The sequence below is a fragment of the Thioalkalivibrio sp. ALJ7 genome (assembly GCF_000376865.1).
Classification (GTDB): domain Bacteria; phylum Pseudomonadota; class Gammaproteobacteria; order Ectothiorhodospirales; family Ectothiorhodospiraceae; genus Thioalkalivibrio.
Map to the genome: position 1 here is coordinate 56,524 of NZ_AQXQ01000006.1, position 57,115 is coordinate 113,638.

Below are 57,115 nucleotides of genomic sequence, written 5' to 3' on the forward strand. Positions count from 1 at the left end.
GCGCGTGCGCTGTCGCAATACCCGTCCGGAGTTGCTGGACGCGGTGCTGGCCAAGCTGGTCGAGGCCGGCGCTCGGGTCGAGACCGGCCCGGACTGGATCGAACTGGATATGGAGGGACGCCGGCCCAAGGCGGTGAATCTGCGCACCGCCCCGTTCCCGGCCTTCCCGACCGACATGCAGGCGCAGATGATGGTGCTGAATACGGTGGCCCAGGGCACCGGCTCCGTGGTGGAGACCGTGTTCGAGAACCGCTTCATGCACGCCCTCGAACTGCAGCGCATGGGCGCGCACATCACCATCGAGGGCAACACCGCGATCGTCGAGGGCGTGGAAAAGCTGGTCGGCGCGCCGGTAATGGCGACTGACCTGCGCGCTTCGGCCAGCCTGATCATCGCCGGCCTGGTGGCGGAAGGCGAGACCGAGGTGGACCGCATCTACCACATCGATCGTGGCTACGAATGCATCGAGGAAAAACTGAGCCAGATCGGCGCGACCATTCGTCGCGAGCCGGTCTGACACCGCGACTCACACGGAACCGGACGAACGCCTGACCCATGATGGATCCCAACGCCCTGACCATCGCCCTGTCCAAGGGTCGTATCCTCAAGGATACCCTGCCGCTGCTTTCCAGCGCGGGGATCGAACTGCTGGAGGACCCGGACAAGACGCGCAAGCTGATTCTCGACACCAACCGCGAGGACGTGAAGATCGTGGTGGTGCGCGCGACCGACGTGCCCACCTACGTGCAGCACGGCGCGGCGTCCATCGGCGTGGCCGGCAAAGATGTGTTGATGGAACACGGGGCGGCCGGGCTGTACGAGCCGCTGGACCTGCACATCGCCCAGTGCCGCCTGATGCTGGCGGGGCGCCCGGGCCAGCAGCCGGACCCCCAGCAGCGCCTGCGCATCGCCACCAAGTTCGTGAACATCACGCAGAACTATTTCGCCCAGCAGGGCCGTCAGGTAGAGATCATCAAGCTCTACGGCTCGATGGAACTGGCGCCGCTGGTCGGTCTGGCCGACTACATCGTGGACCTGGTCGACACCGGGAACACCCTCAAGGCCAATGGTCTGGAGCCGCTGGAGCTGATTACCCCTATTAGTTCCCGGTTGATCGTGAACCAGGCAGCCATGAAGATGCGACATAGAACCATTCAAAATCTCATCGAGGGCCTGCGGGAGGCCGTCACGCCCGCGACGACGTAACCGAGAACACCATGACCGCCGATACCGACGACCTCCGAATCCGCGAAATCCAGGAGGTGTCCGCCCCGGACACCGTCCGCGAGGAGCTGCCGATCACCGATGCGGCTGCCGATACCGTGTTCGAGGCACGCCAGGCCTGCCACCGCATCCTGCACGGCGAGGACGACCGCCTGCAGGTGATCGTCGGCCCCTGCTCGATCCACGACGTGGATGCCGCGCTGGACTATGCCGATCACCTGAAGACCCTGCGCGAGGAGCTCTCCGACGCCCTGCACATCGTGATGCGGGTGTACTTCGAGAAGCCGCGCACCACGGTCGGCTGGAAGGGCCTGATCAACGACCCGGACCTGGACGGCAGCTTCCACATCAACAAGGGCCTGCGCGTCGCGCGCGGGCTGCTGCGCGATCTGGCGGTCAAGGGCATGCCGGCGGCCACCGAGTACCTCGACCTGATCAGCCCGCAGTACATCGCGGACCTGGTCGCCTGGGGGGCCATCGGCGCACGCACCACCGAGAGCCAGGTGCACCGCGAGCTGGCCTCCGGGCTGTCCTGCCCGGTGGGCTTCAAGAACTCCACCGACGGCAGCCTGCGGGTGGCGATCGATGCCATCCGCTCCGCCTCGCGTCCGCACCACTTCCTGTCGGTGACCAAGGCCGGGCGCTCGGCGATCTTCTCCACCACCGGCAACGACGACTGCCACATCATCCTGCGCGGCGGCAAGCAGCCGAACTACGATGCCGAGAGCATCGAACAGGCCTGTAAGGAGCTGCGCATGGCCGAGCTGCCGGAGAACGTGATGGTCGACTGCAGCCACGCGAACAGCCGCAAGGATCCGCAACAGCAGGTCGAGGTCGCACGGGTGCTGGGAGAACAGATCGCCGGCGGTGACCGACGCATCATGGGCGTGATGCTGGAGAGCCACCTGACCGGCGGCCGCCAGGACATCCTGCCCGGCAAGCCGCTGAAATACGGCCAGAGCATTACCGATGCCTGCATGGGCTGGGATGACAGTGAAGCTACCCTGCGCCTGCTGGCCGATGCTGTGCGTGTGCGCCGCAAGGCCACTGTTACCGCCTGATCCGAGGATCCGAACATGCCATCCATTGCCCGTCTCGACACCCAGCAGGACGGTTTCGACCGTGCCCTGACCGATCTGTTGTCCTGGGAATCCGTAGCCGATTCCGGCGTGCGGGATGCGGTGGACGAGATCCTCGCCGCGGTGCGCGAGGAGGGCGATGCCGCGGTGCTGCGCTACACGGCCAAGTTCGATCGTCTGGACCGCAGCGCGGTCTCCGATCTCGAGATCCCGCAGGAGCGCCTGAAGGCCGCGCTGGAGTCCATTCCCGCGGGGCAGCGCAAGGCGCTGGAAACCGCTGCGGCGCGGATCCGCCGCTACGCCGAGCACCAGAAGATGCAGGACTGGGACTTCACCGACGAGGACGGCACGGTCCTCGGCCAGCGCGTGACTGCGCTGGATTCGGTGGGGCTGTATGTCCCCGGCGGCAAGGCGGCCTATCCGTCGTCCGTGCTGATGAATGCGGTGCCGGCCAAGGTCGCCGGTGTGGAACTGCTGGTGATGGTGGTCCCCGCCCCGGGTGGCGAGCTGAACGACCTGGTGCTGGCCGCCGCGGCGGTGGCAGGCGTGGATCGCGTCTATACCGTGGGCGGCGCCCAGGCCGTGGCAGCGCTTGCCTACGGCACCCAGACTATCCCGGCGGTCGACAAGATCGTTGGCCCGGGCAACATCTTTGTCGCGGCCGCCAAGCGCGAGGTGTTCGGCACGGTCGGCATCGACATGATCGCCGGGCCCTCCGAGATCCTGGTGGTCTGCGACGGCGAGACCGACCCGGACTGGATCGCGGCCGACCTGTTCTCGCAGGCCGAGCATGACGAGCAGGCCCAGTCCATCCTGCTGTCCTGGGATGCGGCCTTCCTCGATCGCGTCGCCGAGGCCATGGACCGCCTGCTGGCCGAGATGCCGCGCGCCGAGATCATCCGCACCAGCCTCGACAAGCGCGGTGCGCTGGTGAAGGTACGCGACTCCGCCGAGGCTGTTGCGGTCGCCAACCGCATCGCCCCGGAACACCTGGAGCTGTCGGTGGCCGACCCGCAGGCCATGCTGGACGCCGGCCTGCGCCACGCCGGCGCAATCTTCATGGGCCGCTATACCTCCGAGGCCCTGGGCGACTACTGCGCCGGGCCCAACCACGTGCTGCCGACCTCGCGCACCGCGCGCTTCTCCTCGCCGCTGGGGGTGTACGACTTCCAGAAGCGTTCGAGCATCATCCACTGCTCGGCCGAGGGCGCGGCGAAGCTCGGCACGACCGCCGCTGCGCTGGCGCACGGCGAGGGCCTGACCGCGCACGCGCGTTCCGCCGAACTGCGCAGTCGATGACCGCACGCTCGACACGAACCCCGGACGCCCTGATGCGCCCGGAGGTGCTGGCTCAGCCCGCCTATCAGGTGGCCGACGCAACCGGCCTGATCAAGCTGGACGCGATGGAGAACCCGCACCCCTGGCCCGGCGCGCTGGAAGACGCCTGGCTGGAGGCCCTGCGCGACCCGCAACTGAACCGCTACCCGGATGCACAGGCCCGCGATCTGGCTGAACAGGTGCGCGCCGCCCACGGTGTGCCCGAGGCCGCCGGGCTGATGTTCGGCAACGGCTCCGACGAGCTGATCCAGATCCTGGTCACGGCGATCGCCGGATCCGGCCGACCGGTGATGGCGCCGGAGCCGACCTTCGTGATGTACGGCGTACTGGCCCGGGCGCTGGGGGTGCGGTTCGTCGGCGTGCCCCTGAACGCGGACTTCACCCTGGACCTCGCGGCGATGCGCGAGGCGATGGCCGAGCACAACCCGGCCGTGGTGTTCCTTGCCTACCCCAACAACCCGACCGGGACGCTGGACGACGCCGCGACGGTGGAGGCGGTCGTCGACGCGAATCCGGGGGTTACCGTGGTCGATGAGGCCTATGCCCCGTTCGCTGCCCACAGCTTCCTCTCGCGGGTTGGCGCGGACGACGGCCTGATGGTGATGCGCACGGTCTCCAAGCTGGGGCTGGCCGGCGCGCGGCTCGGCTATCTGGCCGGCACCCCGGCCTGGATCGACGCGCTGGACCGGCTGCGCCTGCCGTACAACATCAACACCCTGACCCAGCGCTCCGTCGCCTTCGCCCTGGAGCATCGCGAGGCACTGGATGCCCAGGCGCGGGGGGTCATCGACGAACGCGATCGCCTGGGCGAGCGTCTGGCGGCCACGACGGGCGTCGAACAGGTCTTTCCCAGCCAGGCGAACTTCATCCTCTTCCGGGTGCGCGAGGGACACGGGCATGCGAGCTTCGCCGCCCTGCGCGACGCCGGCATCCTGATCAAGGACGTCGGCCGCGCGCATCCCCTGCTTGCCGACTGCCTTCGCGTCACGGTCGGGCGCCCCGACGAAAACGACGCCTTCCTGGCGGCGCTGGGGCAGGCCCTCTCCACCTGACACCTTCCTGGTCGCATCACCGTGGGCAGGGGCTTCGCCTGCGAGCAGGCTCCTACCGGCTGGGGGGGGATGCGAATGCCGCCCTGCGGCGGGATGCTGCCCAATCGGCCACACCCCCGAAGCTCTCCTTCCAGCCTTCTCACCTTCCTGTTAACCGAGACCTGAACTTCTCCGTGTCCTCTGTGCCCTCCGTGGTGAAAAGGCTTTCCTCGCCCTTGCCCCGCAGGTCGGATTAGCGGCGGCCGGCGGGTGGCTCCAGGCGCAGGCCGCGCACCTCGCCCAGTGCGCCGCCGGCGCGCAGGGCGGCGGAGAACGGGGACTGGCGCGCCGGTTCACCGTTGATGCTCTCGATGGTCACGCCGCGGCGCTTCGGCAGCCAGGCGCTGCTGGCGAGCTGACGAATTGCCTCGGTGACGAGTGCCGCGTGGGCCTCGCCGGTGTCGATGCCGGGGATGGTCTCCCAGACGAACAGTTGGCGACCGGAGGCGGCCAGGTACAGCAGCGGCTGGCCGCCGGCCAGGGCTACCAGCGCCCCGGCGACCCGGCGCAGGCGGCCCTCGGCCGCTTCCGGCGGCTGCGGCCAGGGCAGGAGCTGGCCCCAGGGGCTGGCCGGGTCGACGCTTGCCAGCCACTGCGGTTCGGGGGTGTCGTCGGCCGCGCGTTCCAGGGCGCGCAGGCGGTCCACCGCGCCAGCGCGGGCGAACTGCGCGCCAGTCAGGCCCTCCACGAAGTGGCCGCGGCGCAGCTTGCCGGTGTCCTCCATCGCGCGGTAGACGGGATACACGCGCCCGAAGCCGCCCGGCAGGCCCTCGGCGCGGGCCATCTCGCGGCTGACCACACCGTAGCGGGCCAGCAGGTTCTCGGCCTGTTCGCGGGCGCGCTCGGTCAGCGACACGCCGGGGTCGATCAGCTCGGCGACCCGTGACCAGCGCCCGCCGGCCAGACCCTGTCCCGGGCGTCGCCGGCCGCGCGCGGAGGTCCTGCGCTGGCCCAGGCTGCGCAGCGGCGCGAAGGTGTCATTGGTGATCTGCCCGGCCCAGACCAGGTCCCAGATCGCGGTTTCGATCGCGTCCTGGCGGGCATCCGGCTGTGCGCTGCGGGCCGCGCGTTCCAGCTCCAGGTAGAAGCAGGCGCCGCGCCGGTCCAGGGCCTCCAGGATCGCCTGCGCCAGCGGGTCGTCGCGGGCGGGGGTATCCGCGGCATCGGCCTCCGGTTCCAGCAGCACCATCGCCTGTTCGCGGCGCAGGAAGCGGATGCGCCCGTCGCGCTGGCCCAGCGCACCACTGCCCACCCAGACGAACTCCCCGGAGGCGGTGATGCGGTCGAGCGCATCCAGCGAGAAGTCGCGCACCCGCATCGGCAGCACATGGGCGGTCCAGGCGGACCAGGGCAGGGCGATGCCCTCCAGTTGGGTCAGCGTGTCGCGCAGGGCGCCGGCCCCGCGTCCGGGTTCGGTCAGGCCCTGCCAGGCGGGCAGGAAGCGACCGAGTGCACGGGCGTCCACTGCCGCAGCCTCGTCGCGCAGCCGCGCCAGGGTGCGGCGCTTCAGTCGCCGCAGGATGTCCAGTTCGCACCAGTCCTCGCCCGTGCCCTGCGGGCGGATCTCGCCGCGCAGCAGCACGCCGGCACGTTCCAGGCTCTCGAGCGCCGGCAGCAGTGCGCCCGGCGCGAGGCCGTAGCGAGCGCCCAGGTCCTCGTTGCGGAAAGGTCCGTGGGTACGGGCGTAGCGGCGCAGCAGCTGTTCCAGCGGGCGCTGCGGCGGTTCCAGGAAGGCGGCGGGCAGGCCGGGCGGGGGCACCACGCCGAGGGCATCGCGGTACAGCGCGGCGTCCTCGGCCGCGATCCAGCGCGACTCGCCGGCGATGCGCACCTCCACCGCGCGCAGGGACCGGGCGAGCTGTTCCAGCCACGGCCCCGGTGCCTCGGCGCAGGCGGCCGCGACCTCGTCCGGGGTCTGGTCCCCGCGCCGGCGCAGCAGGTCGTGCAGGGCGTCGGCGTCCGGCACCCGGGTCGCCTCGGTGGCGTGCGCCAGCTCGGCCTCCAGCTCGGCCAGGGCCTCGGGGTCGATCAGTTCGCGCAGCTCGGCCTGGCCCAGCAGTTCGGCCAGCATGCCGCGGTCGAGCGTGAGCGCCTGGGCCTTGCGCTCGGCCATCGGCGCGTCCTGCTCGTAGATGTAGGCCGCGACATAGGCGAACACCAGGCTGCGGGCGAACGGGGAGGCCTGCGGCGTCTCCACCTCGTGCACGCGGATGCGGCGTTCCTGCACGCCGCGCAGGATCTGGCGCAGGGCGTCCAGGTCGAACACGTCGGCCAGCACCTGGCGGTAGGTCTCCAGCACCACCGGGAAGCTCGCGTACTCGCGCACCGAGGCCAGCAGCTGCTGCGACTTCAGGCGCTGCGCCCACAGCGGGGTGCGCTGGCCGGGGCGGTTGCGTACCAGCAGCAGGGCGCGTGCCGCGTTCTCGCGAAAGGCGCTGGCGAACAGCGTGGAGTTGCCCAGCTCGCGGGTGACCGCCTCCTCCAGCTCCTCCGGGTCGGGGAACAGGCTGTCCAGCTCGGGCAGGTCCTCGCTGTCGGCCAGGCGCAGCACGATGCCATCGTCGGTGTACATCACCTGCACCTCGAAGCCGGAGCGGCTGGTCAGCGCGCCCTGCAGGGCCAGCGCCCAGGGGGCGTGCACGCGCGCGCCGAACGGGGTCAGGATGCAGACGCGCCAGTCGCCGACCTCGTCGCGGAAGCGCTCGACCACAATGCGCTGGTCGGAGGGCAGCTGCCCGGTGGCCTCGCGCTGCTCGTCGATGTAGTCGCTGAGGGTCTCCACCGCCGCCTCCGACAGTGGCGCGTGTTCCCTGAGCCAGGCCGTGCGCTCGGCCCGGCCCATGCGTGCCAGGCGCTCGGTGGCGGCGCCGATGGCCTGGCCGAGCTGGATCGGGCGGCCGGGGCCGTCGCCATGCCAGAACGGCAGCTTGCCGACCTCGCCGGGGGCGGGGGAGACCAGCACCCGGTCACGGGTGATCGCCTCCACATGCCAGGTGCTCGCACCCAGGGTCACGTTCTCGCCGGTCTTCAGCTCGAACACCATCTCCTCGTCCAGCTCGCCGATGCGCGGCCCGCCCTCGCCAACATGCACGCCGTACAGCCCACGGTCGGGGATGGTCCCGGCGTTCAGGCGCGCGGCCAGTGCCGCCCCCCGGCGCGGGGTCAGTTCGTCGCGGGCGCGGTCCCAGGCGAGCCAGGGGCGCAGGTCGGCGAAGTCGGTGCTGGGGTAATGGCCGGAGAGCATGTCCAGCGTGGCCTCGAGCAGCGCCCGCGACAGCTCGCGCCAGGGCGCGGCGCGGCGGACCAGCGCGTGCAGCTCGTCCACCGTGCGCGGGCGTTCGCAGACCATCGCGACGAGCTGCTGGGCCAGCACGTCCAGCGGGTTGTGCGGGGCATGGATCGGTTCCAGCGCGCCGGCCTGCATGCGCTCGCCGATCACCGCGCATTCGAGCAGGTCGCCGCGAAAGCGTGGCAGCAGCAGCGAGCGCGAGACCTGGCCCACCCCGTGCCCGGCACGCCCGGCGCGCTGCAGGCCACGCGCGACCGCACCGGGGGATTCGACCATGATCACCAGATCCACCGCGCCCATGTCGATGCCCAGCTCCAGCGAGCTGGTCGCGACGATGCCGCGCAGGCGCCCGGTCTTCAGCCGGCCCTCGATCTCGGCGCGGCGCTCGTGCGAGACGCTGCCGTGGTGGGCGGCGACCAGGTCCTCCACCGGTTCGGCGTCCTCCGGCTGCTGTTCGCGCCAGGCCCCGTTGATGCGCTGGACCAGTCGCTCGCACAGCCCGCGGCTGTTCACAAACACGATGGTGGAGCGGTGCTCGAGGATCGTGGCCAGCAGGCGCGGCTCCAGGCGTGCGGCGCGGTCGCCGCCAGCGGTGGGGAGCTGCCCGGTGCCCTGGCTGTACACCGCGCCGAGGATGGAGCCGGACGGGATCGGGCCGGATGGTGAAGGGCACTTTGCCTCCGGTCCTTCGATGGTCGGTTCTGCGTGCTCGGCGGGTGGCTCCTCGGGGGCGAGGATCTCCAGGTCCAGGCGCGGTGGCTCGGCGGCGTCGATCACCTCCACCTCGCGGTCGCCGCCGAGGAAGCCGCGCGCCACCTCCACCGGGTGCACGGTGGCGGAAAGCCCGATGCGCTGCGGGTCCTCGCCGCAGCGTTCGGCCAGGCGTTCCAGCGACAGGGCGAGATGCGCGCCGCGCTTGTTGCCGGCCAGCGCATGCACCTCGTCGATGATCACCGTGTGGATGGACTCGAGGTTTTCGGCGGCCTTCGAGCCCAGTAGCAGGTACAGCGACTCCGGCGTGGTCACCAGGATGTCGCCGGGTTCGCGCGCCTGGGCGCGGCGCTCGGCCTGCGGGGTGTCGCCGGTGCGGATGTGTACGGTGGGCTCGCGCGCCGGTTTGCTCAGCCGGGCGGCGGTCTGGGTAATGCCGGTCAGGGGGGCGCGCAGGTTGCGCTCGATGTCGGTGGCCAGTGCCTTCAGCGGCGAGATGTAGAGCACCGAATAGCCGGTACGCGGCTCCGGCGCGGGTTCACCCGTCAGGCGGTCGATCGCACTGAGGAACGCGGCGAGGGTCTTGCCGCTGCCGGTGGGGGCGATCAGCAGGCAGTGGCGGCCGCCCCGGATCGCGGGCCAGCCGCGCGACTGGATCGCGGTCGCCTGCCCGAAGGCCTCGCCGAACCAGGTATCGGTCGCGGGGCGAAAGGGCGTGACCGGCATCGGCTCGGGCGTAGCGGGTCAGGCGTGGCCGACGGTGGTGTCGGTGGTGGCGTGGAAGTAGTCGCTGTCGCGCGCCAGCTCGTCGATCAGCTCGTGCAGCATGGCCAGACGGCTCTCGGCATCCGCGAACGGGGCGCAGTCCTCGCACAACGGATCGCCGCAGGGCTGGCGGCTGTACAGCCAGAAGTGCACGGCACCGGCCAGCAGGCCGTCGGCGACGTCGCCGGTCTCAGTGGCCTGGCCGTCATCGGCAAGCCGGTTCGCCAGCTCGATCAGGTGCTGGGCGGCGTTGTTGTAGGTCTGGTCGGCGGTGTCGTTCATGGGATCTCGGGACAGTCTTGTTTCAGCCAGCGCCAGCCCGTTTGACCGGCACAGAACCCGGCAGTTTACCGCGACTGGCCGATATTCCGAAGAAACAGGGGAATATGCCGCTCTTCCGGCGACAGGCCGCCGTGGGCGCCGACGAAGAACGGCCCCTCGTCGTCGTCCGGCGGGTCCACCAGGTAGGCGTCCTCCGCGGGCAGCAGCAGGTAGTCGCCGGCGCGTGCCCGCAGCTCGGGGTGCTCACGGTGATGCCCCGGCGGTAGGCCCAGCGTGCCGGGCCCCAGCCAGTCAGCGGCGGGGACTGCGGCTACGTCCGCGCCGAAGGCGGCGTCCAGGGCCGTCAGGAAGTCCGTGTCGCGTCCTTCGCGCACATGGGCGATGGCGGCACGTGGCTCGCCGGTCAGGCGGTGGCGCAGGCAGGCCTGCACCGCCGGTTGCTCGCGCAGGTCCAGGCGGCGTTCCATGGTACGCATGCCGTGGTCGGCGGTGGTCAGGAACACGCTTTCCGGGCGCTGGATCTGCGCGCAGGTCGCGGTGTAGGCCAGGTCCAGCTGCTTCAGGTGGCGCTCCACCTCCGGGCTTTCCGGGCCGTATTGGTGGCCCAGGTGGTCGAGCTCCGACCAGTAGACGTAGGTGAAATGCGGCCCCGGGGTCGCGTTCACGTGCGCGGCCACCCGCGCCGGCAGTTCGGACAGGTCCTCGAAGCCGATGAACGCGGCGGAGCTGTTCATCATGCGGTTGTACGGGGTGCCGCCGATCCAGTCCGGGCCGATCATGGTGGTGTGGCAGCCGAGCCGGTCGACCAGGCGGTCTGGCTGTACGCGGCCGGTCAGCTCGCGGTAGCCGAGCGTGGCCGGGCGGTCCTCGGCGTCGCGCTCCTGGCCCATCAGCACCGTCAGCGTGCGTTCGGCGGACGGCAGGCGGGTGTGCCAGCCGAGCAGGCCGTGCTGCGCGGGCGTGCGCCCGGTCAGGATGCTGGTGATCGCGGTAGCCGTGGTGCTGGGGAACACGGTCTCGAGGTCGGTTACGTAGTCCGCGCCCAGAAGCGGCGTGTAGCGGCGATAGCGGGTGGCAAAACCGTCGATCAGCCACAGCACGATATGGCGGTCCGGCCCCAGGTGTTCGGATACGCCCGGCAGCGGCGGGTGGCTGGCCGCCGGGTTCAGGTTGGCCTCAATCTGGCCGAGCAGGTCCATCAGCCCGGGCGCTTCCAGCCGGGCACGCAGGATGTGGTCGACGGCGGATTCGGGCGCGGGGATCTCGGTTAGCGGCAAGGGATCAGGCCTTGCCGCCGTCGCCACCCATGCAGGGCGGGGAGTCGGCGACCTTGCCGGCACGCTCGAACCACTGGTCCGGGTCCAGGGTGTGCAATGCGAGCGCGTGAATACCTCCGGACAGCTCGTCGGCCAGTGCCTGGTTCACCAGCCGATGCCGTGCGATCAGCTTCTGGTCGCGAAAGGCATCCGCGACGATGGTGACTTTGAAATGAGACTCCGAGCCCGGCGGCACGTTGTGCATATGGCTCTCGTTTTCCACCTCCAGGTGCTCGGGCGCAAAGCGCTCCTCTAGCTTCCGGGTGATGGTTTCCTGCATGGTCATGGATAGTTCCCGACAATTGGATTCGATGTGCGCAGTGTTTCGCTGCCGGGCAAGGATGTCCAGAACCGGCATGCAGCGGGCGGGATGCGCCGCGTCTTCAGAGAGATGGGGAGGGGGATATGCGACAGACGCTGGCGTTCGATATCTACGGGACCCTGATCGACCCGCAGAGGATTGCGGAGACGCTCGAGGCCTGGATCGGGGAGCAGGCCCCGGCGCTCGCGCGCGCCTGGCGAGAAAAGCAGCTGGAGTACACGTTTCGCCGCGGGCTAATGGGCGCGTATGCGGACTTCGATGTTTGCACCGAGCAGGCGCTGCAGTATTGCTGTGCGGCCCAGGGCATAACGTTAAGCGCGGAGCAGGAGGCGGAGTTGCTGGAGCGCTATCGCCCGCTCCCGGCTTTTGATGACGCGGCCCCGGCGCTGGAGGCACTGCGCGCGGCCGGCCATCGGTTGTTCGCCTTCTCCAACGGAACCGCGGAGACGGTCAGCGGCCTGCTGCGCCAAGCCGAACTGGACACGTACTTCGCGGATATGGTTTGCGTGGATGAGATTGGGCGCTTCAAGCCGGACCCGGTGGTGTACCGTCACTTCCTGCAGCGCGCGAACGTGCCGGTGACCGAGGCCTGGCTGATATCCGGAAATCCGTTCGACGTGATCGGCGCGCAGGCGGTGGGCATGCAGACGGTGTGGCTCGACCGCCCGGGACAGGGGCTATTCGATCCCTGGGGCGTGGAGCCTGCGGCCACGATTCAGCGGCTCGCCGAACTGCCTACTCTTGAGGGTGTTGCGCCCCACGGCCAGACCTGATCCCGCACGACTGAGGGCTCAGGCTACGACTTCGGCAGGCTCACGCTGCGGGTCGTGGAGTTCCAGATCGACCATCAGCTCGTTGGCCAGGGCCTCAAGGTCGTCTTGCAGGGTATCCAGGTCCACGTCGTCTGGGACACCCAGCTCGGCCTGGGCGCGAAACATCGGCTCTCCGGTCATGGAACCCGGCTCGCAGGCTGTATCCAGCGTCTCGACACTGACGCCGTGGCGAGACAGGACGGCCGTAATGTCCTGCACAATGCCTGGATGGTCATGCCCCATCAGATCCAGCCGTACGCGGTGCCGGGTCGGCGCCGGCAGTTCACTCCCGCGCTGAATGTGGACTTGAAGACCCTCGCCCTCCAGCTCACGCAGGGCTGCTTCCAGCCCCTCGACGGCCTCCGCTTCGGCTTCCAGTAACACGACCCCCGCGAACTGCCCGGCCAGCTGCGCCATCCGGCTCTCCAGCCAGTTGCCGCCCGCCGTGCGCGCCCGCGCGGCAACTGCGCTCACCAGCCCCGGCCGGTCCGGCCCGACCAGCGTCAGAATCAGCGAAGTCTTCATGTTCCGTCTCCCAGCGAAAATGTCGTAGGCGAACCATCCTACGGCATCGTCCCCGGGGCTGGGTATGGCGACCCCCGTGGGAACTTTGGAAGCCTCTGGCAAGATCCGCGGGTCGCTGAGCCATTGGGCGGCCAGTTTCCCAAGGCCGCCCGGTTTTCTTCACGGGATTCTAGTGCGTCCCCAGGGGCGCGGATATAAGGGATGCCCTGGCTGACGAGGCCCGGGTGCGTTGGGCTCCGATAAAAGGTCAGGCGTCGGTGGTTTCCGGGAGGTTGTAGAAGGCGCGGGCGGTGGCGGTGGTGTGGGCTGCGAGTTCCTCCGGTGTTTCGTCGCGGAGTTGGGCGACGTATTCGCCGATGTGGGGGAGGAAGGCGGGTTCGTTGCGCCGGCCGTTGCCGAGCTTCTTGCCGGAGCCCTTGGGCAGGGTGCGCGGCAGGAGGTAGGGGGCGTCGGTCTCGATCATCAGGCGGCCGCGCGGGATGCGCGGGACCAGCGGGTGCAGGTGGGTGCCGCGGCGCTCGTCGCAGACCCAGCCGGTGATGCCGATGTGGCAGTCGAGATCGAGGTATTCGGCCAGGGCGTCAGCCTCGCCGGTGAAGCAGTGCACCACGGCGGCCGGCAGCTTGTCGCGCCAGCGGCGCAGGATCTGGGCGAAGTCGTGGTGGGCGTCGCGCTCGTGCAGGAATACCGGCAGGCCGAGATCGGCGGCCAGCTCCAGCTGGGCCTCGAAGGCGATGCGCTGCTGCGGGCGCGGCGAGTGGTCGCGGTTGTAGTCCAGCCCCATCTCGCCCATGGCGACGACGTTGGCGTCCGCGCGGGCGAGGTCACTGAACCGGGCGGCGATCGCATCGGTCCACTGTTTGGCCAGGTGCGGGTGCACGCCCAGGGTGGCGCGGCAGCAGTCCGGGTACTGGTCGGCGATCTCCAGGCATTTCTCGCTCTGGTGGGCGTCGGCGCCGGTGATCAGCATCCAGGACACGCCGGCCTCGCGGGCGCGTTCGAGGACCTCGTCGCGTTCCTTGTTGAAGGATTCGTGGGTGACGTTGAAGCAGATATCGATCCATTCCATGCGCGGTATGCTAACGGATTGGACGCGCAGCGCCAGATCCCCGGCGCCGTCATTGCGAGGCGCCGAAGGCGGTGAAGTAATCTCCTGCGGCTGGCAGCGCGGTGGATTCGAGGGCTCCGGTGGTTTCGGGCCGGCAGATTGCTTCGTCGCTGCGCTCCTCGCAATGACGGGGGAACAATCGGCGTCATCGCGAGGAGCGTAGCGACGTGGCACAAAAGCGCGAAGCGCGTTGAACGGCCGCAGGCCGGCCCGGAGGGCGGGCCGATCGCTCTGCCAGCTTTGGGAGATTGCCGCGGCGCCTTCGGCGCCTCGCAATGACGGGGGAATAATCGGCGTCATCGCGAGGAGCGTAGCGACGTGGCGATCTGTGGGGGTGGCCCGGGCCGGGGCGGAGAAGCGTGGGGGGGGTGCGGATGGAGGTTGCCACGGCCCCTGCGGGGCCTCGCAATGACGGGGTCCTTGTCCGGGTTTGGGGTATGGACCGCGTGGGCGTGATACGTGTTGAACGGTTATTGATGATTTGGAGTTTGGAATGCGTGATGCGAGTCCCCAGGCGGTTTATCTGAGCGATTACCAGCCGCCGGCGTTTGTGGTGGAGAGCCTGGAGTTGGACTTTGATCTGGCGGCGGCGACCACCGAGGTGACCACGCGCATGGCGGTACGGCGCAATCCGCAGGCGGCGGAGCCGAACGGGGCGCTGCGGCTCTACGGCGATGGCGTCGAGCTGGTGTCGCTGACCGTGGATGGGGCGCAGCCGGGCGAGGGCCTGCTGGAGCAGGATGCCGAGGGCCTGCTGCTGCACGGCTTGCCGGAGGCGGTGCGGCTCGAGATTGTCAGCCGCTGCCACCCGGAGCAGAACACCGCATTGGAAGGCCTGTACGCCTCCAGCGGCATGCTGTGTACCCAGTGCGAGCCGGAGGGCTTTCGCCGCATCACGTTCTTCCCCGATCGTCCGGATGTGCTGACCACCTACCGCGTGCGCCTGGAAGCGGACCGGGCGCAGTACCCAGTGCTGCTGGCCAACGGCAACCGCGTGGAGGCCGGCGAGCTGGACGGCGGGCGCCACTACGCGGTGTGGGAGGACCCGTTCCCCAAGCCGTCGTACCTGTTTGCGCTGGTCGCCGGGGATCTGGCCTGCCAGCGCGACACCTTCACCACCATGTCCGGGCGCGAGGTCGCGCTGGAGCTGTTTGTGGAGGCGCACAACGCCGATCGCTGCGACCATGCGCTGGCCTCGCTGAAGCGCGCGATGCGCTATGACGAGGAGGCCTTCGGCCGCGAATACGATCTGGACGTGTACATGATCGTCGCGGTCGACGACTTCAACATGGGGGCGATGGAGAACAAGGGGCTGAACCTGTTCAACGCCAAGTACGTGCTGGCCAGCCCCGACACTGCCACCGACAGCGACTTTGTCGCCATCGAGTCGGTGATCGCCCACGAGTATTTCCACAACTGGTCGGGCAACCGCGTGACTTGCCGCGACTGGTTCCAGCTGTCGCTGAAGGAAGGGCTCACGGTCTTCCGCGACCAGGAGTTCACCACCGACTGCACCCTGTTCGGCGTCAAGCGCATCGACGATGTCGCCATGCTGCGCGCCTTCCAGTTCCCGGAGGATGCGGGCCCGCTGGCGCACCCGGTGCGCCCGGATCACTACGCCGAGATCAACAACTTCTACACCCTGACCGTCTACGAGAAGGGCGCGGAGCTGATCCGCATGCTGCGCACCCTGATCGGCCGCGAGACTTTCCGTCGCGGGCTGGACCTCTACTTCGAGCGCTTCGACGGCCAGGCGGTGACGACGGACGACTTTGTCGCGGTGATGGCCGAGGCCAGCGGGCGCGATCTCTCCCGCTTCAAGCGCTGGTACACCCAGGCCGGCACGCCGCATGTGACCGCAGGCACTGCGTTCGACGGCCCGGGCGGCCCGGCCCGCATCACGCTCTCGCAGGAGACCCCGGCGACCCCGGGGCAGGCGCACAAGGAGCCGGTGGTGATCCCGATGCGCATGGCCTTTCTCGGTGCCAACGGCCAGCGCATCCGCGCGCGCCGGGAAGGCGACGACGCCGCGCGCGACGAATGGGTGCTGGAGCTGGACGCCGCCGAGCACACCTTCTGCTTCGAGGAACTGTCCGCCGAGGTGGCCGCGATCTCCTGGCTGCGCGGCTTCTCCGCGCCAGTGATCCTGAACGCCAACCAGGGCGTGGACGAACTGGCCCACCTTCTGGCGCATGACGATGACGCCTTCGCCCGCTGGGAGGCCGCGCAGACCCTGTTCCGCCGCGCGATCCGTGCCCGTATCGAACATGACGCTGCCGACTCCGCGCTGGAGGCCGCCATTGAGCACGCCCTGCATGCCCTGATCGAGGATCCGGCGATCGAGCCGGTGCTGCTGGCGACCATCCTGCAGTTGCCTCCCACGCGCGAGCTGGCCGAGTTGTTCGAGCGCGTTGATCCGGTGCGCCTGCGCATGGAGCGTGACGACCTGGAGAAGCGTCTCTATGCCCCGCTGACCGGTGCGATGCAGCCGATCCAGCCGAAGCTGGACGACGTGGACAACGGTGCCTTCACCGCCGAGGCGATGGGCCTACGCCAGCTGCGCAACCGCCTGCTGGCGCTGCGTGTGGCCGCCGGTGACCAGGCCGCAGTGCCCGAGGCCCTGGCGCAGTATCAGAAGGCGCGCAGCATGACCATGCGCATGGGCGCGCTGAATGCAGTGAACGAGCTGGATCACGAGGCCCGCCAGGTGCTGCTGACGGACTTCGAGCAGCGCTACCGCGACGACCCGCTGGTGCTGGACAAGTACTTCGGTCTGCAGGCCGGCAGCCAGGTCCCCGGCGGCTTCGAGCGCCTGGAGGCGCTGCTGGAGCACCCCGGGTTCCGCTGGACCAACCCGAACCGGGTGCGTGCGGTGCTGGGACCGTTTATGGCGCGCAACGAACGCCATTTCCACCAGGAAGACGGCACGGGCTACCGCCGCATGGGCGGCTTCGTCGAGAAGCTGGATACGATGAACCCGCAGACCGCCGCGCGCCTGGCCCAGCCGCTGACCCGCTGGCAAAAGGTGGACAGCGTTCGCGGCGAACAGATGCGCGCGGAACTCGAGCGCCTCGCCGCGCTCGAACTGTCGCGCGACCTGCGCGACGTGATCGAGCGCGCCCTCGCCGACTAGGCGTCTGTTGACCCGGGGTCCTTGTGGGAGCCTGGTTGCAGGCGAATGCTCTAAGCGGGTCTGACTCTGGCGGGGTTTCGCCTGCGAGCGGGCTCCTGTAGGAAGATTCGGAATGGGGTCTTCGGTGGCGCAACTGAGGCCAGTCTCTTTAGTAGTGGGGACTGGCCTGTCTGTTTCGTGGGTCAGATCGGGCGTTGGGCGACTGTGGCGGCCAACTCCTGGGACTCGTCGTCGCGCTGGATACGGATGTCGAGTGCTTCGCCGGGGGTGGTCCGGGCGATCACGTTCAGGGCCTCGCGCGGGGTATTGACGCTGTTGCCGTCGAGATGGGTGATGATGTCGCCCGGTCGGATGCCCGCCTCTTCGGCGGGTCCTTCGCGCAGGATGCCGGCGACGAGCACGCCGCGCGGGGCGTCCAGGCCAAAGGATTCGGCCAGCTCGCGGTTCATGGCCTGAACCTCGATGCCGAGCCAGCCGCGGGCCACATAGCCCTGTTCGATGATTTCCGTCATCACGCTGCGGGCGAGGTCCACGGGGATGGCGAAGCCGATGCCGTGCGAGCCGCCGGAGCGCGAGAAGATCGCGGTGTTGATGCCGATGACCTCGCCGCCGGCGTTGATCAGCGCGCCGCCGGAGTTGCCGGGGTTGATGGCCGCATCGGTCTGGATGAAGTCCTCGAAGGTGTTGATGCCGAGCTGGTTGCGCCCGGTTGCCGAGACGATGCCCTGGGTAACGGTCTGACCTACGCCGAACGGGTTGCCAATGGCCAGGACCACATCCCCCACCTGCAGGTCGCGGGAGTGCCCCAGCGTCGCGACCGCCAGGTCCGGCACGCGCACCCGAAGCACGGCCAGGTCGGTGTCGGCATCGATGCCGATGATCTCCGCAGGGTGTGCGGTACCGTCGGGCAGCATGATCGCGATGGCATCCGCCTCCTCGATCACGTGGTGATTGGTGAGGATGTGCCCCTGATCGGTCATGATGACCCCGGAGCCGAGGCTGGACTGCTCGCGTTCGTCGGGTGGCAGTGGCTGGCCAAAGAACTCGTGGAGGCCGAAGCCCGTGGGCCTGTCGATGGTGCGCGAGGTCATGATGTTGACCACCGCCGGCGCGGCGCGGCGCACGCCCTCTGCGTAGCTCACGGGGGCGGCGGCCGAGGTCGATTCGCCGACGGTTTCCGTGACCTGTAGCGAAGCCTCGTCGCCGCGGTTGAGGATGTCGGGAAAGAACACGGCGATCACCACGGCCAGGGCGACCCCGGTCAGCGCGGCTTGCAGCAGGAAGCGAGAGAAATTCACCATAGACTGAATATACCGAAACATAGATTAAGGAAACACTGATCACTGTACACACTCGCGCTCGAGTCACTATTGCGTGCGAACAATCAAGAGAGGATCCCGTCGTGGTCGATCGCGAAGAACTGATGCAGGCACTGGATGCGGAGCTCCAGCCGGAACGCTTCCATGATTACTGCCCGAACGGGCTCCAGGTGGAGGGGCGCCGCGAGATCCGTTCGATCGTGAGCGGGGTGACCGCTTCGCTGGCCATGGTGGAAGCGGCCGTGGAAGCGGATGCGGACATGCTCCTGGTGCACCATGGCTACTTCTGGAAAGGCGAGCCGCAGCCGGTGACCGGCATGAAGCGCGAGCGCATGCGCCAGTTGCTCGCACACGAGATCAATCTGGTGGCCTATCACCTGCCGCTGGATGCCCACCCGGAGCTTGGAAATAACACGCAGCTGGCCCGTCGACTGGGCTTCTCCATTGACGGGGCCTTGCGTGAGGACGGGGTGGGACAGGTCGGAACCCCGGCGCAGTCGATGTCGGCCGATGCGATGCGGATTCACATCAGTCAGGTGCTAGGGCGCGAGGCGTTGTGTGTGGAGGCGGGTGACCACTCGATTCGGCGCATTGCCTGGTGCACCGGTGGCGCCCAGTCGCTGCTGACCGAGGCGGCGGCGCTGGGGGTGGATGCCTACATCAGTGGCGAGATTTCCGAGCAGACTACCCACGAGGCGCGCGAATTGGGGGTGCATTATTTCGCAGCGGGGCATCATGCCACCGAGCGCTATGGGGCACCCGCCCTGGGGCAGTGGTGCGCCGACCGTTTCGGGGTCCATCACCAGTTTATCGAGATTGATAACCCGGCCTGATCGCCGGGTATCAGGGATTCGTTTTCCCAGGATCGTCCGGCGCCGCCCTCCCGCGGTGCGGGGTGTTCCGATTCGGGGCATTTGAGCGTTCGTGGGTGTGGCTCGGATTAGTCTTCTATCATCAATCGCTTATGTTTAAGTGGTTGTGCTGTCTCCGAGTGCCGCGCTCGGTCTTAAGGCAGTAATCTACTTGACCTTATTAGCGTGTTCGGGAATTCTATCGGATTTTACAGCCCGCCCAGATGGGTATTCGCGCGCATCGCCCCGGGCGTTCGCGCGCTGGCTGCGCCTTCGTTGTGCGGTCGCGGGAACACGATTTCAACACGTTGTTTGGAGAGACAAACATGGCAAACCAAGGCGTAAACCGAGGCCGTCGCCGGTTCCTCGTCGCCGCGACATCCGTCGTAGGCGGAGCCGGGGTCGCCGCAGTCGCGGCCCCGTTCCTGGCGTCCTTGCAGCCCAGCGCGCGCGCTCAGGCAGCTGGGGCCCCTGTCGAGTTCGACGTGTCCGCCATCGAGCCGGGTCAGCGTGTCAGCGTCGAGTGGCGCGGTCAGCCGATCTGGGTGGTGCGGCGCACCGACGAGATGATTGCCGGTTTGTCCGAGATCAGGGATCGCCTGCGTGATCCGGATTCCGAAGTGGAAAGCCAGCAGCCGGAATATGCGCAAAACGAACACCGTTCGCGCGAGGAGGAGTTCCTGGTGGTCATCGGCATCTGCACCCATCTGGGCTGCTCGCCGAGCTACCGCCCGGAGATCGGCGACCCCGAGATGGGTTCCGACTGGCAGGGCGGCTGGCTGTGCGGCTGCCACGGCTCGCGTTTCGACCTGGCTGGTCGCGTCTACCGCAACATGCCCGCAGCGACCAACCTTGTGATCCCGCGGCACATGTATCGGACCGACACCGTGCTTGTCATTGGCGAAGATGAAGACGGGGAGGCGATCTAATGGCCAGCAATCCTGATACCAAGATCCAGGGCGGTGTTCTGGGCTGGGTCGACGCCCGCTTCCCGCTTTCCCAGATGTGGAACGAGCATCTGGCGCAGTATTACGCACCGAAGAACTTCAACTTCTGGTACTTCTTCGGTTCCCTGGCCCTGCTGGTGCTGGTCATCCAGATCGTATCCGGCATCTTCCTGACCATGTTCTACAAGCCTGACGCCGAGCTCGCCTTCGCGTCGGTCGAGTACATCATGCGTGATGTGGAGTGGGGTTGGCTGATTCGCTACATGCACTCCACGGGCGCCTCCCTGTTCTTCGTGGTGGTCTATCTGCACATGTTCCGGGCGCTCCTGTACGGCTCCTACAAGAAGCCGCGCGAGCTGATCTGGATCTTTGGTGTGCTGATCTACCTGGTGCTGATGGCCGAGGCCTTCGCCGGCTACCTGCTGCCGTGGGGTCAGATGTCCTACTGGGGTGCGCAGGTCATCGTGAACCTGTTCCAGACCATCCCGTATATCGGGCCGGACCTGGTCACCTGGATTCGCGGTGACTTCCTGCTGTCCGACGCGACCTTGAACCGCTTCTTCGCGCTGCACGTGATTGCCCTGCCGCTGGTGCTGATCATGCTGGTGGCCGCGCACATCATTGCGCTGCACGAAGTGGGTTCCAACAACCCGGATGGCATCAACATCAAGGACACCAAGGACGAGAACGGCATCCCGAAGGATGGCATCCCGTTCCACCCCTACTACTCCGTGAAGGACCTGGTGGGTGTCGGCGTGTTCCTGATGGTGTTCGCCGCGATCATGTTCTTCTTCCCTACCGGGGCCGGTCTGTTCCTGAAGCCGGATAACATGATCCCGGCGGATCCGCTGGTGACGCCGGACCTGATTCCGCCGGTGTGGTATTTCACCTCCATGTACTCGGTGCTGCGCTCCGTGCCCGATCCGTTCCTGGGTGTGGTTGCCATGGGTCTTGCGGTGGTGATGCTGTTCTTCATCCCCTGGCTGGATCGCAACCCGGTTCTGTCGATGCGCTATCGCTCGTTCGCGGCCAAGTTCAACCTGGCGGTGTTCGTGGTGGCCTTTGTGATCCTGGGTTGGCTGGGCCTCCAGCAGGCCACCACCGAGGTAAGCGAGATGAGCTATCGCTTCTCGACGGTCTACTTCGCGTTCTTCTTCCTGCTGTGGTTCCTCAGCAAGGAACGTTCCGTGGCCTTCAGCCTGATCGCATTCGCCGTGGTTGCCGGGATCTACACGATCTACGACATCCTGCGGTTTGATCCGAGTGACGCGGGTCTGATCATGTGGTCCTGGTTGATTCCGACCGTGTATCTGTTCGTGACCATGGTGGCCCCCGCCTTCGCGCGTGGCCTGGGCCGTGACCGTGCCGTTCCGGAAAGGGTGACTTCGTAATGAAAACGCTGATTGCAACTACGTTCCTGGCCGCTGCGGCCCTGTTCACCGTGCCGGCGGCTTCCGCCGCCTCGGCCTCGGGTGACCTGCAAAAGGCCAATGTCGACGTGTCCAACGAGGCTTCGCTGCAGCGCGGCGCCACGTTGTTCATGAATTACTGCATGGCCTGTCACTCGACCGAATACATGCGTTACAACCGTGTAGGCCGAGACATTGGTCTGACCGAGCAGCAGGTTGAGGACAACTTTATCTTCATCACCGATAAGGATGGCGAGCCGGTCGGCGTGGGCTCTCTGATGAAGAACGCCATGAGCGATGACTATGGCGAAGAGGCCTTTGGTGTGGTCCCGCCGGACCTGACCATGACCACCCGAATCCATGGTGAAGACTGGGTCTACACCTTCCTGAAGAGCTTCTACATCGATGAGTCGCGTCCGCTGGGCGCGAACAACACCGTGTTCAGCAACGTCGGCATGCCGCACGTGCTTTGGGAGCTGCAAGGCTGGCAGGAAAAGGTGGTTGACGACGACGGCAACGAGCGGATCGAGCTCGTGCGCTCCGGCAAAATGACGCCCAGCGAATATGACCGGGCGGTGCGCGACATCGTCACCTACCTCTCCTACATGGGCGAGCCGATGCAGCTGGACCGTCAGCGTATTGGTCTTTACGTTCTGATTTTCCTGGGGATTTTCACGATCCTCGCCTACTTCTTGAAAAAGGAGTACTGGAAAGACGTACACTAGGCGGCCTGATCCGTCGCCGGCGGGCGCTCAGGGATGAGCGCCCGCCGGTGTTATTGACCGTCTGCCCGGCGCGGCGTGCCGCACGACCGGGGTAGGGAGAAAGCTATGGCGCTGGTCGCCAACCGTCGTTCTGTTATGACCCTGTTTTCCGCCCACGACTGCGTGCGTTGCCATCGGGTGCGCATTATTCTCGCGGAGAAGGACATCGCCGTAGATGTCGTGAATCTCGGGCCGGACGAGTTGCCCGAGGATCTTTCCGATCTGAATCCGTACAACGAGGTCCCGACCCTGGTGGATCGTGATCTGGCCCTGTACGGCACCCATGTCATCACCGAGTATTTGGATGAGCGCTTTCCGCATCCGCCGCTGATGCCGGTGGACCCGGTCTCGCGCGCGGCCGCGCGCCTGGCGCTCTACCGCGTGGAGCGCGACTGGTATGACGGTATGGATGCCGTGTATCAGGCATCGGGCTCCGGCCTGACCAAGGCCCGCAAGATCCTGCGTGAGAGTCTGGTCAACTCGGCGGAGATCTTTGAGCTCAAGCCGTACTTCCTGAGTGACGAGTTTTCCATTGTGGACTGCGCCATCGCACCGGTGATGTGGCGGCTGCCTGCGGTGGGGATCGATCTGTCTGCTTTGCCGCAGGCCATCCAGGAGTACGCCGACCGCGTGTGCAAGCGCGAGTCGTTCCAGTTGAGTCTGACTGAGGCCGAGCGCGAGCTGCGGCTGTGACTTCGTCCCGCCCCTATCTGCTCCGTGCACTGTGGGAGTGGGTCACGGATAACGGCTTTACGCCACATCTGCTGGTCGATGCCACGATTGAAGGCGTCATTGTGCCCGAGGCGTTTGTGGAGCAGGGCAAGATCACCCTGAATGTGGGTCCCTCGGCGGTCCAGGCCCTGAACATTGGGGACGAGGCCGTTGCCTTTTCCGCCCGTTTCGCGGGTAACCCGATGGATGTCTTTGTGCCCATGCAGGCGGTGCTTGCGGTGTACGCACGCGAGAACGGGCAGGGGATGATGTTCGGCAGCGAGCCGGGCCCTGGCCCCGAGGACGATGGTCCAGGCGCGCCGCCGGATGGGTCCGGGGATGGCGGGGGCGGAGAGGATGCCCCGGCGCCCAAGCGCAAGGGGCCGTCGCTCAAGGTCGTCAAGTAGTGTGGTGGGCCCCGTACGGGGCCCTCTTCTTTTCCGGGGACGGGTTCCGGCCGAAGGGAGCGGCGCCTCAGGGCTGGCCGGGTGCCTTCCCCGGGTTGAGGATGTTGTCCGGATCGAACTCGCGCTTGATCCCCGCCATCAGCCCCAGTGCGACCGGATCCAGCTCGCGGGCGAGGAAGGGGCGCTTCACCAGTCCGATCCCATGTTCGCCCGACAGGGTCCCGTCCAGCGACAGGACCAATGCGAACACCGCATCCAGGCAGCGTTCGGCTGCGGCCAGTTCCTGGGGATCGTCGGGGTTGACCAGCAGGTTCACGTGGATGTTGCCATTCCCCGCGTGACCGAAGTTTACGATCTTGATTCCGTGCTCCTGGGCCAGCCGGTCCAGCCCGGTAATCAGATCGGGGATGCGCGACACCGGCACCACCACATCCTCGTTGATCTTTTTCGGCGCGACCGTGCGCAAGGCAGGGGACAATGCCTTGCGCACCGCCCACAAGGCCTGGGCTTCCTCGGGTGTGTCGGCCGCCAGCGTCTGCAGGCAGCCCTCGCCCTCGGCGGCTCGGCGGATGCCGGTCGTCGTCGCCTCGATGCCGGCATCGGTACCGTCCGTCTCAATCATCAGGATCGCACCGGCCTCTCTGGGCAGGGGGCTGTCGGGCGCATAGTCACGGATCATCGCGATCGCGGAGTGATCCATGAACTCCAGCGCCGATGGCACCTCCGCACGGGCCATCAGGCGCGAGACCCCTCGCGCTGCGTCACCGACGGTACGGTAGACCGCCTGGATCAGCCGGGTGGCCTCAGGCTGGGGTGTGAGTCGCAACGTCGCCTCGGTGATCACGGCGAGGGTCCCTTCCGAGCCAATCAGAAGCCTGGTCAGGTCGTACCCGACCACGCCCTTGGTGGTATGGACGCCCGTGCGGAAGGCCTCGCCGGTACCGGCCACCGCGGCCAGCCCCAGCGTGTTGTCGCGTGGGGTCCCGTACTTCACCGCGTGGGGTCCGGCGGAGTTGTACGCCAGGTTCCCACCCAGGGTGCAGTAGGCGCTGCTGGTGGGGTCCGGAGGCCAGAAAAAGCGCTCGCGCCCCGCCGCCTGTTGGATCTCTCCGTTGGTCACACCCGGCTCTGCAATCAACAAGCGGTTGGCGGGGTCCACCTCCAGGATGCGATTCATGCGCTCGAAGGACACGACCAGCCCGCCATGGTCGGGAACGGCGGCCCCGGTGGTGCCGGTACCGCGTCCGCGGCTGGTGAGCGGTACGCCCAGCCGGCGGCACAGGCGTACGAGTTCGCGCACCGTGTCGGCGTCCCCCGGGAAGGCAACCGCGTCCGGCGCGGCATGCAGCTTGGAATTGTCGGCACCGTAGGCCCAGCAGTCTGCGGGATCCAAGAGGCGATCCTCGGGGGGGAGAAGCTGTTCGAGTTCGCGCGCCAGCGGGGTCATAGCAGCCGCCTCACGAGACGGAGGCCTGGATGGCATCTTGCAGCCACTCGATCCGGTCCTGGCCGTCCAGGGTAATCACATCGAAGCGCACCGGCCCGTTCCAGTCGCGTTCCTGCAAATAGGCCTCGGCCACCCGAAGCAGGCGTGCCTGCTTGCGGCGGTCGATGCTTTCCGCGCCCCCGCCGAAGCCTGGGTGGCTGCGCTTGCGGACTTCCACCAACACCAGGGTTTCGCCTTCCATCGCGACGAGGTCCAGCTCGCCGTAGGGGCGGCGCACATTGCGTGCCTCGACTCGCAACCCCTGCTGTTCAAGGTGACGGGCGGCACGGTCTTCGGCTGCCTGGCCCGAGACGCCCGGTCGGAACATTCAGGAATCCCCACCCATGGCGTCGATACGCCGGGGTTCGCCGCGCTCAAAGCGGGCCCAGGCAGGCTCGCGCACCCACTGACCATCAAAGGGATTCAGACCCCAGGTGCCGCTGCCCCCGGTGAGTTGATGATGAGCGGCGCTGCGCACCGAGTCCTGGCGCACGCTCAGGCGCATCGCGTCCATTCCCAGCGCCACGAAGCGGGGAAGGGTCTCCGGATCGGGCGTGCCGTTTTCGTCTCCAACAAGCGGGCTCACCCGGTCAAACAGCCAGGGGGCGTCGGGGAACACGATGCCGTTCAGGTCGGCATCGCGATTGGCGTTCGGAGACCCGCCGTAGACATGGGCGGTGGACATCATCGGCAGGTGGCTGGCCCGGTGGAAATGCAAATGCGGTACGACCCGGCGGACCTGGGACGCCGAACCCGCAATAAACAGGTGGTCGACATCCGCGCGAACCTGCGGGTCAGCTTCCAGTTGCAACCCGGTGCGTCGGGCGACATCGCGGATGCGCGATTCGCTTTGTTGGATGCCCAGGGCGTTGCCAATGGTGCTATTCAGTTCGCCGTCGTCGGACTGAATCCGGATGATGTCGCGGGGGCGCCGGTCCTGTTCTTCCAGCGCGGCCTGGTAGGCCGACGCCACACGGTCGCCGAATGTCCCCTCGGGCAGGATGATCAGTCCGTGGTGCCATCCGGCCCGGTCGGCGCGATCGGCGACGGCGCGGGCATCCTCTTCCGGGTTTAGCGCCAGGGTGGTGAGTGGCGCGTCCACGGGGGATTCCGTCCGATTTAGCAGGACGGTGCGGGCATGACGGTCGTTGCTGGCGACCTGGGCGACGGATTCACGCCGCAATGGCCCGATAATGCGGTCCACCCCGGATTCCACTCCGCGCCGATAGAGGGCGGCGGCGGCCTCTGGTTCGCCCCGCGTGTCCTGTACGATCAGGCGGCCTTGACCGCCCTCCGCGTAATAGGCGCGAGTGATTCCATCGAGAATGGCATTGCCGAGTTCACCAAGGTCCCCGGATAGCGGCAACAGCACCAGAGTGTCGCCGGGTGCGTCCACGGCCAGGGGGTGACTCGCCAGCAGGTCTGGTAGCAGGCTATTCGCGGGGTGCGAGGGATGGCGTTCGCGCCATTGCCCGGCGGCCCGGCGCGCCTCTTCTTCTGTTTCGGCCGCTCGCAAGAGTCGGAACAGGCTCACCCAGGCATCGCCATCCGGGAGGTGGTTGCCCACGACCTGTTCGCGTTGAGCGGGCCGGAGGGCGGCCAGCAGGCCCCAGATGCGGTGCTGATTCTCGCCATGCGCATCCGGCTCCATCACCAGCAGCCCATCGAGGCGCAGGCGGGTGTCCAGGGCCTGATACCATTGCCCCTCGCGCTCCAGCAGCCGGGCGTGCAGCGACAGGCCTTGGCTGTACACCTCCGGGGTTCGGGTGGGGTCCTCCGGATCATCCGCACCCAGTCGCTCTCGGGCCCGTTCCCAGTCTTCCTGGAGGGCCGCAAGCTGCGCCCCCAGCAGGCGCCCCGCCTGCGTCTCGCGTTCGACATCGGGGAGTTCGGCCCAGAGGGCCTCGGCCTGGTCGATCTGGTCCTGTGTTGGCTCGTCCAGTGCCAGCACGGCGCCAATCGCGCGCCGGGCGGTCTCGGGTTCCGGGCGCGCGCGGGCCTCGCTTAGAAGCAGGCTGGCCTGTACCTCGGCCGGAAGCTCCGCCAGGTCGGGGCGCTCTTCGGGATCCGGGGTTGGCTCCGGGTCCGGGCGCGGGGTGGCGCAACCCACCACGATCGCGGTGGTGAGCAGCAACAAGGCAAGGCGGGACAGGGGCCGGGCGGGCCCGGCGCGATTGGGGATTAGGATCACGATAGCGATTCGTCAGCGAATGAGGAGTCAGTATTGAAAGCGCATCAGGCCGTGTCAACGAACTGGGGCACGTTGTGGGTAGTGGCTACCCCGATCGGCAACCTCGGGGATTTGAGCCCGCGCGCCGGCGAGGTCCTGAGCCGAGTGCAGCGTATTGCCGCGGAGGATACGCGACACAGCGCCGGGCTGCTGGCCCATTTAGGGGTGCGCACGCCCCTGGTCAGCCTGCATGAGCACAATGAGGCCGAGCGCATCCCGTCGTTACTGGAGGCATTGGCTGCGGGTGAGGACATCGCCCTGATCTCGGATGCCGGTACGCCACTGGTTTCCGATCCCGGTTTCCGCCTGGTACGGGCTGCCCGCGAGGCTGGCGCTCCCGTGCGTGCGGTGCCGGGTCCTAGTGCGCCGCTTGCGGCGCTCGCCGTTGCGGGTTTGCCGTCGGACCGCTTCTGCTTCGAGGGCTTTCTGCCGCACGCCTCCGGCGCGCGTCACCGCCGGCTCGAGCGGCTGCTCGCACAACCGGTGACGACCATTTTGTTTGAATCGTCCCACCGTATTCGGGCCGCCGCCAATGACCTGGCGGAACTGGCACCGGAGCATGAGGTCTTCCTGGCGCGTGAGCTCACCAAGCAGTTCGAGGAGCATTATCGTGGCCCCGCGGGCGAGCTGCCCGCCTGGCTGGATGCCGACAGCAACCGCACTCGTGGCGAGTTCGTGCTGATCCTGGCGCCGGCACCCTTGCCCGACACGGGCGGCGAGGCCGACGATCCCCTGTCCGCCGAACACGAACGCCTGCTCGCCGGGTTACTGCAGGAACTCCCCCTCAAGCGCGCCGCGCGTCTCCTCTCCGACGCCACCGACTTGCCCCGCAACCGCGTCTACGCCCGCGCCCTAGCTCTTAAAGACGCCGAGAGCTAGAGCCTCTTTTTCACCACGAAGCACACGAAGGCACGAAGAAGGTCAAGGTCAAAAGCAATCGACAGGAAGGCTGGAAGGATAGAAGGGCATTCCCGCTGGCAGGATTGGCCGGACACTCATGGCTACACCGTCCGAGCCCGGCGTGTTTAACCCGCATTCATTCCTTCAAATCTTCCCGTCTTCCTGTGAAGCGCCCTTGCTCTTCTTCGTGCCTTCGTGTGCTTCGTGGTGAACAAAAGGGGGCGTCGGGGGCAGGCCATTGAAAAGCCTTGCGTTCGGGGGCGGGGCGGCGTACAAGGAGCGCGGGAGTCGGCCTGGCAGTCGCTGCATCCATTGGATGTGGAGGAAAGTCCGGGCTCCACAGGGCAGGACGCCAGGTAACACCTGGGCGGCGCGAGCCGACGGAAAGTGCCGCAGAAAATACACCGCCGATGGCCCTCGGGCACAGGTAAGGGTGAAATGGTGCGGTAAGAGCGCACCGCGCGGCTGGTAACAGTCCGTGGCAGGGTAAACCCCGTCCGGAGCAAGGCCAAATAGGGGTGCATGGTGTGGCCCGCATCGCACCCGGGTAGGCTGCTCGAGGCGTCCGGTGACGGACGTCCCAGATGAATGACTGTCCACGACAGAACCCGGCTTACGGCCGGCTCCCACTTTTTCCCACGTTGCTTCCTCAGGTGGCCGGTTCCGGTTGCACCCAACCCGTCGTGTGTGCCGCAAACTTATAAAGTGATGCATTAAGTTTGAGGTTCAACGCCAGGCTTTTAATACCCTTCTTTCCGGTCTTTCATCCGCCTGGCGGTGGTCGCGCTAAGTCTCTGTGATTCAACGCTTATTTTTCGTTTTTCAGGGTCGATTTTCTTGACTCTGGGGGATGCCCGTACCTATAGTGTCGAAAAGTGGGGCAAAGTGGGGAAAGGTGGGTAACCACCGCTTAATCATGTTTCGAGGTGTCAGCCAACTCAATCTGGATGCGAAAGGCCGCCTGGCCATGCCGGCGCGGTATCGCGACGACTTGGCGGCGAGCTGCAACAGCCAGCTGGTGATTACGGTCGACCCTTCCCGCTGCCTGCTCCTCTACCCGTTTCCGGAGTGGGAGCGCATCGAGCAGAACCTGATGTCCCGCCCCAACATGAATCCCAAGGTGCGCAACCTGCAGCGCCTACTGGTGGGTCACGCCACCGAGTGCGAACTGGATGGCAGTGGCCGTTTGCTCCTGCCCACGCCCCTGCGCAGCTATGCCGGCCTGGAAAAACGGGTGGTGCTGCTGGGTCAGGGCAAGAAGTTCGAGATCTGGGATGAAGCGACCTGGGAGGAGACCTGCGCCCAGGTACTGGGGGGTGACGTGGATGACGAAGCGCTCGAGTCCATCGCGTTGTGACGGACATGGAAGCCGTCTCCCATACCCCGGTGCTGCGCGACGCAGTCCTGGAGGGCCTGGCCGTGCGCGCTGATGGCTTCTACGTCGACGGCACCTTCGGCCGCGGTGGTCACAGCCGCGCGATCCTGGAACACCTGGGGCCGGATGGCCGGTTGCTGGCGATGGATCGCGACCCGGAGGCGGGCGCCGCCGCTGCGGCCTTTACCGATGACTCCCGCTTTTCCTTCGAGGCGGCACCGTTCTCCACTATGGCCGCCACCCTGCAGCAGCGTTCGCCAGACCGCGGGCCGGATGGCGTGTTTCTGGACCTCGGCGTGTCCTCGCCGCAGCTGGACACCCCCGAGCGTGGGTTCAGCTTTCAGCACGACGGCCCTCTGGACATGCGCATGGACCCGACGAGCGGCGCGAGCGTGGCGGATTGGCTGGCCGCTGCCGACGAGGCCGAGATTGCCGATGTGATCTACCACTACGGCGAAGAGCGTCACTCCCGTCGCATCGCCCGAGCCATCGTGGCGGCGCGTGCCGAGACCCCGATCACCCGGACTGGAGAGCTGGCCGAGATCGTGCGTCGCGCCGTCCCCAAGCGCGAACCCGGCAAGCACCCGGCCACCCGTACCTTTCAAGCCCTCCGCATCTTCGTGAACGAGGAATTGGCCGAGTTGGAGCAGTGGCTGGCGACGATCCCCGATGCCTTGCCCAGTGGGGCGCGGCTGGTGGTGATCAGCTTCCATTCGCTGGAAGACCGGATGGTGAAGCAGGCCCTGCGCAAGCCGGTGGCCAACGTGCGCTTGCCGCGGGGGCTGCCGGTGATGCTGGAAGAACCCGAGCGCAAACTGCGCCCGGTGGGCAAGCCGGTCCATGCCGATCGTGAAGAGCAGCGCATCAACCCACGTTCGCGGTCCGCGGTCCTGCGGGTCGGGGAGCGGCTCTGATGGTTGCCCGCGGGCTCCTCGCGGTGGCGCTGGCGACGGGTGTTTTCGCTTCGGCCATCGGTGTTGTGGCGGCCAAGCATGAGGCGCGCCAGGCCTTTGTCGATCATCAACAGGCCCTGGACCAGCGCGACGCCCTGAATCTCGAATGGACCCAGTTACAGATCGAGCAGTCCACCTGGGCGACCCAGGGCCGGGTCGAGGAGCAGGCGCGCGAGAACCTGGGGATGATCCAGCCGGATTCCGACCGCATCGTCGTGATTGGGGGTGACCAATGGGCGCCTTGAAGCGACAGATCAGCGGCGGCCGTCTTAAGGTCGTGATTGCCGTCTTTGCCGTGGCCAGTGTGGCCCTGTTGCTGCGCGCCATCGACCTGCAGGTGCTGGAGCGCGATTTCCTGACCAAGCAGGGCGAGCAACGTCAGGTGCGCACCCTCACCGAGTCGGCCAACCGCGGCATGATTACCGACCGCTACGGTGAACCCCTGGCCATCTCGGCCCCTGTGCAGACCGCCTGGGCCAACCCGCGGGATCTGATCGGTCAGCGCGAGCGCTGGCCGGACCTGGCCGCGGCACTGGGTGTGGAGGATCGCTGGCTGGCGGAGCGGATCGAGAGCCGTGCGTCGCGCGAATTCATCTATTTGCGGCGCCACATGCTTCCAGAGCAGGCCGAGCGCGTCGCCGCACTGCGTATGCAGGGCGTCGGGTTGACCCGCGAATTTCGTCGTTACTATCCGCATGGCGAGGCCACATCGCACGTGCTCGGCTACACCAATATCGACGACCAGGGTCAGGAAGGCGTGGAGCTGGCGTTTGATCAATGGCTGTCGGGTCAGCCGGGCGCCAAGCGCGTGCTGCGGGATCGCCATGGCCGGACCATTCGTGACGTGGCGAGCATCCGGCCCGCCCGTGATGGCAACACCCTGGCGCTGACCCTGGATCAGCGCCTGCAATATCTGGCCTACCGTGAGTTGAAAACTGCGGTCACCGAGCACAACGCCAGCGGAGGTTCCGCCGTGCTGCTGGATGCCCGCAGCGGCGAGATCCTGGCATTGGTCAATCAGCCCGGGTTTAACCCCAACAATCGCGGCGCCATCCGCTCCGACCATGCTCGCAACCGCGCGGTCACGGATACGCTGGAACCGGGTTCGGTCATGAAGCCCTTCACCGTGGCGGCAGCCCTCGATTCGGGGGCGGTGGATGTCAACGACACGCTGGAAACTGGACCCGGCACCATGCGGGTGGGGCGTCTGACCGTGCGTGACTTGCGCGACTACGGAACGATTGACCTCACCACCCTGATTGCGCGCTCCAGTAATGTGGGGGCCACCCAGCTGGCGCTGGATACCCCGCCGGATCAGTTCTGGCAGGCCCTGCATCAGGCCGGGTTTGGTCAGCGCCCCGGCACCCACTTCCCGGGCGAGGCCGCCGGCCGTCTGCGCGACTTCCCCACCTGGCGCGAGGTTGAGCAGGCCACTCTCGGGTACGGCTACGGCCTGTCCCTGTCTCCGCTGCAGATGGCCGCGGCCTATACCGCCTTCGCCAACGATGGCCAGCGTGTGCCGGTCCGTCTGGTGCGTACCGCCGATGACCTGCGCGAACCGACACAGGTAATGACCCCGCGTACCGCGCGCCAGGTGCTGGCGATGATGGAGCACGTGATCGGCACCGAGGGCACGGCCCGGCAGGCCGCGATCGACGGCTATCGAGTCGCGGGCAAGACCGGCACCAGCCGCAAGAGCGGCCCAGGCGGTTATACCGAGGATCGCTATTTCTCATCCTTTGTTGGGCTGGCTCCGGCCTCCGACCCGCGTTTTGTGATGGCGGTGGTTATCGACGAACCAGGTGCTGGCGTCTATTACGGCGGTGCCGTCGCGGCCCCGGTGTTTCAGCGCGTTGTCAGCTCGGCCCTGCGCATGTTCAACGTGTACCCGGATGCGATGCCGGAAATCCCGATGCGACTGGCCGCCGAACACGAGGGGGCGACATGATGGCCGCTCGTGATACCCGAGGTGTGACCGGGCCTGTGCTGGGGGATCTGCTCCCGGTCGAGTTCCTGACTCGCGATCAAGCGGCGTTGCCAGTGGCGGATCTGGTGCAGGATAGCCGTCGGGTCGTGCCGGGCACCGTCTTCGTGGCTTTGGCAGGCACTCGTCACCATGGCCTGGAGCACGCGGCCGATGCGGCCGCACGGGGTGCCAGCATCGTCCTGTGGGACGAGGCCGAGAGCGCCGACGTGGCGACCAATGTCCCCATGCTCCGCGTGCCGGGGCTGCGCAGCCTTTTACCGCAAATGGCGTCGGAAGTATTCGGTGCCTGGCCGCAGAAGGCACCGATCGTGGCGGTCACCGGTACCGACGGCAAGACCTCGGTGACCCACCTGATCGCGCTCGCCCTCGAAGCCTTGGGCCGGCCGGCGGGTCTGATCGGCACGCTGGGTGTGGGCCGTCCTGGCCACCTGGTCGATACCGGCCATACCACACCGGGTGTGATCGACCTGCATCGGCACCTTGCGGAGCTGGCTCAGGCCGGCTGCGGTGCGGTGGCGCTGGAGGCCTCGTCGCATGGCCTGGCGCAAGGGCGCCTTGCTGGCACGCCGATTACCGTCGGCGTGTTGACGCACCTGAGTTCCGATCATCTCGACTTCCATGGCAATCAGGAGGCCTATGCCGCGGCGAAGGCCCTTCTATTCGCCTGGCCCGGGCTGCAGACGGCGGTGCTCAACGCGGATGATGCCTTTGGCCGTCAGGTCGCCCAACGCCTCCCATCCGGCGTTCAGCCAGTGACCTATAGCGCCGCTGGCGCACCGGCCGATCTGTGCGCTCAGGACGTCGAGACGAGCCCCGAGGGCCTCCGTTTTACCCTGCATGCCGGCGGCCAGGCGTACGCGGTGCGATCGCACTTGTTCGGTCTGTTTCAGGTCGGAAATCTGCTGGCCACTTTGGCCACCCTGCAGGCCTTGGGCGTGGATCGCGAGCATGCGATCACCGCGGTGACCGAATTGCCCGGTGTGCCGGGGCGGATGGAGCGGTTCCCGCAGCCGAACGGGGCACTGGCAGTGGTGGATTATGCCCATACCGCCGAGGCTCTGGAGGCCGCTCTCTGCGCGCTGCGCCCGCATACCGAGGGCCGTTTGAGTGTGGTGTTTGGCTGCGGCGGCGAGCGCGATCGAGGCAAACGGCCGGCGATGGGCGAGGTGGCTTGTCGTCAGGCCGACGTGATCTTTGTAACCGACGATAACCCCCGCGGGGAGGAGTCGGCTGAGATCCGCGCCGAGATCCTCGCGGGCTGCGCGAATCCCGCCGAATGCCACGAAATCGGTGATCGCTCCACCGCGATCGCCAGCGCCCTGGCCGAGGCGGGCGCCGGCGATGTGGTCCTGGTCGCCGGCAAGGGGCATGAGACGACGCAGGAAATTCGCGGGCAGCGCTATCCATTCAGCGACCGTGAGCAGGTGCAGGTTTGGGCAAGCCGGCACGCAAAGGAAACGCGCGGCCACGACCGCACGAATGGGGAGACGCGGCAATGATCCGAATGACGAGCCAGGAACTGGCCGCGGCCGTGGGTGGGCGCCTGCAGGGCGCTGCGGACGTGGCCTTCGAGGGGGTGTTTACCGATACCCGCGAGCCACGGCCCGGTGCGCTGTTTATCGCACTGAAAGGGCCCAATTTTGACGCTCACGATCACCTCGCGGCGGATCTTCCGGCAACCGTGTTGCTGGTGGAGCGACCCCTTGATCTGCCTCACCCGCAAGTCATCGTGGCCGATACCCGCGAGGCCCTGGGTCGGCTCGGTCGTCATTGGCGCCGCCAGAGTCGCGCGCGGGTGATCGCGCTAACCGGTTCCAACGGGAAGACCACGACCAAGGAGATGCTGCGCTGCATCCTTGAAGGGGTGGGCTCGGTGCATGCCACGGCCGGCAACCTGAACAACGAGATTGGGGCGCCGCTGACCTTGCTGGCGATGCCGCTGGATAGCGACTACGCGGTGATTGAGCTGGGCGCGAACCACGCCGGCGAGATCGGCCGTATGGTGCGGTGGGTGGAACCCCAGGTGGCCCTGATCACCAACGCGGGCCGAGCCCACCTCGAAGGCTTTGGGAGTCTGGAGGGTGTGGCTCATGCCAAGGCCGAGATCTATTCCGGTCTGCCGGCGCAGGGCGGCACCGCGGTCATCAATCTGGATGACCCTTTCTCCGACTACTGGTTGTCGCTGAACGAACACCATCACTGCCAGCGCTTCTCGCTGGAAGGTGGCGGCGAGGTTGAGGGCATGTGGCAAGCCCCGGACCGGCTGCGACTGGCCATTCTTGGGGCAGGGCGTGACCTGCGTCTGGCGGGGCCGGGCCGTCACCTCGCCGCCAATGCGGTTGCGGCCGCAGCGGCTGCCAACGCCGTGGGCATCGGCATTGATCGCATTGTCGAGGGTCTGTCTCGTTGGCAGCCGGTACGGGGCCGCCTGCAGGAGTTGTGGCATGTCACCGGCGCCCGTGTCTGGGACGACAGCTACAACGCCAACCCCGATTCACTGCGTGCGGGGTTGGAAGTCCTGGCCGCGATGCCTGGGCGCCGCATTCTGGTATTGGGCGCGATGGGCGAGTTGGGAGCAGGCGCGGCCGAACTGCACGCCGAGACCGGAGAATTGGCGCGGGCGATGGGTATCGAGCATTGCCTGGCCCTGGGCGCGGCCGCGCGACCCACCGCCGAGGCCTTCGGCTCTGGCGGCGAGTGGTTCGACGATCACGCGGCGCTGGCCGCTCGACTCGCGCCACTGCTGGATGCCAGGGCCACGGTTCTGGTGAAAGGTTCGCGCAGTCAGCACATGGAGCGGATTATCGAGGGGTTGGATCTGGCCTCGTCAGCGCCGGAGGTGGCCGATGCTGTACGCGCTGACTGAATATCTGAGCCAGTTTTACTCCGGCTTCACCGTCTTTCAGTACCTGACCGTCCGCGCCATCCTCGGCGTGGTGACGGCGCTGGCGATCGCACTGTTGATCGGTCCGGCGATGATCCGCCGACTGACGGTCGGCAATATCGGCCAGCAGATTCGTGACGATGGTCCTGAATCGCACCTCACCAAGGCCGGCACGCCGACCATGGGCGGCGCCCTGATCCTGGTTGCAGTTGCGGTTGCGACCCTGATGTGGAGCGACCTGACCAACCGCTTTGTGTGGCTTGTGTTGCTGACCACCCTTGCCTTCGGTGCGGTCGGGGGCTGGGATGACTACCTGAAGCTGCGCTACGGCAACAGCAAGGGACTGTCGGCGCGCGCCAAGCTCCTGTGGCAGACGTTGTTCGCGCTGATTGCCGCCGGGGTGATCATGTACACCGCCCAGAGCCCGGTGGAGACGACCTTCTATCTCCCGGTGTTCAAGGACATCCAGTTCAGTCTGGGGTGGTTGTTCATCCCGTTGGTGTGGCTGGTGGTCGTTGGATCCTCGAATGCCGTGAACCTGACCGACGGCCTTGACGGCCTGGCCATCATGCCCGCGGTTCTGGTCGCGGGCGCGCTGGGCGTGTTCGCCTACGCCGCCGGTCATGCCGTCTTTGCCGACTACCTCGGTATCCCGGCCGTACCCGGCGTGGGCGAGGTGGTGATCTTCACCGCTGCCCTGGTCGGGGCCGGCCTCGGATTCCTCTGGTTCAATACCTACCCGGCGCAGGTCTTCATGGGCGATGTCGGGGCCCTCGCCCTGGGGGCGGCCCTGGGCATGCTGGCCATCCTTACGCGCCAGGAGATTGTGCTGTTGATCATGGGCGGCATCTTCGTCCTGGAGACCCTCTCGGTCATGATCCAGGTCGCGTCGTTCAAGTTGACCGGGCGTCGGATCTTCCGCATGGCCCCTTTGCACCACCACTTCGAACTCAAAGGTTGGCCGGAGCCGCGCGTGATTGTGCGGTTCTGGATCCTGACCGTGGTGTTCGTACTGATCGGTCTTGCGACCCTGAAGGTGCGCTGATCCCATGACGCAAGCCAACAACGACAACCTGATCGTGGGCCTGGGGGCGACTGGACAGTCGGTCGCCCGTTACCTGAGAGCGCAAGGTGAGTCGTTTGCGGTTACCGATACCCGCGCGGCCCCGGCGGCGCTGGAGTCGGGCGCCGCCGCCCGTTGGTTGCAAGACGCCTGGACGGGTCCGCTGGATCAGGTGGATACCACCGGTTTTCAGCGCATCATCGTCTCGCCGGGTGTAGCGCTGGGGCATCCTGTGTTGCAACGGGCCCGTGCCGCCGGTGCCGAGCTGACGGGCGACATTGACCTGTTTGCCGATGCCGCCGCCGCACCCGTCATCGCGATCACCGGCTCCAATGGCAAGAGCACGGTCACCGCGCTGGTGGCCGAGCTGCTGCAGGCCGCTGGCTGGAACATCACGGTGGGTGGGAATTTTGGGACCCCGGCGCTGGATCTGCTGGCGCCTACCCCGCAGCTCTATGTGCTGGAGCTGTCGAGTTTTCAGCTCGAGCGCAGCGAACGTCTGGCCCCGGCGGCGGCCGCGATCCTGAATATCTCCCCCGATCATCTGGACCGGTACGCGGACCTGAATGCCTACGTACAAGCGAAGGCCCGTATCCTGGATCGCGCCGAACGCGGGGTGTTGAACCGCGACGACGCCTGGCTGCGTGAACTCCCCTTGCCAGCCGGCCTGCAGGTGATCTCCTTTGGCCTGGATGCCCCCCATGCCGGCTCCGATTTCGGTGTGCGTGCCGCCACCGAAGGCGGTCCCGATCTCGTGCGGGGGGATGAGACATTGCTCGCGACCGACCGTCTGCGTCTGCGTGGCCAGCACAACTGGGCCAACGCCCTTGCCGCCCTGGCCCTGGCATGGCCCTGGCTGGAGTCGGGCCGTTCCCGGGCCGAGGCGCTGGCGGCCCTGGCTGACTTTGCCGGGCTCCCGCATCGCTCGCAGTGGATCGCGGAGGTTGGCGGCGTCGAATACATCAATGACTCCAAGGGCACCAATGTGGGTGCCACCCTGGCCGCGCTGCGGGGTACGCCTGGACCGCTGGTGCTGATCGCGGGTGGCCAGGGCAAGGGCCAGGATTTTGCGCCGCTGGCGGACTACATCCCGGGCAAGGTCCGCGGGGTGGTCCTGCTGGGTGAGGATGCGCCGGCCATCGCCCGCGCTCTGGCGTCCGTCGTGCCGGTGCAGCGTGTGGATGATATGGATGCGGCGGTTGCCCAGGCGGCGGCCTGGGCGGAGCCGGGCGATACCGTTCTGTTGTCGCCCGGTTGCGCCAGTCTCGACATGTACGTGGATTACCAGGCGCGCGGCGATGACTTCGCGCGCGCCGTTCGGGGGCTGGCGGCATGAGCGTCTCCAGCGCCAATATCGGACTCCCGGAGCGCGGTCTGGTCGCCGGCATGCGCGACCATGTGGACCTGCCGTTGCTCGCCGTGACCGCCATCCTGTTAGGAATTGGCCTGGTGATGGTGGCTTCCGCCTCCATGGGCCTGGGCGAACGCTATTTCGGCAATACCTGGCATTTCTTTCAACGCCAGGTGATCTTCGCCGCGATTGGGCTCGTGGTAGCGACCTTCCTTTGGACGGTCCCACTGGCTCGCTGGGAACGCGCCGGGCCCTGGCTTCTGATCCTCGTGATGGCGCTCCTGATCGCGGTGCTGATTCCGGGTGTCGGCCGTACCGTCAATGGCGCTACACGCTGGATTCCCCTGGGGGTCTTCAACCTCCAGGTCGCCGAGATGGTGAAGCTGCTGGTGGTGATGTACCTGGCGGGTTATATCGTGCGCCATTACTCGACGTTGCGGCTCCATTTCCTGGGCTTTATCCGCCCCCTGATCGTGCTCGGGGTGGGGACCATCCTGCTCCTGCTGCAACCCGACTTCGGCGGGGCTGCGATCATGTTGGCCATCGGTATGGGCATGCTGTTCCTCGCCGGTGCCAAGCTATGGCAGTTCATGGCGCTGGGGGCGACCATCGCCATTGGCATGGCGGTTGTGGCGGTGGCGGCCCCGTACCGGGTTGCGCGCCTGACTGCCTTTCTAGATCCGTGGCAGGACCCCTTCGCGACCGGCTTTCAGCTGACGCAGTCGCTGATTGCGATCGGTTCCGGTGGCTGGTTTGGCGCCGGACTTGGGAACAGCGTGCAGAAGCTCTTCTACCTGCCCGAGGCCCACAACGATTTCCTGTTTGCGGTGTTTGCCGAGGAGTTCGGTTTTGTCGGGGTCGTGGCCCTGATCGCTTTGTTTGGGGTGTTGGTGTGGCGCTGTATCCGGATCGGCCTCGCCGCCGAGCGCGCGGGCCATGCCTTTGGTTCGCACCTGGCCTTCGGCGTTGCGATCTGGATGGGATTACAGGCCTTCCTGAACCTCGCGGTGAACATGGGGCTGCTGCCGACCAAGGGTCTGACCCTGCCGTTTCTCAGCTATGGCGGGAGCTCTCTGATCGTTTCGCTGGCCGCCATCGGGTTGGTGATGAGGGTCTATCGCGAGGCGCAGGTGCCGGCTCCCCGTGCGGCACCGCCGGCACGTCGTCGGCGCGGGGGTGCCGCATGAGGGCCCCACGCATCCTGATCATGGCCGGCGGCACCGGCGGACACGTGTTCCCCGGCCTGGCGGTGGCCGAACAGCTGCGCGAGCGGGGCGCCGAGGTGCGCTGGCTGGGCACCGCTCGCGGGGTCGAGTCCCGCCTGGTGCCGGAGTCCGGTATCGAGCTGCATACGCTGCCGATTGCCGGCGTGCGGGGCAAGGGCCTGATGGGCTTGGCGCTTGCCCCCTGGCGGCTGGGCATCTCGCTGTGGGCGGCCTTGGGTCTGATGACCCGGCTGCGCCCTGATGCCGTGATGGGTTTCGGTGGATTCGCCGCCGGTCCTGGCGGCTTGATGGCCGCTGCCTTGGGGCGCCCGCTGGCGATCCATGAACAGAACGCCGTGGCGGGAATGACCAATCGCTGGTTGGCCAAGGTTGCGGATCGCGTGTACGCAGGATTTGAAAACAGTTTCCCCGAGCGGGTCGCCGTGACCGTTGTAGGGAACCCGGTCCGCGCGCGGATCAGTGCGTTGCCCGCGCCCGAGGGTCGTTATGACGAGCGCTCAGGAGCCCTGAATATCCTGGTCCTGGGTGGCAGCCTGGGGGCGCGTTCGCTGAATCGCACGCTACCGGCGGGGCTCGCGCGCGTGGCCGCGGAACAGCCCTTGAATATCCGCCATCAGGCGGGCGAGCGCACCTTCGATGAGGCCCAAGCCGCCTATGCCGAGGCCCACCTGGAAGCAGACGTCAGCGCGTTCATCGACGACATGGCCGCCGCTTACGCCTGGGCCGATCTGGTGATCTGCCGCGCCGGGGCATTGACCGTCGCGGAGATCGCGGCGGCGGGCCTCCCGGCGGTCTTCGTCCCGTACCCGCATGCAGTCGATGACCATCAGACCGCCAATGCCGAAGCCCTGGTCCAGGCCGGCGCTGCTTGGCGTATCGCGGATGCTGACCTGAGCGCGGATCGGGTGTATGGCCTGCTGGCACCACTGGACCGCGAGACCTTGCGCGGCCGCGCGGTGCGGGCGCGCGAACAGGCCTGTCCGGATACCGCGCGGCGGCTGGCGGATGCCTGTATGGAGATGGCGGGCGCCCGCCGGGAGAAATCGTCATGAACGCGGCCCGTTTGCCCCGTCACGCGATGCGCCGCATCCGTCGAATCCACTGTGTGGGGATCGGCGGTTCCGGCATGAGCGGGATTGCCGAAGTGCTGCATCAATTGGGTTACCAGGTCTCGGGCTCGGACCTGGGTCAGTCACCCATGGTTGAACGCCTGAAGGGCATGGGCATCCCGGTGGTTGCGGCCCATACCGAGGACAACGTGGTCGAGGCCGACGTGCTGGTGGTTTCCAGCGCGATCAATCCGACCAACCCCGAGGTCCAGGAGGCGCGCCGCCGCGGCATTCCGATCGTGCGCCGTGCCGAGATGCTGGCCGAGCTGATGCGTTTTCGTTATGGCATCGCGGTCGCCGGTACCCACGGCAAGACCACGACCACCAGTCTGACCGCCAGCGTGTTGGCGGAGGCGGGGATGGACCCGACGTTCGTGATCGGGGGCCGCCTGAACAGTACGGCCAGCCACTCGAACCTGGGTGCCGGGGATTATCTGGTGGCCGAGGCCGACGAGAGCGATGCCTCCTTCCTGCACCTGCAGCCGATGGTCAGCGTGGTCACCAATATCGACGCGGACCACCTCGGGACCTACGGCAACGATTTTCAGCAACTGCGGGCTACGTTCCTCGAGTTCCTGCACCACCTGCCGTTCTACGGCCTCGCCGTGCTGTGTTTGGACGACCCACAGGTTCGGGCGCTCGCGCCGGAACTGGAGCGCCCGCGTCTGACCTACGGCATCGATGAGCCCGCCGACGTCCGTGCCCACAACCTGCGTCAGGAAGGGGTGCGGATGCACTTCGACCTGAAGCTCCCGGGACAGGCCCCGTTCCCGGTGACCCTGAACCTTCCGGGCCGCCACAACGTGCTGAATGCCCTGGCGGCGGCCGCCGTCGCACATGAGCTGGAAGTGGGGCCGGCCGCAATCCAGGCCGCCTTCAAGCGATTCCAGGGCATCGGGCGGCGCTTCCAGGTGCAGGCCTGGAATGCGGCCAGCGGTCCGGTGACCCTGGTCGATGATTACGGCCACCACCCGCGCGAGATCTCCGCGACTCAGGCCGCCGCACGTGATGCCTGGCCTGGCCGCCGCCGGATCACCATCTTCCAGCCGCATCGTTATACCCGTACGCGGGATCTGTTCGAGGACTTCGTCGAGGCCTTGTCGGAGACTGATGTGTTGATTCTGTTGGAGGTCTATGCCGCCGGGGAAGATCCGATTGCGAGTGCCGATGGCCGCAGCCTGGCGCGCGCGATTCGCCTGCGCGGACAGGTGGAGCCCGTCTTTGTCGAGCATGCCGAGGACGTCGTCGGTGTGATCCGGGGGATGCTGCGCCCCGATGATGTCGTGATCGCGCAGGGGGCAGGCGACATCGGCCGCCTCGCTGGGCTGTTGCCGCAGGAACTGCGCGACACCGAGGGGGGGGCATGATGGCGGCCCGCACAGTGGATCCGGCCAAGGGCCCGTTCGCCCAGCCGCCGCGTGGCCGGTTGCAGGCGCAAGTGGCGCTCGCTGGCCTGACCTCCTGGCGGGTAGGCGGCCCGGCGGACTGGCTGTTCCAGCCTGCCGACCTGGATGACCTGGTGGATGCCTTGCGCGATCACGCCCGCCACTCCCCGGAGTTGCCGGTGACCTTCCTCGGCCTGGGCAGCAATGTTTTGGTCCGGGATGGAGGTGTCGACGGCCTGGTGATCCATCTGTCGGGGGTCCTCAACGAGCGCCGCCGGTTGGATGGAAATCGTCTCCTGCTGGGGGCTGGTCTCGCTTGCGCCCAGGCGGCGCGCTTCAGTGCCCGCGAAGGCCTGGTCGGGGCGGAGTTCCTGGCCGGCATCCCCGGCACGGTCGGCGGTGCATTGCAGATGAACGCCGGCGCGTGGGGCGGCGAGATCTGGCCGTTGGTGGAATCGGTCGGCACGGTGAATGCCCGTGGCGAACTCCACAGCCGCACCCCGAGGGATTACGTCATCGGTTATCGCAGCGTGCATGGGCCCGAAGAGGAGTGGTTTACCGGGTGTGTACTGCAGCTGACTGCGGGCGACGCGGACGTCGGCACCCGCCGCATTCGGGAACTCCTGCGCGAGCGTTCCGCCAAGCAGCCGCTCGGGCTGCCGTCCTGTGGGTCGGTGTTCCGTAACCCGGAGGGCGACCATGCCGCGCGTCTGATCGAGGCGGCAGGCCTGAAGGGCCTGCGCCGCGGTGCTGCGGAGATCTCATTCAAGCACGCCAATTTCATTACCCACGACGGCACTGCGCGGGCCGCCGATATCGAGTGGTTATTGCGCCATGCCCAGGCCGAGGTCCAGCGCCAGTTCGGGGTGCAGCTGGAGCCCGAGGTGCGGGTGCTGGGACGACCCGTCGACGGGGACGACGCAAACGAGGGAACGTCATGAGCAAGCGAAGCGCACAAGACTACGGCCGGGTCGCCGTCCTGATGGGCGGGTGGTCCGGTGAGCGCGAGATCTCGCTGAACAGCGGCCAGGCGGTGTTGGCGGCGCTGCGGCGCCAGGGTGTGGACGCCCATCCGCTGGATCTGACCCGCGAGAATGCTCGGTGTCTGGCCGTGGAGGGCTATGACCGGGTGTTCATTGTGCTCCATGGCGAGTGCGGCGAGGACGGGACGTTGCAGGGTTGCCTGGATATGGCGGGCTTGCCGTACACCGGCACTGGGGTCCTCGGATCGGCGCTCGGCATGGACAAGCTGGCCTGCAAGCGACTGTGGGCCGGCAGCAATCTGCCCAGCGCGCCCTACCGTTTGCTGACTCCGGGATTCGACCCGGACGCCGTCGCTGAAGCCCTGGGACTCCCGCTAATCGTGAAGCCGGCGCGCGGCGGATCCAGCCTGGGCATTACGCGAGTGGACCGGGTGGCGGATCTGCCCGCCGCCTTCGAGGCCGCGCGGCTGCAACCGGGCCAGGTCTTCGCGGAGCAGTGGATCCGGGGTCGGGAATACACCGTCGCGATCCTGGGCAACGAGCCCTTGCCGGTGGTCGAGATTCGTACCCCCGGCGGCTTCTACGACTACCACGCCAAGTACGAGGCCGATGATACCGGCTACATCTGCCCGCCGCCGTTGTCTTCCAGCGAGCTGCTCGAGCTGCAATCGCTGGCCATCGCGGCGTTCGCGACCCTGGAAGGTTGCGGCTGGGGGCGGGTCGACATTCTGCAGGACGAGCATGGCGAGAGCTTCCTGATCGAGGTGAACACCATCCCGGGTATGACCGATCACTCCCTGGTACCCAAGGCCGCGGCCCAGGCCGGCATCGATTTCGATGAGCTGTGCCTGCGAATACTGGATTCGAGTTTCGAATGTGGAGGGCTGCGTTGAGCGTACGTCGCACAACTCGAACGGCGCGCCAGCCACAGCGTCAGGGGCCCTCGCCCCTGCGCCGTGCGGTCGGGCCGGGTCTGCGTTTGATGGCCGGCATGGGCCTGGCCGGGGTGTTGGTGTTGGGCACGGTGGCTTGGCTCCAGTTCGACCCGGACGCCCTGCTGCCGATCGAGCACATCGAAGTGGCCGGTAATCCGCAGCACGCCGATGTCGCCGCGGTACGCGAGCTCGCCCGCGCCCACGCACCCGGGTTCGTCGGCGCCGAGCTGGAGCGGCTGCGCGATGTATTGGAGGCGCAGGCCTGGATCGACGCGGTGAGTCTGCGGCGGCAGTGGCCCGACACCTTGGTGGTCGAGATTCGCGAGCCGGTTCCGGTCGCGCAGTGGGGCGCGGACCACCTGGTCGATCGCCATGGTCGTCTGTTCGGCCCGGTCGATTTGACGGAATGGGACGGCCTGCCGGCGTTGGCGGGCACTGATGGTCGCCAGGTGGTGCTGATGCATCGCTATCTGGAGGTCTCGGCCCGGCTCGCCGATGCCGGGCTGGAGGTGGTGGGTCTGGAAGAGGGTGCGCGGCATGACTGGACCATCCATCTGGCCGACGGCGTGCGGGTGCTCATGGGGCGTGACTCCGATCGGAGTCGGTTGGGGCAGTTGGTACGGGCGGTACCGGCCATCCGGGGTTACCGCGAGGCACCGGTGGAACGCATCGACCTGCGTTATCCCCACGGCCTCGCGGTGGCCTGGGCGGATACGGCGGATGACGGTGCGGGGAACGCCCGATGACACGAACGACAGGACGCAAAAAGATGATGGCAAAGAAGTCGGAACCCGGTCTGATCGTCGGCCTGGATGTCGGGACCTCGAAGATCGAGGCGGTTGTCGGGGAGCTGACCGAAGAAGGCGAGATCGAGATCATCGGGATCGGGTCCTCGCCGTCGCGCGGGCTCAAGAAGGGCGTGGTCGTCAATATCGAGTCCACCGTCCAGTCGATCCAGCGCGCGGTCGAGGAAGCTGAGCTGATGGCCGGCTGCGAGATCCACTCGGTCTACACCGGAATCGCCGGCTCCCATATCAAGAGCTACAACTCCACTGGCGTGGTCGCGATCAAGGACGGCGAGGTGGTCGCCGGCGATGTCGATCGGGTGATCGATGCCGCGCGCGCGATCGCCATCCCGGCGGATCAGCGCATCCTTCACGTGCTGCCGCAGGAATACATCATCGACGAGCAGGAGGGCATCCGCGAGCCGATCGGGATGTCCGGGGTGCGGCTGGAAGCCAAGGTGCACCTGGTCACCGGCGCGGTGTCCGCGGCGCAGAACATCGTCAAGTGTGTGGAACGCTGCGGCCTGCGGGTCGATGACATCATCCTCGAGCAGCTGGCCTCCAGCTACTCGGTGCTGACCGACGACGAGAAAGACCTGGGGGTGTGCCTGGTTGATATTGGCGGGGGCACCACCGACATCGCCGTGTTCGCCCACGGCGCCATTATGCACACCGCGGTTATCCCGATTGCCGGCGACCAGGTCACCAATGACATCGCGGTCGCGCTGCGCACCCCGACCCAGTACGCCGACGAACTCAAGATCAAGTACGCCTGCGCGCTGCGCTCGCTGGCCGACCCCGGTGAGAGCATCGAGGTCCCCGGCGTGGGCGATCGCGCCGCGCGGCGGCTGTCGCGCCAGACGCTCGCCTCGGTGGTGGAGCCGCGCTACGAAGAATTGTTGCAGCTGGTGCAGGCGGAACTGCGCCGCTCCGGCACCGAAGAAATGATTGCCGCCGGGGTGGTGCTCACCGGCGGCTCGTCCCGAATGGAAGGTGTGGTGGACCTCGCCGAAGAGGTCTTCCACATGCCCGTACGCCTGGGGGTGCCGCAACGCGTCACCGGGCTCCTGGATGTGGTGAGAAATCCGATTCACGCAACGGGTGTTGGGCTTTTGCTCTACGCCCGCGAGTCGCGTGCGGAGCAGGAGGCCCGACCCGTGAGCAGCGGGTTCCAGGGCGTATGGACGCGCATGAAGCGCTGGTTTTCCGGACAGTTCTGATGAATAGAACACGCCGGATCGTGGGGGTCGGACCGCTCTCCGACCATGAAGCAGGCCAACAGCAGTTTATGTACACACGCAACGAGAGGACGCAGCCATGACGTTCGAACTGATGGACACCTATAGCCAGAACGCGACGATCAAGGTCGTCGGCGTCGGAGGCGGCGGTGGTAACGCCGTCCAACATATGGTCAACGCGCAGCTGGAAGGCGTCGACTTCATTTGCGCCAACACGGATGCCCAGGCATTGAAGAGCTTGGATTCCAAGACGCTGCTGCAACTGGGCGGCGACATCACCAAGGGCCTCGGTGCCGGGGCGGATCCGTCCGTGGGTCGCGAGGCCGCGCTGGAGGATCGTGAGCGCATCCAGGATCTGCTGCAGGGGGCCGACATGGTCTTCATCACCGCCGGTATGGGTGGTGGTACGGGGACCGGTGCCGCGCCGGTCGTGGCACAGATCGCCAAGGAGATGAACATCCTGACCGTCGCGGTCGTCACCAAGCCATTCCCGTTCGAGGGCAAGCGCCGCATGCAGGTCGCGATGTCCGGCATCAAGGCCCTGACCGAACAGGTGGACTCCCTGATCACCATCCCCAACGAGAAGCTCCTAACGGTGCTGGGCAAGAACACCACGCTGCTGGACGCCTTCAAGGCCGCCAACGATGTGCTGTTCGGGGCGGTTCAGGGGATCGCGGAACTGATCACGCGTCCGGGTCTGATCAACGTCGACTTTGCCGACGTGCGCAACGTGATGCGCGAAATGGGCATGGCGATGATGGGGACCGGCACCGGTACCGGTGAGGATCGTGCCCGCGAGGCGGCCGAGGCCGCGATTGCCAGCCCCCTGCTGGAAGACATCGACATCTCCGGGGCGCGCGGCATCCTGGTGAACGTTACTGGCGGTATGGATGTCGGTATTGGCGAGTTCGAAGAGGTGGGCGAAGCAGTGAAAGCCCTGGCCTCGGAAGATGCCAACGTTGTCGTGGGAACGGTGATCGACCCCGAGATGACCGACGAGCTGCGGGTGACCCTGGTGGCTACTGGGCTCGGTACGCCGGCCACGCAGTCGGAGCGCCCGGCGGTACGGGTGGTGGACGCACAGCCGAAGAAGGCCGTGGGCTCGGATGTCGAGGTCGACCTGGACCAGCCGACCGTCAAGCGTCGCGGTGGTGACAACCTGGCAGTGGACTATAACCAGCAGCAAGGCATTGATGTGCTGGATATTCCGGCCTTCCTGCGAAAGCAGGCGGACTGAGACCGCGGGCACATGCAGGATGGGCGGAATCCTGCAATAATGCGGTCATCGTTGTGTGCATAGGGAGCCCGGGAGGGCCCGGGCTCCGCTTATGCGCCTTGCTGTATAGAGAAAGAGGCTCAAATCGTTGATCAGACAAAGAACGCTCAAGAACAGCATTCGGGCGACCGGTGTCGGTCTGCATACCGGAGAAAAGGTAGTGCTGACCCTGCGTCCGGCCCCGGTGAACACCGGGATTGTGTTCCACCGCTGCGATCTTGATCCGTCCGTGGAGATTCGCGCCTGTGCCGACAATGTCGGCGACACGCGACTGTCTACTACGCTGGTCAAAGGTGATGTCCGGGTTTCGACCGTGGAGCACCTGCTCTCGGCCATTGCCGGATTGGGTATCGACAACCTGCACGTGGATGTCAGTGCCGCCGAGGTGCCGATTATGGACGGCAGTGCCGGTCCCTTTGTGTTTCTGCTGCAGTCCGCCGGACTGAAAGAGCAGGATGCACCCAAGGAATTCATCCGGGTGAAGCGCAGCGTGGAAGTCCGCGAGGGCGACAAATGGGTGCGCTTCGACCCCTACGAGGGTTTCAAGGTCGGTTTCTGTATCGACTTCGAACACCCCATGTTTACCGATGGAAGCCAGCGCGCGGAGCTGGATTTCTCCTCCACCTCCTTCGTCAAGGAGGTCTCGCGTGCCCGAACCTTCGGGTTCATGCGTGACATCGAGGCCCTGCGGGCCAACCAGCTGGCACTGGGTGGCAGCCTGGATAACGCGGTGGTGCTTGATGACTACAAGATCCTGAACGAAAACGGGCTGCGTTATGACAACGAGCTGGTCAAGCACAAGATCCTCGACGTGGTCGGGGATCTTTATCTGCTGGGCCACAGCCTGATTGGCGCATTTACCGGGCACAAGTCCGGTCATGCCCTGAACAATCAGTTGATCCGGCAGCTCGCCGCCGACGAGACGGCGTGGGAAAAGGTCACCTTCGAGGATCCGAGCGAGCGGTTGCCGATCTCCTTCGGCCAGCTGGCGCCGACACCGGCAGGCTAGTCGGGCGGCGTCTTCGCCGCGCGCGCCAGCCGTTGCAGGGCGTTGGCCAGCCCGTCGTCCTGAATCCCGGCGGCGGTATCGGCGAGGATTTGGCGTGCCGATTCCGGGATCTCGCGCGGTTCCAGGCGCTGCGCCGGTTCAGGGGCGCGCGGCGTATGGGTCAGGCGAATTCGCATCCGCTCAATGCCCGCGAAGCCCGCAGCGGCCAGTGTCTTGAGGAGCTCGCGCTGCTGGAAGCGCAGTTCCGTGGCCAATCCGCGATCGGCGCAGATCGCGACCAGGCTGTCGTCGCGCAAGGTAAAGGCGAGACGGCCGGCCTGGAGGGCATCGCCCACGAGGGGTTCCATGGCGCGTTCCACGCCCCGGTCGCGGCTGGAGTGAGTCGACCAGTCGTGGGCAATGAACCGGCTGATGCGCTGTGGTTTCATCGTGGCCCTTCGCCGTTTCGTGCCGGATAGAACGAGAGGATTTGCATGCAGTTGATCGTACTACGTCCCGACGGCCTCTGTGCGCGTCTGCCGCTTTGGGTAATAACGCTGGCCGTGGCGGTTTTTGCGCTGCTGATGTTGGCGGCCCTGATGGCGGCTTACCACGCCGGTCAGGGTCAGCGCGAGGTGGTCAAGATCCCCGTAACCAGCACCCTGGACACGGTGGCGGTGGATGCCGCCGAGCGCGACGCGGCGCGTGAGGGCTTGACCCTGCTGGTCGATCGCGTCGTCTCCCTCGAGCGCCAGCTGGCGAGGGTGGACTTGCGAATCCGCTCCGTCGGAGACTCCCTGGGCTTGGATGTCACCGAACTGGAACCGGAGACCGGTGGCCAGGGCGGGCCATTGCTGGAGGGGCCGGACTCGCCGCTGGAGATCCATGATCGTCTGCTCGCGCTGGAACACCTGCTCGGCCGGCACCTCGACGCAGTCGATACCATGGGCGCCGAACTCCGGCAGGATGCCGCTCGCGAGGCATTGAACCCGCATTTCCGTCCGGTGGATGAAGAATCCTGGGTCAGTTCGGCGTTTGGTTATCGCGAGGACCCGTTCACCGGGCAGCGCCGTTTTCATTCCGGTATGGACTTCGCCGGGCGGCCTGGCTCCGACATTCGCGCCGCCGGAGGTGGCTTGGTCGTGTTTGCGGGACGCCGCGGTGCCTATGGCAATCTGGTAGAGATTGCCCATGGCGGGGGGCTCAACACCCGTTATGCCCACAATGCGGACATCCTGGTCGAACCGGGTCAGCGCGTCGAGGCGGGTGACGTCATTGCCACCATGGGCCGCACCGGTCGCGCCACCGACACCCACCTGCACTACGAAGTGGTCAAGGCCGGCCAGGCCGTCAATCCGTATTCCTTCCTCCCCGATCAGGATTGATCAGCGTTTCCCTTGCCGCCTCCCGGGACAGCGTTTCCGGGGCGGATCGTTTATCCTAGGCGGGTTTCAGCCAACCCTTTCGGATCCCCATGGTCAAGCAGCTCGTACAGAAGATCTTCGGTAGTCGCAACGATCGCATCCTCAAGCGCTATGTCCGCGCGGTCGAGCGTATCAACGCATTAGCCGACGCCACCGAGGCACTGCCGCAAGAGGAGCTGCGGCACAAGACGCAGGAGTTCCAGCGCCGACTGTCCGAAGGCGAGGATCTGGAGAAGTTGTTGCCCGAGGCCTTCGCGGTCTGCCGCGCGATGAGTGCGCAGGTGTTGGGGCTACGGCACTTCGACGTCCAGCTGATCGGGGGCATGGTCCTCAACGACGGCCGTATTGCCGAGATGCGCACCGGTGAGGGCAAGACCCTGGTGGCGACGCTGCCCACCTATCTCAACGCCCTCACGGGTGACGGTGTGCACGTGGTTACGGTGAACGATTACCTGGCCCGGCGTGACGCCGCCTGGATGGGGCGGCTCTACCATGCCCTTGGTTTGTCCATCGGGGTCGTGAACAGCTCCGGTGGCCTGGGGGTGGATTCTGCCTCGTACCTGTTCGACCCGGATTACCACGCCGAGGAAGGCGGCTTCGATCACCTGCGCCCTGTGACCCGGCGTGAAGCCTATGCCGCGGATCTCACCTACGGCACGAACAACGAATTCGGGTTCGACTACCTGCGCGACAACATGGCGTTCTCGGCCGAACAGCGCGTGCAGCGCGCGCTCAATTTTGCGGTGGTCGACGAGGTCGACTCCATCCTGATCGACGAGGCTCGTACGCCGCTGATCATCTCTGGTCCCAGCGGGGACAGTTCCGAACTCTACGAACGTCTCAATACCATCCCGCCGCAGCTTGTGCGTCAGGAAGATGAAGAGAGCGAGGGTCACTACTTCGTGGACGAGAAGGCCAAGCAGGTCTTCCTCAGCGAAGAGGGTCACGAGAAAGCCGAGCTGCTGCTGCGCGAGGCCGGGCTGCTCGAGGAGTATCAGACCTTGTATGACTCCGCGAGCATCGCGGTGCTGCATCACCTGAATGCGGCATTACGTGCCCATGCGTTGTTCCATCGCGATGTGGACTATCTGGTGCGCGATAACAAGGTCCAGATCATTGACGAGTTCACCGGCCGCATTATGGGGGGGCGGCGCTGGTCCGAAGGCCTGCATCAGGCGATCGAGGCGAAGGAAGGTGTGCCCATTCAGCGTGAGAACCAGACGCTGGCCTCGATCACCTTCCAGAATTATTTCCGCCTCTACGACAAGCTCTCCGGCATGACCGGGACGGCCGATACCGAGGCCTACGAGTTCAAGACGATCTACGACCTGGAAGTGGTCGTGATCCCCGGCAACAAGCCGCTGGTACGCGATGACATGCAGGACCTGGTGTTTCTGACCCAGGAAGAAAAGTACGAGGCCATCATCAAGGAGATCCAGTGGTGTGTGGATCGTGGCCAACCGGTATTGGTGGGTACCGCCTCGGTCGAGAGCTCCGAGCAGCTGGCCACGGCGCTGAAGAAGACCGGCATCCCCTTCGAGGTCCTGAACGCCAAGCAGCACGAGCGCGAGGCCGCGATCATTGCCCAGGCTGGCCAGCCCAAGGCCGTGACCCTGGCCACCAACATGGCTGGTCGTGGTACCGACATCGTGCTGGGGGGATCGCTGGACGCTGAACTGGCCGAGATCGATCCCGAGGATACCGCGAAGCAGGAGGCGACCCGCGCCGACTGGCAGCAGCGCCATGACGCGGTGCTGGAGTCGGGCGGCCTGCACATCATCGGTTCCGAGCGCCACGAATCCCGCCGTATCGACAATCAGCTGCGCGGCCGCTCCGGTCGTCAAGGGGACCCGGGCTCCAGCCGTTTCTTCCTGTCGCTGGAAGACAATCTGATGCGGGTGTTTGCCTCCGAGCGTGTGCGTAGCCTGATGCAGCGCCTGGGCATGAAGGAGGGCGAGGCGATCGAGAACGCCTGGGTCTCGCGCGCGATCGAGAACGCCCAGCGCAAGGTCGAGGCGCACAACTTCGATATCCGCAAGCAGCTACTGGAATACGACGATGTCGCCAACGACCAGCGTCGGGTGATCTACGAACAACGCGCCGAGCTGCTGACCACCGATGACATCAGCGACACCATCGATACGCTGATCGAGGATGTGGTCAATGCCCTGATCAGTCAGTATCTCCCGCCCGGGTCGATCGAGGACGAGTGGGATATCGAGGGTCTGCAGCAGGCCCTGATGGGCGAGTTCGGGCTCGACCTTCCGGTCCAGCAGTGGCTGGACGATGAAGATGACCTGCACGAGGAGCCGCTGCGCGAGCGCATCGTCGGTCACGCCCGCGAGATGCTCAGCCAGAAGCGCGAGCATCTGGGGGACGAGACCATGAACCGACTGCAGCGCGACGTGATGCTGCAGGTCCTCGACAGCCAGTGGAAGGAACACCTGGCGGCGATGGACTACCTGCGCCAGGGCATTGGCCTGCGCGGCTATGCCCAGCGCAATCCGAAGCAGGAATACAAGAAAGAAGCCTTCGCGATGTTCCAGACGTTGCTGGAGCGCATCAAGCACGATGTCGTGAAGTTCCTGATGCGGATGCAGCTGCGCTCCCCGGAAGAGGTCGAGGCGCTCAAGCCGAAGAAGGCCGCGCCGGCCGAGGACGATTTGCAGTTCCAGCACCAGAACCCGGACAGCGCCCTGAATACTGGCGCCGAGGGCGAGGCGGGTGCCCGCGAGCCGGTCGCCAGCGGCGAGGCCCCGTACCGGCGCGAGGAGCCGAAATTGGGCCGCAACGAGCCTTGCTGGTGCGGGTCCGGCAAGAAGTTCAAGCATTGCCACGGCAAGCTGTAGGCTGATCCCCGGTGTCGAGTTGATCGCATGGCCGTAGGACTTTCCATCCCCGAGGCATTGCTGCCCATTCCCGGAATCCGTCTCGCCACGGCGGCCGCCGGTATCCGGTATGCCGGGCGGGATGACCTGGTCCTGATGGATGCGGGTCCCGATGCGACCATCGCCGCGCTGTTCACCACCAACGCCTTTCGCGCCGCCCCGGTAGTGGTCGCTGCTGAACACCAGGCGAGCGGCCATCCGCGCTGGCTGTTGATCAACGCGGGTAACGCCAATGCGGGCACGGGTGAACCGGGTCTGCTGGCTGCTCGCACCTGCTGCGAGGCGTTGGCCGGGGTCGCGGGTGGGTCAGCCGATGCGGTTCTGCCCTTTTCCACCGGAGTGATCGGCGAACCGTTGCCGGTGGACCGCATCACGACCGCATTGCCTGCCTTGTATGCCGCCCTCGCTCCGAATGCCTGGATGCAGGCCGCTCGCGCGATCATGACCACCGACACCGTGATCAAGGGCGCCAGCCGCCGCGTTCAGCTGTCGCAGGGAGAGGTCACGCTGACCGGCATCGCCAAGGGCTCCGGGATGATCCATCCGAATATGGCGACCATGCTGGCCTTTATCGGTACCGACCTGGCTGTCGAAGCCGATGCCCTGGAGGGTCTTTTACGTCAGGCCAACCGGGACAGCTTCAACGCGATCACCGTGGATGGCGACACCTCGACCAACGACGCGCTGGTCTGCATGTCCAGCGGTGCCAGCGGTGCGGGGCTTGCGACCGTTGCAGATCGCGAGGTCTTCGCCTCCGCCCTGGATGCGATCTGCCTCGAGCTGGCCCAGGCCATCGTGCGCGACGGCGAAGGGGCCACCAAGTTCGTGACCGTCGAGACGACCGGTGCCCGCGAGCGCGACGAGGCGGCGCGCGTGGCGGAGACCGTTGCCCTGTCGCCGCTGGTCAAGACGGCGCTGTTTGCCTCGGATCCGAACTGGGGGCGGATTCTGGCCGCCGTCGGGCGCGCCGGGATTCCGGATCTGATGATTGAACGTGTGGCGATCCGGGTGAACGAGGTCGAGATTGTGCGCAACGGCGGCCGTGCCCCCGCGTATCAGGAGGCCGATGGCCAGCAGGCCTTTGCCGCCGAGGAGATCCATATCGTGATTGACCTTGGGCGGGGTGACGCGACGGCGCGCAAGTACACCTGCGACTTCTCCCACGAGTACGTGCGCATCAATGCCGAGTACCGTTCCTGATCCGGGCGCGGTCCCGGTCGAGGTTGCGATCGGCTTGATCCTTGATGCTACGGGCCGGGTGCTGGTAACCCATCGCACCCAGGGCCGCCACCTGGCCGGCCTGTGGGAATTCCCTGGGGGCAAGGTGGATCGGGACGAGCAGCCCGCGGAAGCCCTCGCGCGCGAACTGGATGAGGAGTTAGGCATCCGCGTGGAATCAGCCGTCCAGTGCCTCACCATCCCCCATCGCTACGCTGAACGGACGGTCCGGCTGCACGTGTTCCGTGTCACCGAGTGGTCGGGGCAGCCGGAAGGGCGCGAGGACCAGCCCCTTGAATGGCGAGACTCGACGCTGCTCGACCCGGCGGACTTCCCGGCGGCCAATCGTCCCATGCTGCAGGCCCTGACCCTGCCTTCCCGATACCTGGTGACTCCGTCGCCCGATAGTGCCGCCGAAATAGCCTCGGTGGTCCTGGATGTGGCGAACGCGTTGCGCGCGGCGCGTGCAGGTATGGTGCAGGTGCGCGCGCCGGCCCTGGCGCGCGATGCCTATCGTCAGTTCCTCGCCGCAATCACGGCAGTGGCCGACCCGCTCGACATCCCCGTACTGGCGAACGCGCCGCTGGAGTGGTTGAACGGTTTCGATAAAGTCGGATCGCACCTGCCCGAGCGCCGCTGGCGCGCGCTGGAGGCGCGGCCGTTGGTCCCTGGTCGGGTGGCGGCTTCGGTGCATGATGTTGCGGGGCTTGAAGCGGCCGCGTCCCTGGGTCTCGACTTCGCGGTGCTGGGGCCGGTTCGGGCGACCGCGACCCACCCGGGGGCCGAGCCCTTGGGCTGGGAACGGTTTGGCGAATGGGTGCGCCAGTCCGCCATCCCGGTGTATGCGCTGGGCGCGATGGATCTTGGGGCTCTGCCCCGGGCGCAGGCGGTCGGCGCGCAGGGGATCGCGGCCATTCGCGGATTGCTAGGGAGACGCTGATTGAATCGCACGTCCGCGTTGGTGCCCCCCAGTTTTTCGAGACAAACGTTCCGAGACAAGGCGCGTCGTGCGGCGGGTAGTGGTTCTACCCGCCCGTTTCTGATGGATTGGGGGCGCAACGCAGGATCGGGCCATATTCATTCAGAATCGGGGGGCGCCAACCCCACAAGCTATTGAACGCAGGGGCTCGGCCGCCCGTTGTTATCAAAAACGGGCGTGGGAACGGCGTTGCGGCTCCCTTGTGCAGAATGACTGCACGGCAGTCACCGCGCCTTGTTCGCACGCAAAAGCGACTCGAGCGCGGACGCGCGATTCAATCAGCGTCTCCCTAGTGGACCAACCGGCGTGAGCCGGACCGCCTGTGTAGTACGTCAGCCCGGTTAGATCGCGCAGCAGCAGAGCTTAAAGGGGATATCGCGACTGGCGGGCACAGGGCGCTCGCGGAAGTCGCCCGGGGTGAAGAAGCGCACCGTGAAGCGCTGGCGCCCGCCACTGATCTCGGGATAGACGCCGAGTGCGGTGTCGACGGTGACGCGGATGAGTTGCCAGGCATGAGCCGTATCAAGGTTGCGCTCGAAGTAGCCGTCCTCGGCCGTGGTCGGCTCGGCATTCCCCGAATGGCGCATGTAGCGTAGAACCTGTCCGGTCGCTTCCGCGACGGTGTTAAGCGGTTCGAACCACTCCAGTAACAGCTCGGTGCGTGCGGCGACGGGCTGGGCCAGCCAGTAGTGGTAGATGGGCAGGTCGAAGTCGAATGCGCCACCGGGTAAGGCCATGCGTTGGCGCACGCTGGAAAAGAACTCGCTGCCGCGTACGCGGTGATCCAGTGCCCCTGCCTGTTCCTCCAGGGCGCTGTGCAGCCGTCTTTGCCCATCCATGGTTTCGCGGAAACGCTCGGCGTCGACACCCGGTTGATTGGCCAGCCGGTTCAGGTTGGCGGTCTGGCGCTCGATCTCGCCCATCAGCTCACGCTTGATGTCGACCCGGGTGACCAAGGCATAGATGTCGACTAGCGACACTAGGGCCTCGTGATGGTCGAGTGGACGTCCGGATTCCAGTGCATCCCCGAAACGCGCGTTCAGCGCCTCCAGACGCAGCAGGAGGCGCACGCGTTCGTGCAGCGGTTGTTCGAAGGTCAGGGTTTGGCTCACGGCGCGCCTGTTCGGCAAAGTGGGCTGGGCGGGTTGTCGACCAACAATCCCCGCAGTATCAGGTATTCCGGGGGTGGTTTTCTACCCGTGTGGCAGTCGTGGTCGCTAGCTGTCGCAGGGCAGCATCGCGATCTGCTACCTGTGTCGCCAGTTCGGCGTCCGATGCGTCTCCGCTATTGCGAATCTCGCTATCCGCGCGTCGGCGCCGTTCCTCGGGGTCCATCTGGGCCTCGAGGATCGCTTCGACCTCGGCGCGACTGCGGCCGTCGCGGCGAGTCACTCGGGTGATCTGTTCCGCGGGTTCGCAATGCACCACGATCACGTGGTCGAACCGGCCTTCCCATTCGGCCTCAAACAGCAAAGGCACGACGATCAGCGCATACGGTACGTTCTCGTCCGACAGGGCGGTCAGTCGCTCCTCGATGGCGGCTTCCACCGCCGGGTGCACCAGTGCCTCCAGTGCCTGGCGCTCGCCCGGGTCGGCGAAGATCCGGCTGCGCAGGGCGCCTCGGTCGAGGTGGCCGCGAGCATCCAGAACGCCGGGACCGAAACGATCGACGATCGCGGCGTAGAGGTCATGCCCGGGGCTTTGCAGTTCGCGGTTGATGGTATCGGCATCCAGCACGGGGACCCCGAGGCTGGCGAACAGTCCTGCGACCCGGCTCTTGCCACAGCCGATCCCTCCGGTGAGTCCGACTTGCAGCATCCGCTTGGCCCTAAAACCCTTGCGGGAAGTAGAGGGCCAGCAATTCGTCGCCCCAGATAAGCGCCAGCCACCCGGCCGCGGCCAGGTAGGGGCCAAACGGGATCGGGATGTTGCGATCGCGGCCGCGTAGCAGGATCAGTGCGATGCCGACCACTGCGCCTACCAGGGAGGCCAGCAGCAGAATTACGGGCAGGGCCTGCCAGCCCAGCCAGGCCCCCAGGGCGGCCAATAGCTTGAAGTCGCCAAAGCCCATGCCCTCCTTCCCGGTGAGCAGGCGGAAGCCATGAAAGATCAACCACAGGATCAGGTAGCCGGCAGCGGCTCCGATCACTGCGGATTGCAGGTCGGTGAAGGTGCCTGGGATGTTGATCAGCAGGCCCAGCCACAAAAGCGGCAGGGTGAGTTGATCAGGGAGCAGGGTCGTGCGCGCGTCGATCCCGGCCGCGGCGATCAGGGTGGCCGTAAACGCCAGGGCCAGCAGTCCAGCCGCGCCGATCCCGAACGTCCATATCGTGACGATGAACAGCAGTGCGGTGAGCGCCTCCACCGCCGGGTATTGCCAGCTGATGCGCGTGCCGCAGCCAGGGCAGCGTCCGCGCAGGAACAGAAAACTGAGGATGGGGACATTCTCCAGCGCCCGGATCGGGCGTTGGCATTGCGGGCAGCGGGAACGGGGCTGGATCAGATCGAAGCGTTCGCGCTCGCCGGGTGCTTCGTGCTCCAGGATCGCGCGGGCCTCGGTCTCCCACTCGCGTTCCAGCATCACCGGAAGACGGGCGATGACGACGTTCAAGAAGCTGCCAATCAGCAGCCCGAACACCCCGGCGATCGGGAGTGCCCAGCCCCCCAGTACCGTCCCGATCTCGGCCAGCATCCCCTTAGTTCCCTGAGTCGCGGGCCCGGGGCATCAAATCACCTGGCCCATCTGGAAGATGGGCAGATACATCGCAATGACCAGACCACCGACGAGTACGCCCAATACCACCATGATCAGGGGCTCGAGCAGACTGGACAGGCTGTCCACGGCGTTGTCCACTTCTTCCTCGTAGAAATCCGCGACCTTGGACAGCATGGAGTCCAGGGAGCCGGATTCCTCGCCAATGGCGACCATCTGCACCACCATGTTCGGGAATACGGCGGTATTGCGCATGGACCATTGGAGTTGCCCGCCGGCCTCGGTCTCGTCGCGCATGCGCAGCGTGGCCTCACGGTAGACCGCGTTGCCGGTAGC

Annotated in this window: 50 protein-coding genes and 1 other RNA gene (2 of these 51 running past the window's edge); 36 read left to right on the forward strand and 15 right to left on the reverse strand. The window is 66.6% G+C overall.

The window, feature by feature from the left end; translation table 11 throughout:
• The 5 genes in view from murA to hisC are tightly spaced (at most 38 nt apart) and all read left to right on the forward strand, a layout consistent with a single transcriptional unit that may run on beyond the window.
• Positions 1-517, forward strand: the final stretch of a protein-coding gene (gene murA / locus D002_RS0101745) for a UDP-N-acetylglucosamine 1-carboxyvinyltransferase (protein WP_026181444.1). It extends 743 nt beyond the left edge of the window; the window shows 517 of its 1,260 coding nt (coding positions 744-1,260); its start codon lies beyond the left edge, outside the window; the stop codon is at positions 515-517.
• Positions 518-555: 38 nt separating this feature from the next.
• Entirely contained in the window at positions 556-1,206 is a 651-nt protein-coding gene (gene hisG, locus D002_RS0101750; RefSeq protein WP_018140194.1) for an ATP phosphoribosyltransferase, read from the forward strand.
• 11 nt (positions 1,207-1,217) lie between these two features.
• Positions 1,218-2,285 (forward strand): 3-deoxy-7-phosphoheptulonate synthase, encoded by a 1,068-nt coding sequence (locus D002_RS0101755; protein WP_018140195.1) that lies wholly within the window; start codon positions 1,218-1,220, stop codon positions 2,283-2,285.
• 15 nt (positions 2,286-2,300) lie between these two features.
• Positions 2,301-3,602: a histidinol dehydrogenase gene (gene hisD, locus D002_RS0101760; protein ID WP_018140196.1), complete on the forward strand. Its 1,302-nt coding sequence runs from the start codon at positions 2,301-2,303 to the stop codon at positions 3,600-3,602.
• Positions 3,599-4,693, forward strand: a complete 1,095-nt coding sequence (gene hisC / locus D002_RS0101765) for a histidinol-phosphate transaminase (protein WP_026181445.1) — start codon at positions 3,599-3,601, stop codon at positions 4,691-4,693. The genes hisD and hisC overlap by 4 nt, the downstream gene beginning before the upstream one ends.
• A gap of 232 nt (positions 4,694-4,925) precedes the next feature.
• Here the strand turns inward: hisC and D002_RS0101770 are convergent, their stop codons facing one another.
• From D002_RS0101770 to D002_RS0101785, 4 genes are all read right to left on the reverse strand, one after another.
• Positions 4,926-9,458, reverse strand: coding sequence for a DEAD/DEAH box helicase (locus D002_RS0101770; RefSeq protein WP_018140198.1), 4,533 nt, complete (start codon positions 9,456-9,458; stop codon positions 4,926-4,928).
• Positions 9,459-9,476: 18 nt separating this feature from the next.
• Positions 9,477-9,779 (reverse strand): hypothetical protein, encoded by a 303-nt coding sequence (locus D002_RS0101775; protein WP_018138962.1) that lies wholly within the window; start codon positions 9,777-9,779, stop codon positions 9,477-9,479.
• Positions 9,780-9,844: 65 nt separating this feature from the next.
• Positions 9,845-10,978, reverse strand: coding sequence for an alkaline phosphatase family protein (locus tag D002_RS0101780; RefSeq protein ID WP_231362907.1), 1,134 nt, complete (start codon positions 10,976-10,978; stop codon positions 9,845-9,847).
• 82 nt (positions 10,979-11,060) lie between these two features.
• Complete coding sequence (locus D002_RS0101785) at positions 11,061-11,381, reverse strand: BolA family transcriptional regulator (RefSeq protein ID WP_018140200.1); 321 nt, start codon at positions 11,379-11,381, stop codon at positions 11,061-11,063.
• Positions 11,382-11,500: 119 nt separating this feature from the next.
• On the opposite strand from D002_RS0101785, the gene D002_RS0101790 reads away from it, so the two are divergent.
• Positions 11,501-12,190 (forward strand): haloacid dehalogenase type II, encoded by a 690-nt coding sequence (locus D002_RS0101790; protein WP_018140201.1) that lies wholly within the window; start codon positions 11,501-11,503, stop codon positions 12,188-12,190.
• A gap of 18 nt (positions 12,191-12,208) precedes the next feature.
• Here D002_RS0101790 and D002_RS0101795 read toward each other — a convergent pair whose 3' ends face one another.
• Together D002_RS0101795 and D002_RS0101800 are read right to left on the reverse strand one after the other, a co-directional pair.
• Positions 12,209-12,754 (reverse strand): glycine cleavage system protein R, encoded by a 546-nt coding sequence (locus D002_RS0101795; RefSeq protein ID WP_018140202.1) that lies wholly within the window; start codon positions 12,752-12,754, stop codon positions 12,209-12,211.
• Positions 12,755-13,001: 247 nt separating this feature from the next.
• Positions 13,002-13,823: a TatD family hydrolase gene (locus D002_RS0101800; protein WP_018140203.1), complete on the reverse strand. Its 822-nt coding sequence runs from the start codon at positions 13,821-13,823 to the stop codon at positions 13,002-13,004.
• A 532-nt stretch (positions 13,824-14,355) separates the two neighbouring features.
• Here D002_RS0101800 and pepN point away from each other — a divergent pair.
• Positions 14,356-16,995 (forward strand): aminopeptidase N, encoded by a 2,640-nt coding sequence (gene pepN / locus D002_RS0101805; RefSeq protein WP_018140204.1) that lies wholly within the window; start codon positions 14,356-14,358, stop codon positions 16,993-16,995.
• Positions 16,996-17,177: 182 nt separating this feature from the next.
• Here pepN and D002_RS0101810 read toward each other — a convergent pair whose 3' ends face one another.
• Complete coding sequence (locus tag D002_RS0101810) at positions 17,178-18,296, reverse strand: S1C family serine protease (protein WP_026181446.1); 1,119 nt, start codon at positions 18,294-18,296, stop codon at positions 17,178-17,180.
• Positions 18,297-18,397: 101 nt separating this feature from the next.
• Here D002_RS0101810 and D002_RS0101815 point away from each other — a divergent pair, with 101 nt between their 5' ends.
• The 6 genes from D002_RS0101815 (at position 18,398) to D002_RS0101840 (ending at position 23,403) form a co-directional block, all read left to right on the forward strand.
• Entirely contained in the window at positions 18,398-19,147 is a 750-nt protein-coding gene (locus tag D002_RS0101815) for a Nif3-like dinuclear metal center hexameric protein (protein WP_018140206.1), read from the forward strand.
• Positions 19,148-19,491: 344 nt separating this feature from the next.
• The gene (gene petA / locus D002_RS0101820; protein ID WP_026181447.1) at positions 19,492-20,094 is read left to right on the forward strand and encodes a ubiquinol-cytochrome c reductase iron-sulfur subunit; all 603 of its coding nucleotides are present in this window, start codon (positions 19,492-19,494) and stop codon (positions 20,092-20,094) included.
• Positions 20,094-21,503: a cytochrome b N-terminal domain-containing protein gene (locus tag D002_RS0101825; protein ID WP_018140208.1), complete on the forward strand. Its 1,410-nt coding sequence runs from the start codon at positions 20,094-20,096 to the stop codon at positions 21,501-21,503. The genes petA and D002_RS0101825 overlap by 1 nt, the downstream gene beginning before the upstream one ends.
• Positions 21,503-22,246, forward strand: coding sequence for a cytochrome c1 (locus tag D002_RS0101830; protein WP_018140209.1), 744 nt, complete (start codon positions 21,503-21,505; stop codon positions 22,244-22,246). Before D002_RS0101825 ends, D002_RS0101830 begins: the two co-directional genes overlap by 1 nt.
• Before the next feature lie 105 nt (positions 22,247-22,351).
• Positions 22,352-22,978, forward strand: coding sequence for a glutathione S-transferase N-terminal domain-containing protein (locus tag D002_RS0101835; RefSeq protein ID WP_018140210.1), 627 nt, complete (start codon positions 22,352-22,354; stop codon positions 22,976-22,978).
• Entirely contained in the window at positions 22,975-23,403 is a 429-nt protein-coding gene (locus D002_RS0101840; RefSeq protein WP_018140211.1) for a ClpXP protease specificity-enhancing factor, read from the forward strand. The genes D002_RS0101835 and D002_RS0101840 overlap by 4 nt, the downstream gene beginning before the upstream one ends.
• A gap of 67 nt (positions 23,404-23,470) precedes the next feature.
• On the opposite strand, the gene D002_RS0101845 is transcribed toward D002_RS0101840, so the two are convergent.
• The 3 genes from D002_RS0101845 to D002_RS0101855 are packed head-to-tail and all read right to left on the reverse strand — an operon-like array spanning position 23,471 to position 27,080.
• A complete protein-coding gene (locus D002_RS0101845) occupies positions 23,471-24,850 on the reverse strand; it encodes an FAD-binding oxidoreductase (protein ID WP_018140212.1) in 1,380 nt (459 codons plus the stop codon).
• 10 nt (positions 24,851-24,860) lie between these two features.
• Entirely contained in the window at positions 24,861-25,217 is a 357-nt protein-coding gene (locus tag D002_RS0101850; protein ID WP_018140213.1) for a YraN family protein, read from the reverse strand.
• The gene (locus D002_RS0101855; RefSeq protein WP_018140214.1) at positions 25,218-27,080 is read right to left on the reverse strand and encodes a penicillin-binding protein activator; all 1,863 of its coding nucleotides are present in this window, start codon (positions 27,078-27,080) and stop codon (positions 25,218-25,220) included.
• An 81-nt stretch (positions 27,081-27,161) separates the two neighbouring features.
• On the opposite strand from D002_RS0101855, the gene rsmI reads away from it, so the two are divergent.
• The 19 genes from rsmI (at position 27,162) to lpxC (ending at position 47,578) form a co-directional block, all read left to right on the forward strand.
• Positions 27,162-27,998, forward strand: coding sequence for a 16S rRNA (cytidine(1402)-2'-O)-methyltransferase (rsmI, locus tag D002_RS0101860; RefSeq protein WP_018140215.1), 837 nt, complete (start codon positions 27,162-27,164; stop codon positions 27,996-27,998).
• A 305-nt stretch (positions 27,999-28,303) separates the two neighbouring features.
• An RNA gene (rnpB, locus tag D002_RS13175) (RNase P RNA component class A) lies at positions 28,304-28,650 on the forward strand.
• Between the two features lie 285 nt (positions 28,651-28,935).
• Positions 28,936-29,376, forward strand: a complete 441-nt coding sequence (gene mraZ, locus D002_RS0101865) for a division/cell wall cluster transcriptional repressor MraZ (RefSeq protein ID WP_018140216.1) — start codon at positions 28,936-28,938, stop codon at positions 29,374-29,376.
• A gap of 5 nt (positions 29,377-29,381) precedes the next feature.
• Positions 29,382-30,308, forward strand: coding sequence for a 16S rRNA (cytosine(1402)-N(4))-methyltransferase RsmH (rsmH, locus tag D002_RS0101870; protein WP_026181449.1), 927 nt, complete (start codon positions 29,382-29,384; stop codon positions 30,306-30,308).
• Positions 30,308-30,592: a cell division protein FtsL gene (gene ftsL, locus D002_RS0101875; RefSeq protein WP_018140218.1), complete on the forward strand. Its 285-nt coding sequence runs from the start codon at positions 30,308-30,310 to the stop codon at positions 30,590-30,592. Before rsmH ends, ftsL begins: the two co-directional genes overlap by 1 nt.
• Positions 30,580-32,295, forward strand: a complete 1,716-nt coding sequence (locus D002_RS0101880) for a penicillin-binding protein 2 (RefSeq protein ID WP_018140219.1) — start codon at positions 30,580-30,582, stop codon at positions 32,293-32,295. The genes ftsL and D002_RS0101880 overlap by 13 nt, the downstream gene beginning before the upstream one ends.
• Entirely contained in the window at positions 32,292-33,833 is a 1,542-nt protein-coding gene (locus D002_RS0101885) for a UDP-N-acetylmuramoyl-L-alanyl-D-glutamate--2,6-diaminopimelate ligase (protein ID WP_018140220.1), read from the forward strand. Before D002_RS0101880 ends, D002_RS0101885 begins: the two co-directional genes overlap by 4 nt.
• On the forward strand, positions 33,830-35,200 hold the full coding sequence (murF, locus tag D002_RS0101890) for a UDP-N-acetylmuramoyl-tripeptide--D-alanyl-D-alanine ligase (protein WP_018140221.1): 1,371 nt from the start codon (positions 33,830-33,832) through the stop codon (positions 35,198-35,200). Before D002_RS0101885 ends, murF begins: the two co-directional genes overlap by 4 nt.
• Complete coding sequence (mraY, locus tag D002_RS0101895; protein WP_026181450.1) at positions 35,181-36,263, forward strand: phospho-N-acetylmuramoyl-pentapeptide-transferase; 1,083 nt, start codon at positions 35,181-35,183, stop codon at positions 36,261-36,263. Before murF ends, mraY begins: the two co-directional genes overlap by 20 nt.
• A gap of 4 nt (positions 36,264-36,267) precedes the next feature.
• Complete coding sequence (murD, locus tag D002_RS0101900; protein ID WP_018140223.1) at positions 36,268-37,617, forward strand: UDP-N-acetylmuramoyl-L-alanine--D-glutamate ligase; 1,350 nt, start codon at positions 36,268-36,270, stop codon at positions 37,615-37,617.
• Positions 37,614-38,819, forward strand: coding sequence for a putative lipid II flippase FtsW (gene ftsW / locus D002_RS0101905; protein ID WP_018140224.1), 1,206 nt, complete (start codon positions 37,614-37,616; stop codon positions 38,817-38,819). The genes murD and ftsW overlap by 4 nt, the downstream gene beginning before the upstream one ends.
• Positions 38,816-39,910: an undecaprenyldiphospho-muramoylpentapeptide beta-N-acetylglucosaminyltransferase gene (murG, locus tag D002_RS0101910; RefSeq protein ID WP_018140225.1), complete on the forward strand. Its 1,095-nt coding sequence runs from the start codon at positions 38,816-38,818 to the stop codon at positions 39,908-39,910. Before ftsW ends, murG begins: the two co-directional genes overlap by 4 nt.
• The gene (gene murC / locus D002_RS0101915) at positions 39,907-41,334 is read left to right on the forward strand and encodes a UDP-N-acetylmuramate--L-alanine ligase (RefSeq protein WP_018140226.1); all 1,428 of its coding nucleotides are present in this window, start codon (positions 39,907-39,909) and stop codon (positions 41,332-41,334) included. Before murG ends, murC begins: the two co-directional genes overlap by 4 nt.
• The gene (gene murB / locus D002_RS0101920; protein ID WP_018140227.1) at positions 41,331-42,293 is read left to right on the forward strand and encodes a UDP-N-acetylmuramate dehydrogenase; all 963 of its coding nucleotides are present in this window, start codon (positions 41,331-41,333) and stop codon (positions 42,291-42,293) included. Before murC ends, murB begins: the two co-directional genes overlap by 4 nt.
• The gene (locus D002_RS0101925) at positions 42,290-43,228 is read left to right on the forward strand and encodes a D-alanine--D-alanine ligase (RefSeq protein WP_018140228.1); all 939 of its coding nucleotides are present in this window, start codon (positions 42,290-42,292) and stop codon (positions 43,226-43,228) included. The genes murB and D002_RS0101925 overlap by 4 nt, the downstream gene beginning before the upstream one ends.
• A gap of 98 nt (positions 43,229-43,326) precedes the next feature.
• A complete protein-coding gene (locus D002_RS0101930; protein WP_018140229.1) occupies positions 43,327-44,016 on the forward strand; it encodes a cell division protein FtsQ/DivIB in 690 nt (229 codons plus the stop codon).
• A gap of 23 nt (positions 44,017-44,039) precedes the next feature.
• A complete protein-coding gene (ftsA, locus tag D002_RS0101935; protein ID WP_018140230.1) occupies positions 44,040-45,275 on the forward strand; it encodes a cell division protein FtsA in 1,236 nt (411 codons plus the stop codon).
• Between the two features lie 97 nt (positions 45,276-45,372).
• A complete protein-coding gene (gene ftsZ / locus D002_RS0101940) occupies positions 45,373-46,530 on the forward strand; it encodes a cell division protein FtsZ (protein WP_018140231.1) in 1,158 nt (385 codons plus the stop codon).
• Between the two features lie 127 nt (positions 46,531-46,657).
• Complete coding sequence (gene lpxC, locus D002_RS0101945) at positions 46,658-47,578, forward strand: UDP-3-O-acyl-N-acetylglucosamine deacetylase (RefSeq protein ID WP_081610798.1); 921 nt, start codon at positions 46,658-46,660, stop codon at positions 47,576-47,578.
• Here the strand turns inward: lpxC and D002_RS0101950 are convergent.
• Positions 47,575-48,006 carry a DciA family protein gene (locus D002_RS0101950; RefSeq protein WP_018140233.1) on the reverse strand — a complete coding sequence of 144 codons (432 nt, stop codon included), beginning with the start codon at positions 48,004-48,006 and terminating at the stop codon, positions 47,575-47,577. The genes lpxC and D002_RS0101950 overlap by 4 nt on opposite strands.
• Before the next feature lie 45 nt (positions 48,007-48,051).
• Between D002_RS0101950 and D002_RS0101955 the strand changes: the two genes are divergently transcribed.
• The 4 genes from D002_RS0101955 (at position 48,052) to D002_RS0101970 (ending at position 54,027) form a co-directional block, all read left to right on the forward strand.
• Positions 48,052-48,942, forward strand: coding sequence for a M23 family metallopeptidase (locus D002_RS0101955; protein WP_018140234.1), 891 nt, complete (start codon positions 48,052-48,054; stop codon positions 48,940-48,942).
• A gap of 89 nt (positions 48,943-49,031) precedes the next feature.
• Complete coding sequence (gene secA / locus D002_RS0101960; RefSeq protein WP_018140235.1) at positions 49,032-51,830, forward strand: preprotein translocase subunit SecA; 2,799 nt, start codon at positions 49,032-49,034, stop codon at positions 51,828-51,830.
• A 27-nt stretch (positions 51,831-51,857) separates the two neighbouring features.
• Entirely contained in the window at positions 51,858-53,069 is a 1,212-nt protein-coding gene (gene argJ / locus D002_RS0101965) for a bifunctional glutamate N-acetyltransferase/amino-acid acetyltransferase ArgJ (RefSeq protein WP_018140236.1), read from the forward strand.
• Positions 53,050-54,027, forward strand: a complete 978-nt coding sequence (locus D002_RS0101970) for a Nudix family hydrolase (protein ID WP_018140237.1) — start codon at positions 53,050-53,052, stop codon at positions 54,025-54,027. Before argJ ends, D002_RS0101970 begins: the two co-directional genes overlap by 20 nt.
• Before the next feature lie 380 nt (positions 54,028-54,407).
• On the opposite strand, the gene zapD is transcribed toward D002_RS0101970, so the two are convergent.
• The 4 genes in view from zapD to D002_RS0101990 are tightly spaced (at most 58 nt apart) and all read right to left on the reverse strand, a layout consistent with a single transcriptional unit that may run on beyond the window.
• Complete coding sequence (gene zapD / locus D002_RS0101975) at positions 54,408-55,178, reverse strand: cell division protein ZapD (protein WP_018140238.1); 771 nt, start codon at positions 55,176-55,178, stop codon at positions 54,408-54,410.
• A 58-nt stretch (positions 55,179-55,236) separates the two neighbouring features.
• Positions 55,237-55,884 (reverse strand): dephospho-CoA kinase, encoded by a 648-nt coding sequence (gene coaE, locus D002_RS0101980; RefSeq protein WP_018140239.1) that lies wholly within the window; start codon positions 55,882-55,884, stop codon positions 55,237-55,239.
• Between the two features lie 10 nt (positions 55,885-55,894).
• On the reverse strand, positions 55,895-56,758 hold the full coding sequence (locus D002_RS0101985) for an A24 family peptidase (protein WP_018140240.1): 864 nt from the start codon (positions 56,756-56,758) through the stop codon (positions 55,895-55,897).
• Positions 56,759-56,791: 33 nt separating this feature from the next.
• Positions 56,792-57,115, reverse strand: partial view of a type II secretion system F family protein gene (locus tag D002_RS0101990; protein ID WP_018140241.1) — the end only. The gene runs 888 nt beyond the window's last position; only the last 324 of its 1,212 coding nucleotides appear in the window; its start codon lies off the right edge, out of view — the gene reads right to left on this strand; its stop codon occupies positions 56,792-56,794.

Bases quoted from the DNA above. Each gene is read 5' to 3' on its own strand.
- pepN (WP_018140204.1), top strand. From the start codon at position 14,356: ATGCGTGATGCGAGTCCCCAGGCGGTTTATCTGAGCGATTACCAGCCG.
- coaE (WP_018140239.1), bottom strand. From the start codon at position 55,884: ATGCTGCAAGTCGGACTCACCGGAGGGATCGGCTGTGGCAAGAGCCGG.
- D002_RS0101880 (WP_018140219.1), top strand. From the start codon at position 30,580: ATGGGCGCCTTGAAGCGACAGATCAGCGGCGGCCGTCTTAAGGTCGTG.
- petA (WP_026181447.1), top strand. From the start codon at position 19,492: ATGGCAAACCAAGGCGTAAACCGAGGCCGTCGCCGGTTCCTCGTCGCC.
- D002_RS0101955 (WP_018140234.1), top strand. From the start codon at position 48,052: ATGCAGTTGATCGTACTACGTCCCGACGGCCTCTGTGCGCGTCTGCCG.
- ftsA (WP_018140230.1), top strand. From the start codon at position 44,040: ATGATGGCAAAGAAGTCGGAACCCGGTCTGATCGTCGGCCTGGATGTC.
- argJ (WP_018140236.1), top strand. From the start codon at position 51,858: ATGGCCGTAGGACTTTCCATCCCCGAGGCATTGCTGCCCATTCCCGGA.
- ftsZ (WP_018140231.1), top strand. From the start codon at position 45,373: ATGACGTTCGAACTGATGGACACCTATAGCCAGAACGCGACGATCAAG.
- D002_RS0101950 (WP_018140233.1), bottom strand. From the start codon at position 48,006: ATGAAACCACAGCGCATCAGCCGGTTCATTGCCCACGACTGGTCGACT.
- murF (WP_018140221.1), top strand. From the start codon at position 33,830: ATGATCCGAATGACGAGCCAGGAACTGGCCGCGGCCGTGGGTGGGCGC.
- rsmH (WP_026181449.1), top strand. From the start codon at position 29,382: ATGGAAGCCGTCTCCCATACCCCGGTGCTGCGCGACGCAGTCCTGGAG.
- D002_RS0101755 (WP_018140195.1), top strand. From the start codon at position 1,218: ATGACCGCCGATACCGACGACCTCCGAATCCGCGAAATCCAGGAGGTG.
- D002_RS0101825 (WP_018140208.1), top strand. From the start codon at position 20,094: ATGGCCAGCAATCCTGATACCAAGATCCAGGGCGGTGTTCTGGGCTGG.
- D002_RS0101780 (WP_231362907.1), bottom strand. From the start codon at position 10,978: ATGGACCTGCTCGGCCAGATTGAGGCCAACCTGAACCCGGCGGCCAGC.
- ftsL (WP_018140218.1), top strand. From the start codon at position 30,308: ATGGTTGCCCGCGGGCTCCTCGCGGTGGCGCTGGCGACGGGTGTTTTC.
- D002_RS0101850 (WP_018140213.1), bottom strand. From the start codon at position 25,217: ATGTTCCGACCGGGCGTCTCGGGCCAGGCAGCCGAAGACCGTGCCGCC.
- hisC (WP_026181445.1), top strand. From the start codon at position 3,599: ATGACCGCACGCTCGACACGAACCCCGGACGCCCTGATGCGCCCGGAG.
- murC (WP_018140226.1), top strand. From the start codon at position 39,907: ATGAACGCGGCCCGTTTGCCCCGTCACGCGATGCGCCGCATCCGTCGA.
- D002_RS0101885 (WP_018140220.1), top strand. From the start codon at position 32,292: ATGATGGCCGCTCGTGATACCCGAGGTGTGACCGGGCCTGTGCTGGGG.
- D002_RS0101925 (WP_018140228.1), top strand. From the start codon at position 42,290: ATGAGCAAGCGAAGCGCACAAGACTACGGCCGGGTCGCCGTCCTGATG.
- hisD (WP_018140196.1), top strand. From the start codon at position 2,301: ATGCCATCCATTGCCCGTCTCGACACCCAGCAGGACGGTTTCGACCGT.
- murG (WP_018140225.1), top strand. From the start codon at position 38,816: ATGAGGGCCCCACGCATCCTGATCATGGCCGGCGGCACCGGCGGACAC.
- D002_RS0101830 (WP_018140209.1), top strand. From the start codon at position 21,503: ATGAAAACGCTGATTGCAACTACGTTCCTGGCCGCTGCGGCCCTGTTC.
- hisG (WP_018140194.1), top strand. From the start codon at position 556: ATGATGGATCCCAACGCCCTGACCATCGCCCTGTCCAAGGGTCGTATC.
- D002_RS0101985 (WP_018140240.1), bottom strand. From the start codon at position 56,758: ATGCTGGCCGAGATCGGGACGGTACTGGGGGGCTGGGCACTCCCGATC.
- D002_RS0101790 (WP_018140201.1), top strand. From the start codon at position 11,501: ATGCGACAGACGCTGGCGTTCGATATCTACGGGACCCTGATCGACCCG.
- murB (WP_018140227.1), top strand. From the start codon at position 41,331: ATGATGGCGGCCCGCACAGTGGATCCGGCCAAGGGCCCGTTCGCCCAG.
- ftsW (WP_018140224.1), top strand. From the start codon at position 37,614: ATGAGCGTCTCCAGCGCCAATATCGGACTCCCGGAGCGCGGTCTGGTC.
- D002_RS0101800 (WP_018140203.1), bottom strand. From the start codon at position 13,823: ATGGAATGGATCGATATCTGCTTCAACGTCACCCACGAATCCTTCAAC.
- D002_RS0101835 (WP_018140210.1), top strand. From the start codon at position 22,352: ATGGCGCTGGTCGCCAACCGTCGTTCTGTTATGACCCTGTTTTCCGCC.
- D002_RS0101810 (WP_026181446.1), bottom strand. From the start codon at position 18,296: ATGGTGAATTTCTCTCGCTTCCTGCTGCAAGCCGCGCTGACCGGGGTC.
- D002_RS0101795 (WP_018140202.1), bottom strand. From the start codon at position 12,754: ATGAAGACTTCGCTGATTCTGACGCTGGTCGGGCCGGACCGGCCGGGG.
- secA (WP_018140235.1), top strand. From the start codon at position 49,032: ATGGTCAAGCAGCTCGTACAGAAGATCTTCGGTAGTCGCAACGATCGC.
- murD (WP_018140223.1), top strand. From the start codon at position 36,268: ATGACGCAAGCCAACAACGACAACCTGATCGTGGGCCTGGGGGCGACT.
- mraZ (WP_018140216.1), top strand. From the start codon at position 28,936: ATGTTTCGAGGTGTCAGCCAACTCAATCTGGATGCGAAAGGCCGCCTG.
- D002_RS0101845 (WP_018140212.1), bottom strand. From the start codon at position 24,850: ATGACCCCGCTGGCGCGCGAACTCGAACAGCTTCTCCCCCCCGAGGAT.
- D002_RS0101770 (WP_018140198.1), bottom strand. From the start codon at position 9,458: ATGCCGGTCACGCCCTTTCGCCCCGCGACCGATACCTGGTTCGGCGAG.
- D002_RS0101785 (WP_018140200.1), bottom strand. From the start codon at position 11,381: ATGACCATGCAGGAAACCATCACCCGGAAGCTAGAGGAGCGCTTTGCG.
- D002_RS0101970 (WP_018140237.1), top strand. From the start codon at position 53,050: ATGCCGAGTACCGTTCCTGATCCGGGCGCGGTCCCGGTCGAGGTTGCG.
- D002_RS0101930 (WP_018140229.1), top strand. From the start codon at position 43,327: ATGGGCCTGGCCGGGGTGTTGGTGTTGGGCACGGTGGCTTGGCTCCAG.
- D002_RS0101775 (WP_018138962.1), bottom strand. From the start codon at position 9,779: ATGAACGACACCGCCGACCAGACCTACAACAACGCCGCCCAGCACCTG.
- mraY (WP_026181450.1), top strand. From the start codon at position 35,181: ATGCTGTACGCGCTGACTGAATATCTGAGCCAGTTTTACTCCGGCTTC.